Source organism: Streptomyces sodiiphilus (genome assembly GCF_039529215.1).
Classification (GTDB): domain Bacteria; phylum Actinomycetota; class Actinomycetes; order Streptomycetales; family Streptomycetaceae; genus Streptomyces; species Streptomyces sodiiphilus.
Window position 1 is genome coordinate 1 of record NZ_BAAAMJ010000006.1, and the last position, 55,672, is coordinate 55,672.

Annotated in this window: 58 protein-coding genes and 3 tRNA genes (1 of these 61 cut by a window edge); 50 read left to right on the forward strand and 11 right to left on the reverse strand. The window is 72.0% G+C overall.

The window, feature by feature from the left end:
• The first annotated feature begins 146 nt into the window (after window positions 1-146).
• The 5 genes from ABD299_RS02490 (at window position 147) to ABD299_RS02510 (ending at window position 2,864) form a co-directional block, all read left to right on the forward strand.
• Window positions 147-938, forward strand: coding sequence for a fumarylacetoacetate hydrolase family protein (locus ABD299_RS02490; RefSeq protein WP_344258434.1), 792 nt, complete (start codon window positions 147-149; stop codon window positions 936-938).
• Window positions 931-2,418 carry a glutamate--tRNA ligase gene (gene gltX / locus ABD299_RS02495; RefSeq protein ID WP_344258436.1) on the forward strand — a complete coding sequence of 496 codons (1,488 nt, stop codon included), beginning with the start codon at window positions 931-933 and terminating at the stop codon, window positions 2,416-2,418. The genes ABD299_RS02490 and gltX overlap by 8 nt, the downstream gene beginning before the upstream one ends.
• A gap of 178 nt (window positions 2,419-2,596) precedes the next feature.
• A tRNA-Gln gene (locus ABD299_RS02500) sits at window positions 2,597-2,668 on the forward strand.
• A gap of 26 nt (window positions 2,669-2,694) precedes the next feature.
• Window positions 2,695-2,767 (forward strand) — tRNA-Glu (locus ABD299_RS02505).
• Between the two features lie 24 nt (window positions 2,768-2,791).
• Window positions 2,792-2,864: transfer RNA gene (locus tag ABD299_RS02510), tRNA-Glu, on the forward strand.
• Window positions 2,865-2,937: 73 nt separating this feature from the next.
• On the opposite strand, the gene ABD299_RS02515 is transcribed toward ABD299_RS02510, so the two are convergent.
• Window positions 2,938-3,609: a MerR family transcriptional regulator gene (locus tag ABD299_RS02515; RefSeq protein ID WP_344258438.1), complete on the reverse strand. Its 672-nt coding sequence runs from the start codon at window positions 3,607-3,609 to the stop codon at window positions 2,938-2,940.
• A 135-nt stretch (window positions 3,610-3,744) separates the two neighbouring features.
• Between ABD299_RS02515 and ABD299_RS02520 the strand changes: the two genes are divergently transcribed.
• A complete protein-coding gene (locus tag ABD299_RS02520; protein ID WP_344258439.1) occupies window positions 3,745-4,194 on the forward strand; it encodes a DUF4188 domain-containing protein in 450 nt (149 codons plus the stop codon).
• Window positions 4,195-4,261: 67 nt separating this feature from the next.
• Here ABD299_RS02520 and ABD299_RS02525 read toward each other — a convergent pair whose 3' ends face one another.
• Entirely contained in the window at window positions 4,262-4,996 is a 735-nt protein-coding gene (locus ABD299_RS02525) for an IclR family transcriptional regulator (protein WP_344258441.1), read from the reverse strand.
• Window positions 4,997-5,194: 198 nt separating this feature from the next.
• On the opposite strand from ABD299_RS02525, the gene leuC reads away from it, so the two are divergent.
• The 5 genes from leuC (at window position 5,195) to ABD299_RS02550 (ending at window position 8,658) form a co-directional block, all read left to right on the forward strand.
• Window positions 5,195-6,619 carry a 3-isopropylmalate dehydratase large subunit gene (gene leuC / locus ABD299_RS02530; protein WP_344258443.1) on the forward strand — a complete coding sequence of 475 codons (1,425 nt, stop codon included), beginning with the start codon at window positions 5,195-5,197 and terminating at the stop codon, window positions 6,617-6,619.
• 3 nt (window positions 6,620-6,622) lie between these two features.
• Entirely contained in the window at window positions 6,623-7,216 is a 594-nt protein-coding gene (gene leuD, locus ABD299_RS02535; RefSeq protein ID WP_344258445.1) for a 3-isopropylmalate dehydratase small subunit, read from the forward strand.
• A gap of 127 nt (window positions 7,217-7,343) precedes the next feature.
• Complete coding sequence (locus ABD299_RS02540) at window positions 7,344-7,598, forward strand: SCO5555 family protein (RefSeq protein WP_344258447.1); 255 nt, start codon at window positions 7,344-7,346, stop codon at window positions 7,596-7,598.
• Window positions 7,599-7,723: 125 nt separating this feature from the next.
• The gene (locus tag ABD299_RS02545; protein ID WP_344258449.1) at window positions 7,724-8,323 is read left to right on the forward strand and encodes an HU family DNA-binding protein; all 600 of its coding nucleotides are present in this window, start codon (window positions 7,724-7,726) and stop codon (window positions 8,321-8,323) included.
• 131 nt (window positions 8,324-8,454) lie between these two features.
• A complete protein-coding gene (locus tag ABD299_RS02550) occupies window positions 8,455-8,658 on the forward strand; it encodes a hypothetical protein (protein ID WP_344258450.1) in 204 nt (67 codons plus the stop codon).
• Here ABD299_RS02550 and cofC read toward each other — a convergent pair.
• On the reverse strand, window positions 8,630-9,280 hold the full coding sequence (gene cofC / locus ABD299_RS02555) for a 2-phospho-L-lactate guanylyltransferase (RefSeq protein WP_344258452.1): 651 nt from the start codon (window positions 9,278-9,280) through the stop codon (window positions 8,630-8,632). The two genes, ABD299_RS02550 and cofC, sit on opposite strands and share 29 nt — an antisense overlap.
• Before the next feature lie 210 nt (window positions 9,281-9,490).
• On the opposite strand from cofC, the gene ABD299_RS02560 reads away from it, so the two are divergent.
• Genes ABD299_RS02560 through ABD299_RS02570 form a run of 3 tightly spaced genes read left to right on the forward strand, consistent with a single transcriptional unit; the run spans window position 9,491 to window position 12,434 of the window.
• Window positions 9,491-10,258, forward strand: coding sequence for a lysophospholipid acyltransferase family protein (locus ABD299_RS02560; RefSeq protein ID WP_344258454.1), 768 nt, complete (start codon window positions 9,491-9,493; stop codon window positions 10,256-10,258).
• Window positions 10,255-11,256 carry an NAD(P)H-dependent glycerol-3-phosphate dehydrogenase gene (locus ABD299_RS02565; RefSeq protein WP_344258456.1) on the forward strand — a complete coding sequence of 334 codons (1,002 nt, stop codon included), beginning with the start codon at window positions 10,255-10,257 and terminating at the stop codon, window positions 11,254-11,256. The genes ABD299_RS02560 and ABD299_RS02565 overlap by 4 nt, the downstream gene beginning before the upstream one ends.
• Before the next feature lie 35 nt (window positions 11,257-11,291).
• Window positions 11,292-12,434 (forward strand): D-alanine--D-alanine ligase family protein, encoded by a 1,143-nt coding sequence (locus ABD299_RS02570; protein ID WP_344258458.1) that lies wholly within the window; start codon window positions 11,292-11,294, stop codon window positions 12,432-12,434.
• Between the two features lie 37 nt (window positions 12,435-12,471).
• Here the strand turns inward: ABD299_RS02570 and ABD299_RS02575 are convergent, their stop codons facing one another.
• Both ABD299_RS02575 and ABD299_RS02580 read right to left on the reverse strand, forming a co-directional pair.
• Complete coding sequence (locus ABD299_RS02575; RefSeq protein ID WP_344258460.1) at window positions 12,472-12,960, reverse strand: DUF3515 family protein; 489 nt, start codon at window positions 12,958-12,960, stop codon at window positions 12,472-12,474.
• A 19-nt stretch (window positions 12,961-12,979) separates the two neighbouring features.
• The gene (locus tag ABD299_RS02580; RefSeq protein ID WP_344258462.1) at window positions 12,980-13,213 is read right to left on the reverse strand and encodes an Lrp/AsnC family transcriptional regulator; all 234 of its coding nucleotides are present in this window, start codon (window positions 13,211-13,213) and stop codon (window positions 12,980-12,982) included.
• Window positions 13,214-13,345: 132 nt separating this feature from the next.
• On the opposite strand from ABD299_RS02580, the gene ABD299_RS02585 reads away from it, so the two are divergent.
• Window positions 13,346-14,302 carry a thiamine-phosphate kinase gene (locus ABD299_RS02585; protein ID WP_344258463.1) on the forward strand — a complete coding sequence of 319 codons (957 nt, stop codon included), beginning with the start codon at window positions 13,346-13,348 and terminating at the stop codon, window positions 14,300-14,302.
• Window positions 14,303-14,401: 99 nt separating this feature from the next.
• A complete protein-coding gene (gene thiD / locus ABD299_RS02590; protein ID WP_344258465.1) occupies window positions 14,402-15,199 on the forward strand; it encodes a bifunctional hydroxymethylpyrimidine kinase/phosphomethylpyrimidine kinase in 798 nt (265 codons plus the stop codon).
• Between the two features lie 351 nt (window positions 15,200-15,550).
• Here thiD and rpmB read toward each other — a convergent pair whose 3' ends face one another.
• Window positions 15,551-15,736, reverse strand: a complete 186-nt coding sequence (gene rpmB, locus ABD299_RS02595) for a 50S ribosomal protein L28 (RefSeq protein ID WP_129842680.1) — start codon at window positions 15,734-15,736, stop codon at window positions 15,551-15,553.
• A gap of 207 nt (window positions 15,737-15,943) precedes the next feature.
• On the opposite strand from rpmB, the gene ABD299_RS02600 reads away from it, so the two are divergent.
• The 11 genes from ABD299_RS02600 to mutM all read left to right on the forward strand — a co-directional run bounded on the left by ABD299_RS02600 (window position 15,944) and on the right by mutM (window position 26,113).
• Window positions 15,944-17,551: a DAK2 domain-containing protein gene (locus ABD299_RS02600; RefSeq protein ID WP_344258467.1), complete on the forward strand. Its 1,608-nt coding sequence runs from the start codon at window positions 15,944-15,946 to the stop codon at window positions 17,549-17,551.
• Between the two features lie 116 nt (window positions 17,552-17,667).
• Window positions 17,668-19,848 (forward strand): ATP-dependent DNA helicase RecG, encoded by a 2,181-nt coding sequence (recG, locus tag ABD299_RS02605; RefSeq protein WP_425581240.1) that lies wholly within the window; start codon window positions 17,668-17,670, stop codon window positions 19,846-19,848.
• Window positions 19,849-19,976: 128 nt separating this feature from the next.
• Window positions 19,977-20,498: a wHTH domain-containing protein gene (locus ABD299_RS02610; protein WP_344258471.1), complete on the forward strand. Its 522-nt coding sequence runs from the start codon at window positions 19,977-19,979 to the stop codon at window positions 20,496-20,498.
• Window positions 20,499-20,687: 189 nt separating this feature from the next.
• Window positions 20,688-21,131: a DUF6227 family protein gene (locus ABD299_RS02615; protein ID WP_344258473.1), complete on the forward strand. Its 444-nt coding sequence runs from the start codon at window positions 20,688-20,690 to the stop codon at window positions 21,129-21,131.
• 104 nt (window positions 21,132-21,235) lie between these two features.
• Complete coding sequence (rsmD, locus tag ABD299_RS02620; protein WP_344258474.1) at window positions 21,236-21,820, forward strand: 16S rRNA (guanine(966)-N(2))-methyltransferase RsmD; 585 nt, start codon at window positions 21,236-21,238, stop codon at window positions 21,818-21,820.
• A 26-nt stretch (window positions 21,821-21,846) separates the two neighbouring features.
• Window positions 21,847-22,326 (forward strand): pantetheine-phosphate adenylyltransferase, encoded by a 480-nt coding sequence (gene coaD, locus ABD299_RS02625; protein ID WP_344258476.1) that lies wholly within the window; start codon window positions 21,847-21,849, stop codon window positions 22,324-22,326.
• A gap of 33 nt (window positions 22,327-22,359) precedes the next feature.
• A complete protein-coding gene (locus tag ABD299_RS02630) occupies window positions 22,360-23,457 on the forward strand; it encodes a cell division initiation protein (RefSeq protein ID WP_344258478.1) in 1,098 nt (365 codons plus the stop codon).
• A 150-nt stretch (window positions 23,458-23,607) separates the two neighbouring features.
• Complete coding sequence (locus ABD299_RS02635) at window positions 23,608-24,273, forward strand: YceD family protein (protein WP_344258652.1); 666 nt, start codon at window positions 23,608-23,610, stop codon at window positions 24,271-24,273.
• 2 nt (window positions 24,274-24,275) lie between these two features.
• Window positions 24,276-24,449 carry a 50S ribosomal protein L32 gene (rpmF, locus tag ABD299_RS02640; protein ID WP_344258480.1) on the forward strand — a complete coding sequence of 58 codons (174 nt, stop codon included), beginning with the start codon at window positions 24,276-24,278 and terminating at the stop codon, window positions 24,447-24,449.
• A gap of 19 nt (window positions 24,450-24,468) precedes the next feature.
• The gene (gene rnc, locus ABD299_RS02645) at window positions 24,469-25,230 is read left to right on the forward strand and encodes a ribonuclease III (RefSeq protein WP_344258481.1); all 762 of its coding nucleotides are present in this window, start codon (window positions 24,469-24,471) and stop codon (window positions 25,228-25,230) included.
• Complete coding sequence (mutM, locus tag ABD299_RS02650; RefSeq protein ID WP_344258483.1) at window positions 25,223-26,113, forward strand: bifunctional DNA-formamidopyrimidine glycosylase/DNA-(apurinic or apyrimidinic site) lyase; 891 nt, start codon at window positions 25,223-25,225, stop codon at window positions 26,111-26,113. Before rnc ends, mutM begins: the two co-directional genes overlap by 8 nt.
• Here the strand turns inward: mutM and ABD299_RS02655 are convergent.
• On the reverse strand, window positions 26,107-27,003 hold the full coding sequence (locus ABD299_RS02655) for a CAP domain-containing protein (protein ID WP_344258485.1): 897 nt from the start codon (window positions 27,001-27,003) through the stop codon (window positions 26,107-26,109). The genes mutM and ABD299_RS02655 overlap by 7 nt on opposite strands.
• A 133-nt stretch (window positions 27,004-27,136) precedes the next feature.
• Between ABD299_RS02655 and ABD299_RS02660 the strand changes: the two genes are divergently transcribed.
• From ABD299_RS02660 to ftsY, 5 genes are all read left to right on the forward strand, one after another.
• Window positions 27,137-27,433: an acylphosphatase gene (locus tag ABD299_RS02660; RefSeq protein ID WP_344258486.1), complete on the forward strand. Its 297-nt coding sequence runs from the start codon at window positions 27,137-27,139 to the stop codon at window positions 27,431-27,433.
• A 332-nt stretch (window positions 27,434-27,765) separates the two neighbouring features.
• Window positions 27,766-27,969, forward strand: coding sequence for a hypothetical protein (locus ABD299_RS02665; protein WP_344258488.1), 204 nt, complete (start codon window positions 27,766-27,768; stop codon window positions 27,967-27,969).
• A gap of 238 nt (window positions 27,970-28,207) precedes the next feature.
• Window positions 28,208-31,774 (forward strand): chromosome segregation protein SMC, encoded by a 3,567-nt coding sequence (gene smc / locus ABD299_RS02670; protein WP_344258489.1) that lies wholly within the window; start codon window positions 28,208-28,210, stop codon window positions 31,772-31,774.
• A 162-nt stretch (window positions 31,775-31,936) separates the two neighbouring features.
• Entirely contained in the window at window positions 31,937-33,361 is a 1,425-nt protein-coding gene (locus tag ABD299_RS02675) for a sugar porter family MFS transporter (protein WP_344258491.1), read from the forward strand.
• 116 nt (window positions 33,362-33,477) lie between these two features.
• Entirely contained in the window at window positions 33,478-34,692 is a 1,215-nt protein-coding gene (gene ftsY, locus ABD299_RS02680; RefSeq protein ID WP_344258493.1) for a signal recognition particle-docking protein FtsY, read from the forward strand.
• Window positions 34,693-34,729: 37 nt separating this feature from the next.
• Here ftsY and ABD299_RS02685 read toward each other — a convergent pair whose 3' ends face one another.
• Entirely contained in the window at window positions 34,730-35,422 is a 693-nt protein-coding gene (locus ABD299_RS02685) for a bifunctional DNA primase/polymerase (protein ID WP_344258495.1), read from the reverse strand.
• A 325-nt stretch (window positions 35,423-35,747) separates the two neighbouring features.
• On the opposite strand from ABD299_RS02685, the gene nsdA reads away from it, so the two are divergent.
• The 18 genes from nsdA to ABD299_RS02775 all read left to right on the forward strand — a co-directional run bounded on the left by nsdA (window position 35,748) and on the right by ABD299_RS02775 (window position 52,968).
• Window positions 35,748-37,241, forward strand: coding sequence for a transcriptional repressor NsdA (gene nsdA, locus ABD299_RS02690; RefSeq protein WP_344258497.1), 1,494 nt, complete (start codon window positions 35,748-35,750; stop codon window positions 37,239-37,241).
• A 257-nt stretch (window positions 37,242-37,498) separates the two neighbouring features.
• Entirely contained in the window at window positions 37,499-38,788 is a 1,290-nt protein-coding gene (locus tag ABD299_RS02695) for an ammonium transporter (protein WP_344258499.1), read from the forward strand.
• Window positions 38,785-39,123: a P-II family nitrogen regulator gene (locus ABD299_RS02700; RefSeq protein WP_344258501.1), complete on the forward strand. Its 339-nt coding sequence runs from the start codon at window positions 38,785-38,787 to the stop codon at window positions 39,121-39,123. The genes ABD299_RS02695 and ABD299_RS02700 overlap by 4 nt, the downstream gene beginning before the upstream one ends.
• Window positions 39,124-39,167: 44 nt before the next feature.
• Complete coding sequence (locus ABD299_RS02705) at window positions 39,168-41,672, forward strand: [protein-PII] uridylyltransferase (RefSeq protein ID WP_344258503.1); 2,505 nt, start codon at window positions 39,168-39,170, stop codon at window positions 41,670-41,672.
• A 115-nt stretch (window positions 41,673-41,787) separates the two neighbouring features.
• A complete protein-coding gene (ffh, locus tag ABD299_RS02710; protein WP_344258505.1) occupies window positions 41,788-43,353 on the forward strand; it encodes a signal recognition particle protein in 1,566 nt (521 codons plus the stop codon).
• A gap of 88 nt (window positions 43,354-43,441) precedes the next feature.
• Window positions 43,442-44,857, forward strand: coding sequence for a proline--tRNA ligase (proS, locus tag ABD299_RS02715; protein WP_344258507.1), 1,416 nt, complete (start codon window positions 43,442-43,444; stop codon window positions 44,855-44,857).
• A 186-nt stretch (window positions 44,858-45,043) separates the two neighbouring features.
• Complete coding sequence (locus ABD299_RS02720; RefSeq protein WP_344258509.1) at window positions 45,044-45,685, forward strand: hypothetical protein; 642 nt, start codon at window positions 45,044-45,046, stop codon at window positions 45,683-45,685.
• Between the two features lie 179 nt (window positions 45,686-45,864).
• Window positions 45,865-46,302, forward strand: a complete 438-nt coding sequence (rpsP, locus tag ABD299_RS02725) for a 30S ribosomal protein S16 (RefSeq protein ID WP_344258511.1) — start codon at window positions 45,865-45,867, stop codon at window positions 46,300-46,302.
• 2 nt (window positions 46,303-46,304) lie between these two features.
• On the forward strand, window positions 46,305-46,544 hold the full coding sequence (locus ABD299_RS02730; RefSeq protein ID WP_344258513.1) for an RNA-binding protein: 240 nt from the start codon (window positions 46,305-46,307) through the stop codon (window positions 46,542-46,544).
• Window positions 46,545-46,623: 79 nt separating this feature from the next.
• The gene (rimM, locus tag ABD299_RS02735; protein WP_344258515.1) at window positions 46,624-47,148 is read left to right on the forward strand and encodes a ribosome maturation factor RimM; all 525 of its coding nucleotides are present in this window, start codon (window positions 46,624-46,626) and stop codon (window positions 47,146-47,148) included.
• Window positions 47,148-47,972, forward strand: a complete 825-nt coding sequence (gene trmD, locus ABD299_RS02740) for a tRNA (guanosine(37)-N1)-methyltransferase TrmD (RefSeq protein WP_344258517.1) — start codon at window positions 47,148-47,150, stop codon at window positions 47,970-47,972. The genes rimM and trmD overlap by 1 nt, the downstream gene beginning before the upstream one ends.
• Before the next feature lie 142 nt (window positions 47,973-48,114).
• Entirely contained in the window at window positions 48,115-48,462 is a 348-nt protein-coding gene (gene rplS / locus ABD299_RS02745; RefSeq protein ID WP_344258519.1) for a 50S ribosomal protein L19, read from the forward strand.
• Between the two features lie 32 nt (window positions 48,463-48,494).
• Window positions 48,495-49,193 (forward strand): signal peptidase I, encoded by a 699-nt coding sequence (gene lepB / locus ABD299_RS02750; protein WP_344258522.1) that lies wholly within the window; start codon window positions 48,495-48,497, stop codon window positions 49,191-49,193.
• Window positions 49,186-50,085 carry a signal peptidase I gene (gene lepB / locus ABD299_RS02755; protein ID WP_344258523.1) on the forward strand — a complete coding sequence of 300 codons (900 nt, stop codon included), beginning with the start codon at window positions 49,186-49,188 and terminating at the stop codon, window positions 50,083-50,085. The genes lepB (ABD299_RS02750) and lepB (ABD299_RS02755) overlap by 8 nt, the downstream gene beginning before the upstream one ends.
• A 107-nt stretch (window positions 50,086-50,192) precedes the next feature.
• Window positions 50,193-51,110 carry a signal peptidase I gene (lepB, locus tag ABD299_RS02760; RefSeq protein WP_344258653.1) on the forward strand — a complete coding sequence of 306 codons (918 nt, stop codon included), beginning with the start codon at window positions 50,193-50,195 and terminating at the stop codon, window positions 51,108-51,110.
• A 58-nt stretch (window positions 51,111-51,168) separates the two neighbouring features.
• Complete coding sequence (lepB, locus tag ABD299_RS02765; RefSeq protein ID WP_344258524.1) at window positions 51,169-51,906, forward strand: signal peptidase I; 738 nt, start codon at window positions 51,169-51,171, stop codon at window positions 51,904-51,906.
• A gap of 29 nt (window positions 51,907-51,935) precedes the next feature.
• Window positions 51,936-52,271: a DUF2469 domain-containing protein gene (locus tag ABD299_RS02770; protein WP_344258525.1), complete on the forward strand. Its 336-nt coding sequence runs from the start codon at window positions 51,936-51,938 to the stop codon at window positions 52,269-52,271.
• 91 nt (window positions 52,272-52,362) lie between these two features.
• A complete protein-coding gene (locus tag ABD299_RS02775; protein WP_344258528.1) occupies window positions 52,363-52,968 on the forward strand; it encodes a peptidoglycan DD-metalloendopeptidase family protein in 606 nt (201 codons plus the stop codon).
• On the opposite strand, the gene whiG is transcribed toward ABD299_RS02775, so the two are convergent.
• The 3 genes from whiG to ABD299_RS02790 form a co-directional block, all read right to left on the reverse strand.
• Window positions 52,958-53,800: an RNA polymerase sigma factor WhiG gene (gene whiG / locus ABD299_RS02780; RefSeq protein ID WP_344258529.1), complete on the reverse strand. Its 843-nt coding sequence runs from the start codon at window positions 53,798-53,800 to the stop codon at window positions 52,958-52,960. The two genes, ABD299_RS02775 and whiG, sit on opposite strands and share 11 nt — an antisense overlap.
• A 161-nt stretch (window positions 53,801-53,961) precedes the next feature.
• Entirely contained in the window at window positions 53,962-55,143 is a 1,182-nt protein-coding gene (gene dprA / locus ABD299_RS02785) for a DNA-processing protein DprA (RefSeq protein ID WP_344258530.1), read from the reverse strand.
• Window positions 55,140-55,672: the 3' end of a YifB family Mg chelatase-like AAA ATPase gene (locus ABD299_RS02790; protein WP_344258531.1), read on the reverse strand. The gene runs 1,087 nt beyond the window's last position; 533 of the gene's 1,620 nt are visible here — the last part of the coding sequence; its start codon lies beyond the right edge, outside the window; the stop codon is at window positions 55,140-55,142. Before ABD299_RS02790 ends, dprA begins: the two co-directional genes overlap by 4 nt.

Sequence of the window (55,672 nt, forward strand, 5' to 3'; positions counted from 1 at the left end):
CGAGGCCAAGAGCGCGCTGATCACCCTCGTCGAGCACGCGCTGATGGCCCGCCTGAGGTAGGTCCGCCTGCCTGCGGTTGCTGCCGCGCCGGTTACGCTGGGGCGTCAGTCTCCAGCCGCCAGCGAACGAGGGGCAGCAGCAAACCGTGCGCATCGCGAGATTCTCCATCGACGGCACCGTCGGTTTCGGAGTCGTGGAGGGCGAGGCCACCGGTGACGGTGGGCTCGCCCTCGAGGTCATCAAGGGGCATCCCTTCGCGGAGTTCGAGCGGTCCGGGCGGCGGGTGCCGCTGAGCGAGGTCCGCCTGCTGCCGCCGGTCCTGCCGAGCAAGGTCGTGGCGATCGGCCGCAACTACCGCGAGCACGCGAGGGAGATGGGCAACGAGGTCCCCGGCACTCCGGTGGTCTTCTTCAAGCCCTCGACCTCCGTGGTCGGCCCCGGTGACCCGGTGGTCTACCCGTCCTTCTCCGGCGAGGTGCACCACGAGGCGGAACTGGCCGTGGTCATCGGCCGGATGTGCAGCCAGGTGCCCAGGGAGCGGGCGGCCGACGTGATCCTCGGGTACACCTGTGCCAACGACATCACCGCGCGCGACATCCAGCGCACCGAGGAACAGTGGGCGCGCGCCAAGGGGTTCGACACCTCCTGTCCGCTGGGCCCCTGGGTGGAGACCGCACTGGATCCCGCCGCCGCCTCGGACCTGGCCATCATGTGCACGGTCAACGGCGAACAGCGCCAGCTCGGCCGCACCGGTGAGATGGTGCGCGGCATCGAGGAGCTGATCGTCCACATCACCCAGGCCATGACGCTGCTCCCGGGCGACGTCATCCTCACCGGCACCCCCGCGGGTGTCGGCCCTCTGAATCCCGGCGACGAGGTCGCCGTCACCATCGAAGGCATCGGCACTCTCACCAACAAGGTGATCAAGCGTGACTAGCGCATCCCACGCGTCCGACGTACGCGTCCGTTTCTGTCCCTCCCCGACCGGCAACCCCCACGTGGGTCTGGTCCGCACGGCCCTGTTCAACTGGGCGTTCGCGCGGCACCACGGCGGCACCCTGGTTCTCCGGATCGAGGACACCGATGCCGCCCGGGATTCGGAGGAGTCCTACGAGCAGCTGCTGGACTCCCTGCGGTGGCTCGGGCTGGACTGGGACGAGGGCCCGGAGGCCGGCGGCCCGTTCGGCCCGTACCGGCAGTCGCTGCGCACGGAGATCTACGCCGATGTCGCCGAGCGGCTGCGGGAGGCGGGCCACGCCTACCGCTGCTACTGCACCACCGAGGAGCTGGACGCCCGCCGGGAGGCCGCCCGGAAGGCGGGCCGTCCCTCCGGGTACGACGGCCGGTGCCGTGACCTCTCCGCCGCGCAGGTGGCCGCGTTCGAGGCGGAGGGCCGCAGTGCCGTTGTCAGGTTCCGGATGCCGGACACCCCGATCACCTTCACCGACCTGGTCCGCGGCGAGCTGACCTTCGCCCCGGAGAACGTGACCGACTACGCGATCCTCCGGGCCGGCGGCGCTCCGCTCTACACGCTGGTGAACCCGGTGGACGACGCGCTGATGGAGATCACCCACGTGCTGCGGGGCGAGGATCTGCTGTCCTCCACACCGCGGCAGATCGCCCTGTACCGCGCGCTGGCCGACATCAAGGTGGGCAAGGGCACCGTGCCCGCCTTCGGTCACCTGCCCTACGTCATGGGCGAGGGCAACAAGAAGCTCTCCAAGCGTGACCCGCAGTCCTCGCTCAACCTCTACCGGGAGCGTGGTTTCCTGCCGCAGGGACTGCTCAACTACCTCTCGTTGCTGGGCTGGTCGCTGGCCGAGGACCGGGACATCTTCACCATGGACGAGATGGTGGGCGCCTTCGACATCGGGGACGTCAACGCCAATCCGGCGCGCTTCGATCTGAAGAAGTGCGAGGCGATCAACGCCGTCCACCTGCGGGAGATGCCGGTCGAGGACTTCGTGGCGTCCTGTGCGCCGTGGCTCTCCGCCCCGCACGCCCCCTGGCGCCCCGAGGCCTTCGACCAGGCGGCCTTCGAGGCGCTGGCGCCGCTGGCCCAGACCCGGCTGACGGTGCTGTCGGACATCACCGACAACGTGGATTTCCTGTTCCTGGACGAGCCGGTCCATGACGAGAAGGCGTGGCAGAAGGCGATGAAGCCGGGGGCCGGCGAGGTGTTGCGCAGCGCCCGGGCCAGGCTGGCCGAGGCCTCGTGGGACACCGACTCGCTGAAGGCGGCGGTGCTGGCGGCCGGTGAGGAGCACGGCCTGAAGCTGGGGAAGGCCCAGGCGCCGGTGCGGGTGGCGGTGACCGGCCGGACGGTCGGACTGCCGCTCTTCGAGTCCCTGGAGGTGCTCGGCCGGGAGCGCGCCCTGGCCCGCATCGATGCGGCGCTGGCCGCGCTGGCGGACTGAGGCGGGCAGGCTTTCCGGCGCCCTGTTGCCGCCTCGCCGCCGTGCGGCGGGGCGGCAACCCGTTTTGGAGCAGCGTCCCTGATCGGGTAATGTTCTTCCTGTCGCCGGACGGAGGCCCCAGGCCAGAACCGCCCGGCGAACACCCGAACAGAACCCTCAGGCGGGGGTTGCGTTCTGGTGGGCTATGGTGTAATTGGCAGCACGACTGATTCTGGTTCAGTTAGTCTAGGTTCGAGTCCTGGTAGCCCAGCGCGATCTTTGCTCAGTGAGATCGAGGCCCCCGTTGTGTAGCGGCCTAGCACGCCGCCCTCTCAAGGCGGTAGCGCCGGTTCGAATCCGGTCGGGGGTACGAGCCCGCAAGGGCTTTGACTGTGCCCCCGTTGTGTAGCGGCCTAGCACGCCGCCCTCTCAAGGCGGTAGCGCCGGTTCGAATCCGGTCGGGGGTACTCGGTTGCGGAAGGCCCTCCGTCCTCGGACGGAGGGCCTTCGCGCTCTCCGGGGCCGTCGGAGTCCGCCGCCTCAGCGGCCCGGCTCCCGGTTCTGCCCGGGGCCGGCCTCCCCGGGCGGGGCGAAGCGCCGCGCGGACTCCTGCGCGTGGGCCATCCGCCGCAGGCTCAGCAGCATGGGCTCGTAGAGCACGGTCAGGGCGACCGCGGCCTCGAGTTGCGTGGTCGGAGCCTCGAACTCCTCGATGAGGTCGAGATCGTGGCTCGCCAGCCGCTCGGCGAGCCGCCCGTAGGGGAGCAGCCGGTCCATTCCGCACGGATACCCCAGCCGCACCAGGGCGGCCAGGGAGGCGACCAGCATCCGGCATGCCGGGTACTCCGGGGGAACGGTCCAGCCCAGCCTCCGCTGGAGTTCGGCGGCTGTCCGCCGGGCCGTGGCGGTGGCCGGGTCGCTCTCGTCCGGTGCCGGCCCGTGCGGCAGCGCGCCGACGGCGCTGCCGAGCCGGGAGTTCTGGTCCAGGGTGTCGTCGGACACCGCGGACAGCACCTCGCGGGCGGTGGCCACCGGTATCCGGCCCACCTGGATCAGCGCGCGCACCAGCCGCAGCCGGCGCAGATGCTCCTCGCCGTAGTCGGCCTGGGTGGTGCTGATCCGGTCACCGGGCGGGAGCAGGCCTTCCCGCAGGTAGTACTTGATCGTCGCCGTGGACACCCCGCTGCGCTCGCTGAGTTCCGCCAGCCGCATGCTCCGTGGCCTCCTTCCGTTCCCCGGCCGGTGCCGCTCGTCTTGCGGCCGCCCTCGGAGAGTGGCACTATCCCATCATGAAGTGCTGGATAGTGCGGCTATCCAAGGTGAATCGGCAGCGAGGGAGGGGCCGGCATGGACGGCTCGGTGGTTCCGGAGCGGATGAGGGCGGCGGCCGAGGGAGAGGTGACGGTCTTCCTGGTCGGCATGCGGATCAACAGCTTCCGGCATGTCGGCAGCTGGTGGCCGGTGTTCCGGGCCATGCCGGGCATGCTCCGGGAGCTGGGGAGGGAGCAGGGGCTGCTCGGCTCGCGGGCGCTGCTCGGCGGGCCGCGGTTGTTCTTCCTGGTGCAGTACTGGGCCTCGCGTGAGCAGCTGCTGGCGTACGCCCGCGACTCCGGGGGCCGGCACCGTCCGGCCTGGGCCGAGTTCAACCGCGGGCTGCGGGCAGGGCGGGGCCGGGTGGGGCTGTGGCACGAGACCTATGTCGTGCCGGCCGGCTCGCACGAGTCGGTGTACATCGGCATGCCGCCCTTCGGGCTGGGGGCGGCCACCGGGACGGTGCCGGCCGACGGCCGGGGCTAGAGGCTGTCCCGCGGCCCCCGGCGGGCGCGCGGATGCCGGGACGGCCTCCAGTGCGCCCAGGGTCCGGTCAGGAGCCGCCGTTGCGCTTGAGGGCCTCGGTGAGCCGGTTGGCCGCGTCGATGAGGGCGTGGGCGTGCATCCGCCCGGGGTGGCGGGTGAGGCGCTCGATCGGGCCGGACACCGAGACTGCCGCGACCACGCGGTTGGACGGGCCGCGCACCGGGGCGGAGACGGAGGCGACCCCCGGCTCCCGCTCACCGATCGACTGGGCCCAGCCGCGCCGCCGGACACCGGAGAGCGCGGTGGCGGTGAAGCGGGCGCCCTGCAGTCCGTGATGCAGTCGCTCGGGCTCCTCCCAGGCCATCAGGATCTGGGCCGCCGAACCGGCCTTCATGGGCAGGGTGGATCCCACCGGAACGGTGTCCCGCAGGCCCGACAGCCGCTCTGCGGCCGCCACGCAGATCCGCATGTCTCCCTGGCGGCGGTAGAGCTGGGCGCTCTCACCGGTCACGTCGCGCAGATGTGTCAGCACGGGCCCCGCCGCGGCCAGCAGGCGGTCCTCGCCGGCGGCTGCGGCCAGTTCGGCCAGTCGCGGCCCGAGCACGAAGCGGCCCTGCATGTCCCGGGCCAGCAGGCGGTGGTACTCCAGTGCCACCGCCATCCGGTGCGCCGTGGGCCGGGCCAGTCCTGTCGCCCCGACCAGGCCGGCCAGGGTGGCCGGTCCGGACTCCAGGGCACCCAGAACCAGAGCGGCCTTGTCGAGCACGCCCACACCGCTGGAGTCACCGCGAGAGTTGTCCATGCAACGATACTTGCGTCTCACACTGTGAAACGCAAGTTCAATGTCGCCAGGAAACCGCCACTCTGGCTGTGGCGCTCCGCACAGCACGCGGTGCGCGGTCGCCCCCGCTCGCGGGGGAACGGGCGGCGGCCCATCCGGTTATCAGTAGCGCGACTCGACTCAAGAGGCCCGGCAGTGCGGCCGGCCGGAGGGAATGCGATGGGACGGACACTGGCTCAGAAGGTATGGGACGACCATGTCGTCCGGCGCGCGGAAGGCGAGCCCGACCTCCTCTACATCGATCTCCACCTGCTGCACGAGGTGACCAGCCCGCAGGCCTTCGACGGCCTGCGCAAGAACGGCCGCACGGTCCGCCGCACCGACCTCACCATCGCCACCGAGGACCACAACACCCCCACACTCGACATCGACAAACCGATCGCGGACCCCGTCTCCCGTGTCCAGTTGGAGACTCTCCGCAAGAACTGCGCGGACTTCGGTGTCCGGCTGCATCCGCTCGGTGACGCCGAGCAGGGAGTGGTGCACGTGGTCGGCCCGCAGCTGGGGCTGACCCAGCCGGGCACCACGGTGGTGTGCGGTGACAGTCACACCTCCACCCACGGCGCCTTCGGCGCGCTGGCCTTCGGTATCGGCACCAGCCAGGTCGAGCACGTACTGGCCACCCAGACACTGCCCATGGCCCCCTTCCGGACCATGGCGATCACCGTCCGCGGTGAACTCCCCCCGGAGGTCACCGCCAAGGACCTGATCCTGGCGATCATCGCCCGGATCGGCACCGGCGGCGGGCAGGGCTACGTCATCGAGTACCGGGGCGAGGCCATCGAGAAACTGTCGATGGAAGCCCGGATGACCATCTGCAACATGTCCATCGAGGCCGGCGCCCGCGCCGGGATGATCGCCCCCGACGAGACCACCTTCGACTATCTGCGGGGCCGTGATCACGCACCCCGGGGCGAGGACTGGGACGCCGCTCTCGCCTACTGGCGCACGCTGCGCACGGACGACGACGCCGTCTTCGACCACGAGGTGGTCATCGATGCCTCGACGCTCGCCCCCTTCGTGACCTGGGGGACCAACCCGGGCCAGGGGCTGCCGCTGTCGCAGTCGGTCCCCGACCCGGCGCTGATCGCCGACCCGAGCGAACGGCTGGCGGCGGAGAAGGCGCTGGAGTACATGGGGCTCAGCGCCGGACAGCCGCTGCGGGAGATCGCCGTCGACACCGTCTTCGTCGGTTCCTGCACCAACGGCCGCATCGAGGATCTGCGCGCCGCCGCCGCCGTGATCGAGGGGCGCAGGGTCGCGGACGGCGTCCGGATGCTGGTCGTTCCCGGATCGGTGCGGGTCGCGCTGCAGGCCGTGGAGGAAGGGCTGGACAAGGTGTTCACCGCCGCCGGCGCGGAGTGGCGGCACGCCGGCTGCTCCATGTGCCTGGGCATGAACCCCGACCAGCTCGCCCCGGGCGAGCGCTCGGCCTCCACCTCCAACCGCAACTTCGAAGGCAGGCAGGGCAAGGGCGGCCGGACCCACCTGGTCTCGCCGCAGGTCGCAGCCGCCACCGCGGTCACCGGCCGCCTCTCGTCCCCGGCCGACCTGGCCGACGCACCCACTCCCGCGGGGGTCTGAATCATGGAAGCTTTCACCACGCACACCGGCCGGGCCGTTCCGCTGCGCCGCAGCAACGTCGACACCGACCAGATCATCCCGGCGCACTGGCTGAAGAAGGTCACCCGGGACGGCTTCGAGGACGGACTGTTCGAGGCATGGCGCAAGGACCCCGCCTTCGTGCTGAACCAGCCGGAGCGCCAGGGCGCGACGGTACTCGTGGCCGGCCCGGACTTCGGTACCGGATCGTCCCGTGAGCACGCCGTGTGGGCTCTGCAGAACTACGGTTTCAAGGCCGTGATCTCCTCCCGATTCGCGGACATCTTCCGGGGCAACTCCCTCAAGAACGGCCTGCTGACGGTGGTCCTTCCGCAGGAGACCGTGGACGCACTGTGGGAGCTGACCGAGGCGGACCCGGGGGCGGAGATCACCGTGGACCTGGTCGGCCGGACCGTCCGCGCACCGGGTCTGGAGGCGCCCTTCGAGCTGGACGAGAACGCCCGGTGGCGGCTGCTCGAAGGTCTCGACGACATCAGCATCACGCTGCGCCACGAAGAGGCCATCGCTGCCTACGAACAGCGGCGACCGTCGTTCAAACCCCGGACCCAGTACGCCTGAGAGCCCCGCACCTGCCTCTCCGTCCCCAAGCGCGCCCTCCGCCACCCGGCGGGGGGCGCGTGCCTATGGTGGGGAAAGGTTGAGGGGTGCCGGGGTGACAACTCGCCCCAGATGGCACAATCGGTGCATGGAGCGCGACGGTCAACTCGAGCTGTACGGCCTGGTCGCCGCCCGGCTGAAAGCCGCGCACGAGCAGGTGAGGGCGCTGCCGCTCCCCGCTCCTCAACGGCAGGCTCTGGTCAGGAAACTCCTGGTCATCACGGCGGCCGCGAAGCAGGATCTGCCTGCCGCGGCCCGCCGGCTGGACGGTCTGATGCGCGATGTCGAGGAGGGCAGGTTCCCGCCAGGGGAACCCGGAAGTCCGGGCGGCGGAACTCCATGACGGCCCGCTTCGCTGCGACACGTTGACGATTCGCCCGTTTCACGTTTGATTTGCGGTATATATCTGCCTAACGTGCGAAAAGGCTTGAACACATTCGTTCCAGCAATGGCTCCGAAGGGGAAGACGTGAACAAGGCGCAGCTCGTTGAAGCGATTGCCGACAAGCTCGGCGGCCGGCAGCAGGCCGCCGATGCGGTGGATATCGTGCTGGATGCCATCATCCGGGCGGTGGTCGCCGGCGAGCGGGTCTCGGTGACCGGTTTCGGTTCGTTCGAGAAGGTCGAGCGGCCGGCACGCTACGCCCGCAACCCGCAGACCGGGGAGCGGGTCAGGGTACGGAAGACCTCCGTGCCCCGCTTCCGCGCGGGCCAGGGATTCAAGGATCTGGTGGCCGGGACGAAGAAGCTCCCGAAGAACGACGTCGCGGTCAAGAAGGCCCCGAAGGGCAGCCTCTCCGGCGGCACCGCCACGAAGAAGGCCGCGACGAAGAAGGCGGCGGCGAAGAAGACCACCGCCAGGAAGGCGGCGCCCGCCAAGAAGGCACCGGCCCAGAAGGCCGCGGCCCAGAAGTCCACCGCCAAGAAGGCGACGGCGAAGAAGACCACGGCCAAGAAGGCACCCGCGAAGAAGACCACCGCGAAGAAGACCACCGCCAAGAAGGCACCCGGCAGGAAAACCGCGTCGCGCAAGGCCACGGCCAAGAGGGCCGGTGCCCGCCGGCGGTGAACACCTCACCTCGGCAGCCGCCAGCGGACCGGAACGCCTCACGCGTCCGGTCCGCTCCTCGTGCGGGGGCCACGGCCCGGGAAACCCTCCATGGCGCCGCGGCTCCGGGCGGCAGCCGATAAGCTCACCTCATGCAGGCGACGGCGTACACCTACGACCCGGACACCAGGACGGGCAGCGTGCTGCTGGACGACGGCACTCCGCTGGACTTCGGCGCCGAGGCATTCGACGCCGGGGGCCTGCGGCTGCTGCGCCCCGGCCAGCGGGTCAGGATCGAGACATCGGGCGGAGGGGCACAGCCCCGGATCACCTGCGTGACGCTCCAGACCTTCTGAGCCCCTCCGCGCTCGCCGCAGCGGTACGCGGGCCGACACCCAGAACCAGCGCCGCACGCAGGTCGTCCTCGGTGTCCACATCCCGGCGCACGCTCTCCACACCGGTCAGTTCCAGCTCAGCAGCCCCCGACGCCCGGTGCCGCTCCCGCGAAGCGTCTCCGAACGCGGGAGCCAGCGGCACTCCCGGTCCGGCCGCGAGCACCGTGGTGCCGGTCCCCGCGGTGTCGGCGAGGAAGCTGCGGGGATGATGCCGCGCGGCCCGCAGCACCCGCGCCAGCTCCGAGGGGCGCAGAGCGGGCAGATCCGCGTGGAGAGCGGCCACGGAGGCCGTCGGCAGGCGTGCCCGGACCGTGTCGGCACCGTATGCCAGCGCGGGGTTCAGCCCGTTGCGGGGACCGTCGGGAACGATGCGCGCCCCCAGGGCACCCAGCCTCTCCCCGGCCACCGGGTCGTCCGTGACGACGGTCACCTCGCGCACCAGGGACGAGGCCAGCGCCGCGGTGACGGTGTCCTGGGCGAAAGCCAGCGCGAGCCCTGGACGCCTGCCGCCTGCCGCGGACAGCCTGCTCTTCGCCAGGGACAGCCGCTTCAGCGGCATGACCAGCGACCACTCCGACGGCATCCGTCCCACACCCTCTCGACACGTCGCCCTCATTGTCCCGCCGCCCCGCCGCACCCCCGCCCCGGGCCCACCCGGTCAACAGCGGGCTAGGGTGCTCAGGACCGGTCGGGGCGATGAGACGATCTGCTGGACAGCCCAACGGCCCGGGGTGAGACTTGTCCGGCTGTCCGCAGCAGGAGCGCCGCTGCAGCTAGAGGAGATGGTGTCCGAGTGTCCCGCCACAGAATCGGCTTCTGGTACCGGCTCGCCGCCGCTCTGGCGAAACCCCCGATGCTGCTCCTGTTCAACCGCGACTGGCGGGGAATGGAGCACATTCCGCGGACGGGGGGATTCCTCACCGTGGTGAATCACAACTCCTACCTCGACCCGCTGGCCTACGGCCACTTCCAGTACAACACCGGCCGCGTCCCTCGCTTCCTGGCCAAGGACGTGCTGTTCAACGACGGCTTCGTGGGACGGGTGATCCGGGGCACCGGCCAGATCCCCGTCTACCGGGAGACCGCGGACGCGGCGGACGCCTTCCGGGCCGCCGTCGAAGCGGTCCGGCGCGGTGAGTGCGTCGCCTTCTACCCCGAGGCCACCCTCACCCGCGACCCCGGACTGTGGCCGATGGAGGGCAAGACCGGTGCCGCCCGGGTCGCCCTGATAACGCGGGCCCCCGTGATCCCCGTCGCCCAGTGGGGAGCGCACGAGGCGATGCCGCCCTACGCACGGACCCGCCGGTTCCGGCCCTTCCCCCGCAAGACGTTCACGGTGGTGGCGGGGGAGCCCCTGGACCTCAGCGAGTTCTACGGCCAGGAAATCACCACCGAGCTGCTGCGCACGGTGACCGACCGCATCATGGATGCCATCACCGAGCTGCTGGCCGGGATCCGCGACGAGAAACCGCCGACCCGGCGTTATGTGCACCGCAGGCCCCAGTCCGCCGGCCGGAACGGCCAACAGTCCGTCGCGCCCGAAGAGGAGAAGAGTCAGTGACACGCGTCGCCGTCTACGGCAACGGATCGTGGGGCACCGCCTATGCCATGGTGCTCGCCGACGCGGGATGCGAGGTGACCCTCTGGGGCCGCCGCTCGGAACTGGCCGAGGCCATCAACACCACCGGTACCAACCCGGACTACCTGCCCGGAGTCCGGCTCCCCGCAGGGATCCGCGCCACCACCGACCCGGCCGAGGCGGCCCGTGACGCCGAGTTCACCGTGCTGTCGGTACCTTCTCAGACACTGCGCGAGAACCTCACCCGGTGGGCACCGCTGCTGCCCGGCTCCACCGTGCTGGTCTCCCTCATGAAGGGCGTCGAACTGGGCACCGCGAAGCGGATGAGTGAAGTCATCGAGGAGGTGGCCGGAGCGGAGCGGGAACGGGTCGCTGTGCTCTCCGGCCCGAACCTGGCCAAAGAGATCGCGTCCCGCCGGCCCGCGGCCTCGGTCGTCGCCTGCCGGGACGAGACCGTCGCCCGCCGACTCCAGAAGATCTGCCACACCGCGTACTTCCGCCCCTACACCAACACCGATGTCGTCGGCTGTGAACTCGGCGGCGCGGTGAAGAACGTCATCGCCCTGGCCGTCGGCATCGCCGACGGCATGCGGCTGGGAGACAACGCCAAGGCGTCCCTGATCACCCGCGGCCTGGCCGAGACCACCCGGCTCGGCCTGGCCATGGGAGCCGACGCCCACACGTTCGCCGGTCTCGCCGGCATGGGCGACCTGGTCGCCACCTGCTCCTCGCCGCTCTCCCGCAACCACACCTTCGGCACGAACCTCGGGCGCGGCATGACCCTGGAGGAGACCATCGCGGTCACCGACCAGACCGCCGAAGGCGTCAAGTCGTGCGTCTCGGTTCTCGATCTGGCACGCCGCCACGACGTCGAGATGCCGCTCACCGAGACGGTGGTGGGCATCGTCCACCGGGGCATTCACCCACTCGTCGCGCTCAAGGAGCTCATGTCCCGCAGCGCCAAGGCCGAGCACGGCTGACCGACGGCCACTACGTTAGGTAACCTCAGTCCGTTATGAGCAGCCAGTCCACTCCCCAGAACCCCAAGCCGCGCGTCGCCGTCGTCTTCGGCGGCCGCAGCTCCGAGCACGCCATCTCGGTTCTCACCGCCGGTGCCGTGCTGCGCGCGATCGACCGCACGCGCTACGACGTGCTGCCGATCGGCATCACCACGGACGGGCGGTGGGCGCTCACCGCGGACGATCCCGAACGCATGGCCATCCGGGACCGGGAACTGCCCGACGTGGAGCGGCTGACGGAACCGGGCACCGGCGGTGTGCTGCTGCCCGTCGACCCGGCCTGCCGCGAGGTCGTCCACTGCGAGCCGGGATCGGTGCCCACGGTGCTGGGCGAGGTCGACGTCGTCTTCCCCGTGCTGCACGGCCCCTACGGCGAGGACGGCACCCTCCAGGGCCTCCTCGAACTGTCCGGGGTCCCCTACGTGGGCGCCGGCGTGCTGTCCTCGGCCGTCGGCATGGACAAGGAGTACATGAAGCGCGTCTTCGGCTCCTTCGGGCTGCCGGTCGGCCCCTACGAGGTGATCCGGCCCCGGGAGTGGGAGACCTCGGCCGCCGCCGCCCGCAAGCGCGTCGTCGACTTCGCCGCCGAACACGGCTGGCCGGTCTTCGTCAAGCCCGCCCGGGCCGGATCGTCCATGGGCATCAGCAAGGTCGACGACCTGACCGGACTCGACGAAGCCATCGAGGAGGCACGCCGGTACGACCCGAAGGTCGTCGTCGAGGCGCTGCTGCGCGGCCGCGAGATCGAGTGCGGCGTCCTGGAGTTCGAGGAGGGCCCGCGCGCCAGCGTGCCGGCCGAGATCCCGCCCGTCTCCAGCCACGCCTTCTACGACTTCGAGGCCAAGTACATCGACTCCGCCCAGGGCATCGTGCCCGCCCCGCTCACCCCGTCGGAGACGCTGCGGGTGCAGGAACTGGCCGTCCGGGCCTTCGAGGCGGCGTCCTGCGAAGGGCTGGTCCGGGCCGACTTCTTCCTGACCGACGACGGCGAGTTCGTCATCAACGAGATCAACACCATGCCGGGCTTCACGCCCATCTCCATGTACCCGCGGATGTGGCAGGAGAGCGGCGTCAGCTACCCCGAGCTCGTCGACCGGCTGCTCCAGGCCGCCCTGCACCGTCCCACCGGCCTTCGCTGAGGCGGTGACGGACGCCGCCCGGGGGGACCGGGCGGCGTCACAGCGGCTTCTCCTCCACGGCGGTGGCCACGGCCTCGGCCAGATCCACCAGAACCCCGACCTCCGGTGCGTAGGCGCCCGGCACCACGACCTCGACGTACACCACCCGCTCGGTGGTGGTGAAGCGGTAGCCGTCCGGCTCTTCCTCCAGCAGCCACGACACGTCGTTCACGACCACCGCGTCGGACAGCGGGTCGTAGGTGTCGCTGCCGGGTGTCAGCACCTGCGGGCGGGGGACCCCGCAGCGCAGTACGATCGGCGGATCCCCCCAGAACGCGGCGTACGGAGTCTCCTCCGCCGGTGTCCCGCGCCGCTGCCCCTCGACCTCCCCGGGCAGGACGGCGTGCAGATCCCGGCAGACGGCGGCCGTCTCACCGGTGGGACGGGGGGCGTCCAGCTCCACCGGACCTGCCCCCGAGCAAGCTGCCAGGGCCAGGAGGGCGAGCGGCAGGACCGGCAGGCTCCGGCGGCACGTGGGGATGCTCACCCGGCGAGCATACGAGGCCCTACAGATGAACCACCGGGCAGGTCAGGGTGCGGGTGATGCCCGGGACCCGCTGCACCTCCGCGACGACCAGCCGGCCCAGTTCGTCGACGGTGCTCGCCTCCGCCCGCACGATCACGTCGTACGGCCCGGTCACGTCCTCGGCCCGGATCACCCCGGGGATCTCGGACATGAGGTCCGCCACGGCGGACGCCTTGCCCACCTCGGTCTGGATCAGAATGTACGCCTGTACCACGGGGTCCTCCACAGCGGCTACGAGGAGCGGGGGCGCTACGGTAGCGCGTCACGACCTGCCCGGGGAGACAGTGACCTGCTCTCTCCACGGTAGGTTGACGCTGGCGGAGAGCGAGCATGAGAAGAGGCGCCGGTGAAGGGCAGTGTGGGCGAGCTGGGCGAGTTCGGGCTGATCCGGGAGCTGACCTCCCGGATCACCAGTACCCCCGCCGTGCGGCTGGGCCCCGGCGACGACGCGGCCGTCGTCGCCGCCCCCGACCGCAGGGTCGTCGCCACCACCGACATCCTTCTGGAGGGCAGGCACTTCCGCCGGGACTGGTCCACCGCCTATGACGTCGGCCGCAAGGCCGCCGCCCAGAACCTGGCGGACATCGCCGCGATGGGGGCGGAGCCCACCGCCGTCCTGCTGGGGCTCGTGGTGCCCGCCGAGCTCCCCGTCACCTGGCCGACCGAGCTGATGGACGGCATCCGTGACGAGTGCGATGTGGCGGGGGCAGGCGTCGCGGGCGGTGACGTGGTGCGCGGGGACACCATCACCGTCTCGATCACCGCTCTGGGCGACCTCCGCAACCGCGAGCCGGTCACCCGCTCCGGGGCCCGCCCGGGGGACCTGGTGGCGGTCACCGGCTGGCTGGGCTGGTCCGCGGCCGGTCACGCCGTTCTCGCCCGGGGTTTCCGTTCCCCCCGGGCGTTCGTCGAGGCGCACCGCCGTCCGGAACCCCCCTATCGCGAGGGCCCGGCCGGAGCCGCCCTCGGCGCCACGGCGATGACCGATGTGAGCGACGGCCTCATCGCGGACCTGGGCCATGTCGCCCGGGCCAGCAAGGTCCGCATCGACATCTTCTCCGCGGCCCTGGACATCCCCGCCCAGATGAAGGACATCGGGCAGGCCGTCGGGGTGGATCCGCTGCACTGGGTACTCACCGGGGGAGAGGACCACGCCCTCATCGCCACTTTCCCGCCGGACACCAAACTGCCCGCCCGCTGGCGCGTCATCGGCGAGGTGCTTCATCCCTCCGCGCTGCCCCGGGTCACTGTCGACGACGCCGCCTGGGACAAGGCCGCGGGCTGGGACCACTTCGCCCCCTGACCGGCCTGGGGGCCGCGCGCAGCCGGGGCCGGGGCCCGTGTCCCGGGACGGACACCGGGGCCCGCCGCGGGCCGGTGGGCAGCCCTTAGGCTGACGGGCATGCGGATCCCCCCTCGCGTACTGACCGTGGCCGGCTCGGATTCGGGTGGCGGCGCCGGCATCCAGGCCGACCTCAAGACGATGCTCGCCCTGGGCACTCACGGAATGAGCGTCGTCACCGCCGTGACCGCCCAGAACTCCCTCGGTGTCCAGGGGGTCTGGGAACTGCCGGCCGATGCCGTGGCCGCTCAGTTCCGCAGCGTGGTGGACGACATCGGGGTGCAGGCGGTCAAGACCGGCATGCTGGCCACCACCGAGCTCGTGGAGACCGTCGCCGGCCTGCTCAGCGGCCTTCAGGCCCCCGTGGTGGTCGACCCGGTGGGTGTCTCCAAGCACGGTGACGCCCTGCTGGCCCCCGATGCTCTGGACGCCGTGCGGGGCAGACTGCTGCCCACCGCGACCGTGGCGACCCCCAACCTCGACGAGGTCGCCCAGTTGACCGGCATCCGCGTCGCGGATGAGAAGGACATGCGGCGGGCCGCGGACGCCGTCCTGACGCACGGCCCGCAGTGGGCCCTGATCAAGGGCGGTCACCTGCCGGGAGACGCCGCCGACCTGCTCACCGACGGAACCGCGGTCCACTGGTTCCGCGCGCCCCGGCTGGACAACCGTCACACCCACGGCACCGGCTGCACCCTCGCCGCCGCGATCGCCGCCGAGCTGGCCAAGGGCCACCCCGTCCCCAGGGCGGTGGCGACCGCCAAGAACTACGTCACCGCGGCGATCGAGCACGGCTTCCCCCTCGGCGCCGGCATCGGCCCGGTCCACCACGCCCACCCCTTCACCCAGGGCATCTGAGTACTTCTCCTCGTGACGCGCCACTTTCCGTCCTCGTACCCTCACAATCCGCTGATGAGGAGGGGTTGTGCCATCGGGTACGAACGGGGAGCACCACGGAACGCAGGACCCGGCCGGCCGGACCCGGCTGAACGGGCTGATCGACGAGTGGGAGGGGCCGCCGCGTGACGGGACGGCCGATCTGGAGACCGACTCTTCGCGTGCTGCAGTACGCCGGAGGGGCAGAGTCCCCGCGGGGAGTACCGAGGGCGGCGGATGCGAGAACGTGCATACGGCGGGAGGCCGGCCCGACCTGTGAGGGTCGGACCGGCCTCCCGCCGTATGCCGGCCGGGCCGCGCGGCCCGGAGGGGTCAGCGCGTGACCTTGCCGGCCTTGATGCACGAGGTGCAGGCGTTGAGGCGCTTCGGGGTCCCGTTGACCACGGCACGCACCCGCTGGATGTTGGGGTTCCAACGGCGGGGGGTGCGGCGGTGCGAGTGGGAGATGCTGTTGCCGAAGCCCGGCCCCTTGCCGCAGACGTCGCAGTTGGCAGCCACGGGTCACTCCAAAGACGGGTCAGCCCCGCTCGCGCGGGGAGACAGAAACTTATGCTGGGATCCCGGCCGGTGAGGTCCAGGGGATTCGCCCGATACGCATCAGGCAACTGGGGCAGCATACAACGGCTGCTCGCGGGGAGCGAAATCGAGCCGAGGGCTTAAGCTGCACCGGTTGTCCGTCCGCCCGCCGGCCGAGGAGGTCCGCCCGTGTCGCAACCGCTCGATGCCGCGGCGGTACGGCGCTGGTGCACGATCGCGCTCGACAGTCTCGGCCGCAGCCGGGAGGACATCGACGCGATCAACGTCTTCCCGGTGGCCGACAGCGACACCGGCACCAACCTGTATCTCACGGTCGAGTCCGCCGCCCAGGCCGTGACCGCCGCCGACGAGGGCGGGCCGACGCTGGCCGAGGCGGTGCGGACCATGGCGCACGGCGCGCTCATCGGTGCCCGCGGCAACTCCGGCACCATCCTGGCGCAGCTGCTGCGCGGGATGGCGCAGGTGCTGGCGCGTGCCGGGGACCCCGCGGACGCCGAGGCACTGCGGCAGGCGCTGGCGCAGGCCGTCACCTCCGCGTACCAGGCCGTGGCGCATCCGGTGGAGGGAACCATGCTCACGGTTGCCCGGGCCGCCGCCGAGGCGGCCGGGCGCTGTGAAGGTGAAGCAGCCGATGTGGCCGGTGCTGCCTGCGCCGCGGCCCGCGAGGCCCTGGCCGCGACGCCCGGCCAGCTGGAGGTGCTGGCCCGGGCCGGAGTCGTCGATGCCGGGGGGACCGGACTCGCCGCGGTCCTGGAGGCCCTGGACGCGGCGCTCTCCGGGCGCCGTCCCGACACCGCGCGTCATCACGGGCTCGCCCGGAGCGGACCGGCCCCGGCCCCGGCGCCGGCCGGCGCGGGCTGCCCGCCCGCCATGGGCGCTGGAACCGCCTTCGAGGTGCTGTATCTGCTGGAGGCCGGTGACAGCGAGGTGGCCGCGCTGCGGGACCGGCTGGACGCCCTGGGGGACTCCCTGGTGGTGGTCGGCGGCGACGGTCTGTGGAATGTCCATGTGCACACCGAGGAGCCGGGTGCCGCGGTCGAGGCGGGCATCGAGGCGGGACGCCCCTACCGCATCCGGATCAGCCATCTGCGCAGCGTCGCCGTCCCCGAGGAGCGGGCCCCGCGGTCCGTTGTCGCCCTGATGCCCGGCGACGGTCTGGCCGCGCTGTGCGAAGAGGCCGGCGCCACCGCGCTCACTGTGCGTCCGGGAGAGCCTCCGGGCAGCGGGGAACTGGCCGCGGCGATCCACCGGGCTCACGCCCGCGAGGTGGTGCTGCTGCCCAACGACCACGCGCTGTGGCACGCCGCGGCCGCTGCCGCGGAACAGGCCAGGGCGGAAGGGGTGCGGGTGGCGGTCATACCCACCCGGTCCCCGGTCCAGGGGATCGCTGCCCTGGCGGTCCACGCCCCCGAGCGGCGGTTCGACGAGGACGTGGTGGCCATGACGTCGGCGGCCGGCGCCACCCGTTTCGGAGAGGTGACCGTCGCCGAGCGGGAGTCGTGGACGATGGCCGGGATCTGCCAGGCGGGCGACGTGCTCGGGCTGGTGGACGGTGACGTCGCGGTCATCGGTGACGACCCGCTGCGGGTCGCGGGCGACGTGCTGACGCGGATGCTGTCGGCCGGGGGCGAGCTCGTCACCCTGGTGCTCGGCGCCGGCGCCGCCCCGGAGCTGGCCGGACGGCTCCAGGAGCGGGTGCGCGGCGGGCACCTGGGGGTGGACACGGTGGTGTACGAGGGGCGGCAGACCGCGCTGCTGCTGATCGGTGTGGAGTAGTCCGGACTGTCACCGCGATGGTGTGCAATGGCAGCGTGACCGCGCCGCGCGAACCGATCAGCGAACCCCTGCAGGAGCCCCTCAAGAAGGTCGTCGGGGGGACCACCGCCAAGGTGATGGCCGACCACCTCGGCCTGCACACGGTCGGTGATCTGCTGCACCACTACCCCCGCCGGTACGCCGAGCGGGGAGAGCTGACGGGGCTCGGTGACCTGCCGCTGGACGAGCACGTCACGGTCGTCGCCGAGATCGCGGACGCCCGGGTGCACACCTTCAACCGGGGCAAGGGGCAGCGGCTGGAGGTCACGCTCACCGACGGCACCGGCCGACTGCGGCTGGTCTTCTTCGGGCGGGCCGTCCACCACCACAGGACGGTGCTGGTGCCCGGCCGCCGCGGCATGTTCGCGGGCAAGGTCTCGGTGTTCAACCGGAAGCTCCAGCTGTCGCACCCGGCCTACGAGCTCCTGGGGGAGGGCAGCGGCGCGGAAGCGGCCGAGGACTTCGCCGGCCGGCCGCTGCCGCTGTACCCGGCCTGCAAGCAACTGGAGTCGTGGAAGATCGCCAAGGCGGTCGGCCTGGTGCTGGGCTCGCTGAGTGCCGAGGGATGGAAGGGGCTGGCCGATCCGCTGCCCGAGGCGCTGCGCGCCGAGCGGGGGCTGCTGCCGCTGCCCGAGGCGTTCCTCAAGGTGCACCAGCCGCGAACGCGGGCCGATGTCGCCGCCGCCAGGTCCCGGCTGAAATGGGACGAGGCATTCGTGCTCCAGGTCGCTCTGGCGCGCCGCCGGCACGCGGACGGTCAGTTGCCCGCCGTGGCCCGTCGCCCGTCGCCGGGCGGCCTGCTGGACGCCTTCGACCGCGGGCTTCCGTTCACGCTGACCGATGGCCAGCTGCGCGTCAGCCGGGAGATCTTCACGGATCTGGCGGCCGAGCACCCCATGCACCGCCTTCTCCAGGGGGAGGTCGGCAGCGGCAAGACGCTCGTGGCGCTGCGGGCGATGCTCGCGGTCGCGGACGGCGGGGGGCAGGCCGCGCTGCTGGCACCGACCGAGGTGCTGGCCCAGCAGCACCATCGTTCGGTCACCGAGATGATGGGCGAGCTGGCCGAGGGCGGCATGCTGGGTGGCGCCGAACAGGGCACCAAGGTCGTTCTGCTGACCGGTTCGATGGGAGCGAAGGCCCGCAGGCAGGCACTGCTGGACGCCGCCACGGGGGAGGCCGGCATCGTGATCGGCACCCATGCGCTGATCGAGGAACGGGTACAGTTCCATGACCTGGGTCTGGTCGTGGTCGACGAGCAGCACCGGTTCGGCGTGGAGCAGCGCGACGCCCTGCGGTCCAAGGGGAAGCAGCCGCCGCACCTGCTGGTCATGACGGCCACCCCGATCCCGCGCACGGTGGCCATGACGGTCTTCGGTGATCTGGAGACCTCGGTGCTCGACCAGCTTCCGGCCGGCCGCTCTCCCATCGCCAGCCATGTGGTGCCGGTCCGGGACAAGCCGCACTTCCTGACGCGAGCCTGGGAGCGGATCCGGGAAGAGGTGGCGGCGGGTCACCAGGTGTATGTGGTCTGCCCCCGTATCGGGGACGAGGGCGAGACGGCCGGTGCCGGCGCCCCGGGCGGAGGTGCGGGGGAACAGGCGGACGGGGAGTCACCGGAGGAAAGCGGCGACGGGGACGACCGGCGTCCGCCGCTCGCGGTGCTGGACGTCGCGGCGGAGCTCGCCGGAGGGCCGCTGGCGGGGCTGCGCGTGGAGCCGTTGCACGGCCGGATGGCCCCGGAGGCCAAGGACGAGACGATGCGGAGGTTCGCCTCCGGCCAGGTGGATGTCCTGGTCGCCACCACGGTGATCGAGGTCGGGGTGAACGTCCCCAATGCCACCGTCATGGTGATCATGGACGCCGAGCGGTTCGGGGTCTCCCAGCTGCACCAGCTCCGCGGCCGGGTCGGCCGTGGTTCGGCCGCCGGGCTGTGCCTGCTGGTGAGCGAGGCGCCGGAAGGGAGTCCCGCCCGCAGACGGCTGGACGCGGTGGCCGCCACCTCGGACGGCTTCGAGCTGTCCCGCATCGACCTGGAGCAGCGGCGCGAGGGCGACGTGCTGGGGCAGGCGCAGTCCGGCGGGCGCAGCAGTCTGCGGATGCTGGCCGTCATCGAGGACGAGGAGGTCATCGCGGCGGCCCGGGAGGAGGCCGGCGCGCTGGTCGCCCGGGACCCCGGGCTCGTCGGCCATCCGGCGCTGCGCACGGCGCTGGACGCGCTGCTGGACGCCGAGCGCGAGGAGTATCTCGACAAGGGCTGACCTGCGTCTCAGGGGTGCCCGCGGCCGTGGTCCGGCGGCCCGCGATTGTCAGTGACGGGTGGGAGAATGGACCCAGTCCGCGGTGATCCATCCGGGATTGCGCGCGGTGGGATGACTGGGGGTCTTCCATGGCGTTTCGCCACACCAACGAACTGCCCCTCGGAGACAAGATCTTCCGTGTCGAACTGGCCAGCCACGACGACATCACCGTGACCCTGACCCTGACCGGCCGGCACGAGGCGCGCCCCGGGGGCGCCCCGCTGGCCGCCGGCTCGCTCACCATGCCGCTGGCGGACGTCCCCGCCCTGCGGATCGCGCTCAACAGGGGGCTGAGGGCCCTCGCGCTCGCCGCGGATGTGGCCGAGCCCATCCCGGACCGGGACATCCTCCGCGAGCTCTTCCCGGGCCACGGCGCGCCGTGGATACCCCAGCACGAAGAGGATCTCGTGCAGCGGTTCCACGCGGGGGAGACCGTCGCCCGGATCGCGGCCCGGTTCGGGCGCACTCCGGATTCCGTACGGGCCAAGCTCCGGGAGCTCGGCCACGACCCCCGCCGCCCGGAGTACTGCCCGCCGGACGGCTGTCTGTCCTGGTCCCGCTATGCCTCCCCGGCTCTGGTCGGTGCGGTCGAGGAGGGCGACGCGGGCTGAGCGCGCGGGCCCGGTTCCGCGGCCGCGCCGGCCGCGGAACCGGGCTGTGCGCCCTGCTCCGTGCGGGTGGCCGGGGCATCGGGTACGGGTAGCCGAAAACCGCCCCCGCCGCGCGACCGTTCCACTACGGTGTGTGTCCGCGGGGCAGTGGAGACATGACTGGCGAGGGTCATACCGGGAGGATTCGGCATGGGCGACCGAGCAGGGGACGGGCCGCGGTGGCGGGTGCCGTCGGGGCGGAGACCGTACACCGTGGCCGTTCCGGAGGTCCGGCTGCCCGGACCGCGGTCCTACCCCGGGCTGGACGGCCCGGAGCACGCCAGGAGGCTGCTGCGCCGGGCGGAGAACCCGGACCGGCCCGGTGCCGGGACACTGCGCCGGCTCTCGTCCTCGCGGGGCTACGGCATCGAGCGGATGCCCGAGCTGCCCTGGGCTCTCGACCAGCGGATCTGGTGCTCGGTGTACGAGCACGCCTTCCTGCTCGACGACGAGAGCGTCCTGTGCCTGTACGAGCTGGAGCACGACTTCACACCCGGCCGGCGCCTGGTCTGCGAGGTCTACTCCGACGAGCCGGCGGCCTGTGAGGCGGCCCGGCGGCACGCGCGGGCCTTCGGGGGAGCGGGCATGCGCTGAGCCGCCCGCCTTCCGGCGCCGGTGCCGACCTCGCCGCGTGCGCCGCGCGGTCCGCGTATAGCGTGGGGGCGACGCCGATTCGGATGAGCTGAGAAGGATCCCTCATGACCCGCGTGATCGCCGGGACGGCGGGCGGCCGGCGGCTGGCCGTCCCGCCCGGCAGTGGCACCCGGCCGACCTCCGACCGGGCACGCGAAGGGCTGTTCTCCACCTGGTCGGCGCTGGCGGGCTCCCTGGAGGGAGCCAGAGTGCTCGATCTGTTCGCCGGTTCCGGAGCGGTCGGACTGGAGGCGCTCTCCCGCGGTGCCGCGCACGCGCTGATGGTGGAGCCGGATGCCCGGGCCGCCCGGACGGTGCGGGAGAACATCCGCTCCCTCGGCCTGCCGGGCGCCGAACTGCGTACCGCCCGGGCGGAGCAGGTCCTCGCCGGGCCGCCCCCGGAGCCGTACGACCTGGTGTTCCTCGATCCGCCCTACGCCGTGACCGACGCCGCGCTGCGGGAGATCCTGCTCACACTCCTGGCGGATCGCTGGCTCAACGGTGGCGCAATCGTCACCGTGGAACGAAGCACCAGAGGCGGAGAGTTCGGCTGGCCGACGGGGTACCGCGCCCTGCGGGCCCGCCGCTACGGCGAGGGAACGCTCTGGTACGGTCGCGCCGCCGAAGACGACATTACCGACCGGTCATGACGGGCCGGGAGAGCAGGGAGAGACCGTTGCGCCGCGCTGTCTGTCCGGGGTCCTTCGACCCCATCACCAATGGCCACCTGGACATCATCTCCCGGGCCTCGAAGCTCTACGACGTGGTTCACGTCGCAGTGATGATCAACAAGTCGAAACAGGGGCTGTTCTCCGTGGACGAGCGCCTCGCACTGATCGAGGAATGCACCAGTGGCTACGGCAACGTGGTGATCGAGGCGTTCCACGGCCTGCTGGTGGACTACTGCAAGCAGCGTGACATCCCGGCCATCGTCAAAGGCCTCCGCGCGGTCAGCGACTTCGACTACGAACTGCAGATGGCCCAGATGAACCACGGCCTCTCGGGTGTCGAGACGCTCTTCGTCCCCACCAATCCCACCTACAGTTTCCTCTCCTCCTCTCTGGTCAAGGAGGTCGCGACGTGGGGCGGGGACGTCTCCCATCTGGTCCCCGGGCCGGTGGTGCGGATGCTCACCGAGAAGCTTCCAGGACGCTGACCGCACGCCGCCCGGGCGGCGTACAGTCGTTCCGTGGACGTTCAGCAGAAACTCGATGAGATCGTCGCAGCGGTCGAAGGGGCGAAGAGCATGCCCATGTCCGCCTCCTGCGTCGTCAACCGCAGCGACCTCCTCGCCCGCCTGGAGGAGGTGCGCGAGGCGCTCCCGGGCTCCCTCGCCCAGGCCCAGGAGGTGCTCGGAGGCCGGGAACAGGTGGTCGCCGAGGCCGAGGAGGAGGCCCGTCGCATCATCGAGGCCGCCCGTGCCGAGCGCGGCTCGCTCGTCGACGGCACCGAGATCGTCCGGCAGGCCCGGGCGGAGGCGGACCGTCTGCTGGCCCAGGCGCGACAGGAGGCCGAGGAGGTCAGAGCCGAGGCTGACGACTACGTCGACAGCAAGCTGGCCAACTTCGAGGTGGTCCTCAACAAGACCATCGGTTCGGTGGACAGGGGCCGGGAGAAGTTGCTGGGCGCGGACCGGGGGGACCCGCAGGAACTGCTGGCGCGCGCCGACTCCTACGTCGAGGCGCAGTTCGGCGCCATCGAGGCGGTGCTGCGCAAGACCCTGGAGGCGGTGGGCCGGGGCCGGCAGAAGCTCACCGGGCACCGGCCGATCGACGAACTGGCCGAGCACGTGGCAGCTCAGGAGGCACAGGAGGCCGCCGACGGGCGGCACCCCTACGCCCCCCCGGCCGGGCAGGAGCAGGACACCTACTCCTATCTGGGGATGGCGCCCCAGGGGCAGGACTACGACGAACAGGGCCCGCCCCAGCAGTCCCCGCAGCCCCGGCAGGATCAGTACGCCGCGCAGGCCGCCGCGGGCGGGTACGGCCAGGACGCTTACGCCGGAGCGGATTACGGGCCGGGCGGCTACCAGCAGGCCGGCTATCCCCAGGAGGCGTATCCCTCGCAGGACTACTCCCAGGACGGCTACTCCCAGGAGGGGTACACCCAGGATCCCTACGGACAGCAGCAGGGGGTCCCCCCGCAGGGCGGGACCCAGGACCCGTACGGCTACCGGCAGTCCGGCGGGTACGGGGGAGGCGGGACGCTGGACGAGACGAGCCTGTTCGACACCGGCATGATCGACGCCGAGCAGTTGCGCAGGTACGAGCAGGGGCGGGGACAGTGAGCGCGGCCGCCGGCTCGATTGGGAGCCCGGCGGCCGGTGCCGTATGCTGAACCTTCGGCCGTGGCACCCTCGGTGATCACGGCTGCCCGCCCGGACCCGGCGCACGGCAGCGCTCCGGAAAGCTCTTCCCGGGGCCGGCCCGCCACCACCATGACCCGCAGAAAGTGCAGAGCCCTGAAAGCCTCCCTGGACCACCGCGACCCCCTCGTGTTCGACACACGCGAGCTGGGGCGGCGTCCCGGTGCGCTGAAGAGGGTCGCCCGCACGGTCGACGCCCCGGCAGACCTCGGCATCGAGGTCATCGGGGTGCCGCAGGGCGCCCCGCTGGAGGTCGAACTCCGCATGGAGTCGGTCATGGAGGGGGTGCTGGTCACCGGTACCGCCCGTGCACCGGTGGAGGGCGAGTGCGTAAGGTGTCTGGAGCCGCTGCAGCGAGAGTGCGAGGCGGAGTTCCAGGAGATGTTCTCCTACCCCGACGCCGTCGACCGGAGCCGTACCGCGGACACCGGAGGCGACGCCGGGGACACCGAGGAGGACACTCACGTTCTCGAGGGCGACCTGTTCGACCTCGAACCCGTGCTGCGGGACGCGGTGGTGCTCGCACTGCCGCTGCAGCCGGTGTGCCGGGAGGACTGCCCGGGTCTGTGCCCCCAGTGCGGGGCGCTGCTCGCGCGGGATCCCGGCCACCATCACGATGATGCCGTCGACATCCGGTGGGCGGCACTGCAGGAGCTTGCCGGGACCATGGGTTCCGGGAAGCCGGCAGACGAAGACAAGGCACCCCGCGACAGCGGGGACGATCCACAGGAGAAGTAGCCGTGGCTGTTCCGAAGCGGAAGATGTCGCGCAGCAACACGCGCCACCGCCGGTCGCAGTGGAAGGCTGCGGTCCCCAACCTGGTCACGTGCGAGCGCTGCCAGGAGCCGAGGCTGCAGCACACCGCGTGCTCCAACTGCGGCACGTACAACCGCCGTCAGGTCCTCGAGGTCTGATCGGCGGGTGACAGGCTCCATGTCGCACGCCAGTACGTCGAAGGGCCAGACGTCGGCCGACACAGCCTCGCCCCACGCGGTTCTGGAAGGGCGGCTCGGCTATCAGCTCGAGCCCGCCCTTCTGGTGCGTGCTCTGACGCACCGCAGCTATGCCTACGAGAACGGTGGACTGCCGACCAACGAGCGTCTGGAGTTCCTCGGGGACTCGGTGCTGGGGCTGGTGGTCACCGACACCCTCTACCGGAGGCACCCGGACCTCCCCGAGGGGCAGCTCGCCAAGCTGCGCGCCGCCGTGGTCAACTCCCGGGCGCTCGCCGAGGTCGCCCGCGAGCTGGACCTGGGCGCCTTCGTCCGGCTGGGGCGCGGGGAGGAGGGGACCGGCGGCCGGGACAAGGCGTCGATCCTCGCCGACACGCTCGAGGCCGTCATCGGCGCCGTGTACCTGGATCAAGGGCTCCCGGCCGCGGACGAACTCGTGCACCGGCTCTTCGACCCGGTGATCGAGCGGTCGTCGAATCTGGGGGCAGGCCTGGACTGGAAGACCAGCCTTCAGGAGCTGAGCGCCGCGCAGGGCCTGGGCGTACCGGAGTACGTGATCACCGAGACCGGTCCCGATCACGAGAAGACGTTCACGGCAGCCGCGCGGGTGGGCGGCGTCACCTACGGCACGGGCACCGGGCGGAGCAAGAAGGAAGCCGAGCAGCAGGCTGCCGAGACCGCCTGGCGGGCCATCCGTTCGGCCGCGGACGAGCAGGGCGGCGGAGCCGGTTCCGTTGCCTGAACTCCCCGAGGTCGAGGTCGTCCGGCGAGGGCTGGAACGCTGGGTGGGCGGGCGCACCGTCGCCTCCGCCGAGGTGTTCCACCCCAGGGCCGTCCGCCGTCACCTGGCGGGGCCGGACGACTTCGCGGCCCGGCTGCGCGGTGCCCGGGTGGACGTGCCGCACCGGCGGGGCAAGTACCTGTGGCTGCCGCTCGAGGGTGGCTCAGCCCTGCTCGCCCATCTGGGAATGAGCGGCCAGCTCCTGATCCAGCCGGCCGGCGCGCCCGACGAGAAGCACCTCCGGGTCCGGATCGTTTTCGCCGACCCCGCCCGTGGCGAGCTGCGCTTCGTCGACCAGCGGACCTTCGGCGGGCTCTCGGTGCATCCCCTGACCGCGGCCGGCCTGCCGGACGTGATCGCGCACATCGCCCGTGATCCGCTGGACCCGGAGTTCGACGAGGAGGCGTTCCACCGCGCGCTGCGCAGCCGGCGCACCACGGTCAAGCGGGCGCTGCTGGATCAGTCGCTGATCAGTGGCGTGGGCAACATCTACGCCGACGAGGCGCTGTGGCGCTCACAGCTGCACTACGACCGCCCCACCGCCACGTTCACCCGGCCGCGCACCGCCCTGCTGCTGACGCACCTTCGCGAGGTGATGACCGAGGCGCTGGCCCAGGGCGGGACCAGTTTCGACAGTCTCTATGTCGACATCAACGGCGCCTCGGGCTATTTCGACCGGTCGTTGGACGCCTACGGCAGGGAGCACCAGCCCTGCCGCCGCTGCGGTGCGCAGATGCGGCGCCGGGCGTGGATGAACCGCTCCAGCTACTTCTGCCCGCGCTGCCAGCGGCCGCCGCGCGCCGTCCCCGCGGTGCGCGCCGTGGGCCGCCAGGCGTCTCAGTAGCCGAAGTTCTGTGTCCACCACGGGCCGCCGGATCCGTGGTGGACGCCGACTCCGAGGGTCTTGAAGTTGCAGTTGAGGATGTTGGCGCGGTGCCCGTCGCTGTTCATCCAGGCCTCCATCACCGCGGCGGCGTTGCGCTGGCCGCGGGCGATGTTCTCGCCGCCGAGGTTGCGGATTCCGGCGGCCTCGGCCCGGTCCCAGGGGCTGCGCCCGTCGGGGTCGGTGTGGGAGAAGAAGCCCCGCTCGGCCATGTCCCGGCTGAAGTCGGTGGCCAGCCGTGCCAGCGGGGCATCGTGCGTCACCGGCTGGCAGCCCGCTTTGGCCCGCTCCTGGTTCACCAGCTGGAGGACAGCCGCGGCCTCGCTCTGGGCAGGGTCCGAGGACGGCGACGAGCTGGAGGGGGCGGCCGTCGGCGAGCTGGTGGTGGGTGCCGGTGCCGGGGCGGAGGTGTTCGGGGCCGCCGCGGGGGTGGAGGCCGGTGCCGAGGCCGTCGGCTCGGACTCCTCGGTCTCCTCGGGTTCCGGAGTCTCCTCGGACTCCTCGGGCTCCGGTGAGGGGTCCTGGGTCTCCTCGGTGGCCGACGGGGTCGGGGAGGGAGAGCGCGAGGTGTCGCGGCTGCTGCGCTCCTCGGTACGGTCGACGTCCGGGGTGGGGGACCCGGTGTGCAGGCTGCGGCCGCCCTCGTGGGCCTGGATGTCCCTGCTGTCGTTCAGGGTGAAGCGTTCGCCGGCTCCGGGCAGTACACCGCTGCCCATGGCCATGGCGCCGACGGTGAGCGCGGCGGAGGCTCCGAGCAGCCCGGTGCGGGCAGGGCTTTGCTTGCGGTGAGCGCCCCGGCGGCTCCCGGTCTGCACCGGGGCTTCCTGGGCGGCACGGCGATGGCGGCCCATCTATGGCACCGTCCCTCGTCAACTCGACAATCAGAAGTTCACCCGAAGGTGTGGCTTTCTGGGCCGTGACTGTACGGCATTCGAGGTGCGGTCGGTGCGGCGGTGAAGCAAATGACCGGATAGCGTGCATCACATGAGCGGCACGGTTCCGGAGGAAGCGGTGCGGATGACGGCCTGGGTGCGCGGACGGGTGCAGGGGGTCGGCTTCCGCTGGTTCACCCGGGCGCGTGCGCTGGCCATCGGGGATCTGCGGGGGTTCGCGCTGAACCGGGAGGACGGCCGCGTGCAGGTGGTGGCCGAGGGGCCGAGGGAGAGCTGCGAGAAGCTGCTCGCGTGGCTGCGGGAGGGCGACACGCCCGGGGCGGTGACCGGAGTGACTGAGATCTGGGCCACACCCCGGGGCGGCTACGCGGACTTCGCGGTGCGGTGACGTGCGCGCGGCGGTCGCGGAAAAGTCCCCGGAACTGGTTGCCAACCCCGCTCTCACGTGCGAGGATGCGGCAACGATGAGTGATCGTCACGCTCCGGGTCCGCCGGATGAGGTCAGCCGCCGCAGAGCGCCGGGCCCGCGCCGGGACAGTGCCCCCGGCGATACGGGGTGTGATCGTGTTGACCGTATTCCCTTTTGGTGAGACGCTAAAAGTCCCCGCGCCTCATGGCTGTGGAGCCCCCTGGAACACAGGCGTAGCAGGCACTGCGGGTGCGACCCCTCACCAACCACAACGGCTTCGGTCGGTCACTCAGTGTGGAGGACCATCCATCATGGCAAAGGCGCTTCTCGGTTACGTCAGTGGCTCCGACCCCCGGGTCCTCGCCGAGATGCGACGGCTTCAGCAGCGCGTCCAGGACCTCGAGACCCAGCTGGTACGGGTCCAGGCTCAGAACGACGCACTGGCCGCCGCGGCTCGGGACGACTCGATGCTCAAGAGCATTGACGTCTCCAACGCGGAGCCCGCGCTGACCTGACAGGGTTGTTGCGAGTCAGTCAGCGGCGGTCGCCGCCTGATAATGCGAGGGACGTCCGGGTGGCGTCCCTTCGTCATGTGCGGGCCACGTGCCGCGGCGCAGCCGGCCGACAGGGGGAGGGGGTGCGGAGGGCGGGTCGCCCGCAGGTAGGGAACACTTCGCTCACTGACAGGTGTGCCCTGCATACACCGCGGCGAAACAGCCGATTGCGGGACAGCGGACGGTAGAGTCCCACGGCGTGCACCTCAAGACCCTGACCCTGCGGGGCTTCAAGTCCTTCGCCTCGGCCACCACGCTGCGGTTCGAGCCGGGGATCACCTGCGTGGTCGGGCCGAACGGTTCGGGCAAGTCCAACGTGGTCGACGCCCTGTCCTGGGTGATGGGGGAGCAGGGCGCCAAGTCGCTGCGCGGCGGCAAGATGGAAGATGTCATCTTCGCCGGTACGACCGGCCGTCCGCCGCTGGGCCGCGCCGAGGTCTCCCTGACGATCGACAACTCCGACGGTGCTCTGCCCATCGAGTACGCCGAAGTCACCATCACCCGCATCATGTTCCGCAACGGCGGCAGCGAGTACCAGATCAACGGCGACACCTGCCGGCTGCTGGACATCCAGGAACTGCTCTCCGACTCCGGCATCGGCCGCGAGATGCACGTCATCGTCGGCCAGGGACAGCTCGACTCGGTGCTGCACGCCGACCCCACCGGCCGGCGGGCCTTCATCGAGGAGGCCGCGGGGGTTCTCAAGCACCGCAAGCGCAAGGAGAAGGCGCTGCGCAAGCTGGACGCGATGCAGGCCAACCTCGCCCGGGTGCAGGACCTGACGGATGAGCTGCGCCGACAGCTCAAGCCGCTGGGGCGGCAGGCCGCGGTCGCCCGCAGGGCGGCGGTCATCCAGGCAGACCTGCGCGACGCCAGGCTGCGACTGCTCGCCGACGACCTGGTCACACTGCGCCGGGCGTTGCGGGCGGAAGTCGCGGACGAGGCTGTCCTCAAGCAGCGCAGGCAGCACGCGGAGGAGGCACTGAACGAGGCCGAGCGCCGGGAGGCGGACTTGGCACAGGAGGTCCGCACCCTGGCCCCGCGGCTGCAACGGGCCCAGCAGACCTGGTACGAACTCTCCCAGCTCGCCGAGCGAGTGCGCGGCACCGTGGGGCTCGCCGACGCCCGGGTCAAGAGCGCCCGGGATCTGCCGCAGGACGAGCGGCGCGGCCGGGACCCGGAGGACATGGAGCGCGAGGCCGCCCGTGTCCGGGAGCAGGAGGCCGAACTCCAGGCAGCCCTGGAGGCGGCGGGCCGGGCGCTGGAGGACACCGTCGAGCACCGGGCGGAGCTGGAGCGCCGGCTCGCCCACGAGGAACGGCGGCTGAAGGACGCCGCCCGGGCCATCGCCGACCGCCGCGAGCACCTCGCCCGGCTGCACGGCCAGGCCAACGCCGCCCGGAGCCGGGCGTCCTCGGCACAGGCGGAGATCGGCAGGCTGGCCGCGGCCCGTGACGAGGCCGAGGAACGGGCCGCGCGCGCCGCGCGCGAGCACGAAGCACTGCGTGCCGAGGTCGAGGGACTGGCCGCGGACGACACGGGGCTGGCCGAGGCGCACGACACGGCCCGGCGGGAACTGGCCGAAGCGGAGAGTGCGCTGAACGCCGCGCGGGAAGCGGCGGCAGCGGCGGAACGGGAGCGCGCGGCCGCCGCGGCCCGGCACGACGCCCTGGCGACCGGGCTGCGGCACAAGGACGGCACCCAGGCGTTGCTCGCGGCCGAGACGGATCTCCCCGGCTTGCTGGGCCCGGCCGCCGGGCTTCTGACCGTCGCCCCGGGCCGGGAGACCGCCGTCTCGGCGGCTCTGGGAGCGGCGGCCGACGCCGTCGCGGTGTCCGGCCCCGGCGCCGCGGCCGATGCCCTGCGGCTGCTGCACAAGCAGGACGCGGGCCGGGCCGTGCTGCTGGTGGGAGGCCAGGCGCCCGGCGGCCCGGCAGACGCCCCGGGCCCGGCCCCGGACGGTGCGGTCTGGGCTGCCGACCTGGTCCAGGCGCCGCCCGAGCTGATGGCCGCCGTGCGGCACCTGCTGAGCGGCACCGTGGTCGTCGCCACCCTGGAGGAGGCCGAGCGGCTGCTGTCCGCGCGGGCGCACCTGACCGCCGTCACCGCGGACGGCGATGTGCTCTCCCACAGCCTCGCCAGGGGAGGCCCGGCCGGCGCACCCAGCATGCTGGAGGTGAAGGCGGCCGTGGACGAGGCCGCCGGCCGGCGCGACCGGCTCGACGCGCGGTGCGCCGAACTGACCGCTGCCCGGGAGCAGGTCCGGCAGCGGCGGGAGAGCTGCGCGGCACGCGTGGAGGAGCTGGCGCGCCGGCGCAGCGAGGCGGAGCGGGAGAGGTCCGGGGTCGCCCAGGACCTGGGCCGGCTTGCGGGCCAGGCCCGGGCGGCCGCCCAGGAGGCCGAGCGCGCCGGGGCGGCCGTGGCACGCGCCGAGGAGGCCCTGGAGACGGCGACCGCGCAGGCCGAGGAACTGGCCGAGCGGCTCGCCGTGGCACAGGAGGCGGCCGACGAGCAGGAGGAGCCGGACACCGCCGAGCGGGACCGGCTGGCCGCCGACGGGGCCAACGCCCGCCAGACGGAGATGGAGGCGAGGCTTCAGGTACGCACCCACGAGGAGCGGGTGAAAGGGCTCGCCGGCCGGGCGGACTCCCTCGACCGGGCGGCACGTGCCGAGCGCGAGGCCCGGGCCAGGGCGGAGCGGCGCAGGGCCCGGCTACGCCACGAGGCCGAGGTCGCGGCCGCGGTCGCCGACGGTGCGCGGCAGCTGCTGGCGCACGTCGAGGCGTCCCGGGAGCGGGCCGGGGCGGAGCGGGACGCGGCGGAGCGCGCCAGGGCCGAGCGCGAAGAGGCCCTCTCGGCGGAGCGCGAGCGGGGCCGCTCCCTGAAGGACGAGCTGGACAAGCTCACCGACTCGGTGCACCGCGGTGAAGTCCTGGGCGCGGAGAAGCGGCTGCGGATCGAGCAGCTGGAGACCCGGGCGCTGGAGGAACTCGGCGTGGAACCGGCGGGCCTGGTCGCCGAGTACGGCCCGGACCAGCCGGTCCCGCCCTCCCCGCCCGCCGAGGGCGAGGAAGTGCCCGAGGATCCGGACCATCCGCGCAACCGGCCCGTCCCCTACGACCGGGGTGAGCAGGAGAAGCGGCTGCGCGCCGCGGAGCGGGCCTACCGGCAGCTCGGCAAGGTCAATCCGCTGGCGCTGGAGGAGTTCGCCGCGCTGGAGGAGCGCCACCAGTTCCTCAGCGAGCAGCTGGAGGACCTGAAGAAGACCCGCGCCGACCTCCTTCAGGTGGTGAAGGAGGTCGACGAGCGGGTGGAGCAGGTCTTCACCGAGGCGTACCACGACACGGCCCGTGAGTTCGAGGGCGTCTTCTCCCGCCTCTTCCCCGGCGGGGAGGGACGGCTGGTGCTGACCGACCCGCAGGACATGCTGGCCACCGGGGTCGATGTCGAGGCCCGCCCGCCGGGCAAGAAGGTCAAGCGTCTGTCGCTGCTGTCGGGGGGTGAGCGGTCGCTGACCGCGGTGGCCCTGCTGGTGTCGATCTTCAAGGCCCGGCCCAGTCCCTTCTACGTCATGGACGAGGTCGAGGCGGCCCTGGACGACACGAACCTCCAGCGGCTGATCAGGATCATGGCGGAGCTCAAGGAGAGCTCCCAGCTGATCGTGATCACCCACCAGAAGCGCACCATGGAGGTCGCCGACGCGCTCTACGGCGTCTCCATGCAGGGGGACGGCGTGTCGAAGGTGATCAGCCAGCGGCTGGGCTGACGGTGCCGGCGGTGTGCCATCCGGCGGCTTTCCCCGCCGCGCTGTCATGATCCGCGCCGACCGGGGTACACAGCGCCGCACCGTCCGCACCATGACGACCGACACGTGTGACCGCGGACCGTCGGCCCGGTGGTCCGAGGTCCGCCGTTCCCGGGAGCACAGTTGAGCACACCGGAAGCCGCGCGGCCGGCGGCCCGTTCCGCCCGGCCGCCGCATCTGAGCCATGTCATCTTCATCGCCGCTGTGGCAGCACTGGGCGGCTTTCTGTTCGGCTACGACAGCGCCGTGATCAACGGTGCGGTCGAGGGCATCCGCGGCAAGTTCGAGGTGGGTGCCGGGACGCTCGGAACCGTCGTGGCGATCGCCCTGCTCGGGGCCGCGGCCGGTGCGCTCCTGGCCGGCCGGCTGGCCGACCGGATCGGCCGCATCCGGGTGATGCAACTGGCGGGCGCGCTCTTCGTGGTCAGCGCGATCGGCTCGATGCTGCCGTTCACGGTGTGGGACCTGGCGGTGTGGCGGACGGTGGGCGGAGTCGCCATCGGCATGGCTTCGGTGATCGCCCCGGCGTACATCGCGGAGGTGTCCCCGGCCGAGTACCGCGGCCGGCTGGCGTCCTTCCAGCAGGCCGCGATCGTGCTGGGCATCGCTGTCTCGCAGCTGGTCAACTGGGGCGTGATGAGCCTGGCGGACGGGGATCAGCGCGGCGCTCTGTTCGGCCTGGAGGCCTGGCAGGTGATGCTGGGCATCGAGGCCGTCCCGGCCGCCGTGTACGGGCTGATGTCGCTGCGCATCCCTGAGTCCCCGCGCTATCTGGTCTCGCGGGGCCGCAACGCCGAGGCGAGGAGCGTGCTCGCCCGGGTGGAGGCCGAGGGGGTGGACCTCGACGCCAAGATCGCGGACATCGAGGACCGTCTGCGTCACCGGAAGGGCCGCGACTGGCGGGCACTGCTCGGCGGGCGGGCCGTACTGCTGCCGATCGTGTGGATCGGCGTCGGGCTGTCGGTCTTTCAGCAGCTCGTCGGCATCAATGTCATCTTCTACTACAGCAATTCGCTGTGGCAGTCGGTGGGTATCGACCCCGACGCCTCGTTCTTCTATTCGTTCACCACGTCCGTGATCAACATCATCGGCACGGTGATCGCGATGGCGTTCGTCGACCGGATCGGCCGCAAACCGCTGGCCCTCACCGGCTCCGCCGGGATGGCCGTCTCCCTGTCCGTGGCGGCCTGGGCCTTCTCCTACAAGGCCGGCACCGGTGAGGACATCCATCTGCCCGACACCCAGGCCACCGTCGCGCTCGTGGCCGCGCATTCGTTCGTCCTGTTCTTCGCGCTCTCCTGGGGCGTGGTGGTCTGGGTGCTGCTCGGCGAGATGTTCCCGGTCCGCATCCGGGCCGCCGCCCTGGGCTTGGCGGCCTCCGCCCAGTGGATCGCCAACTTCGCCGTCAGCCAGACCTTCCCGGCCCTGTCGGACTGGAACCTCTCGGGGGCCTACATGATGTACGCCGGGTTCGCCCTGCTGTCGATCCCGTTCGTGCTGCTGTGGGTGCCCGAGACCAAGGGCAAGGCACTGGAGGAGATGGGCTGACCTCGCGCGGCCCTCCGCCCGGCCGGGCTCCGGGCCCCGCCGGACCGCGATCGTCCCGCGACTCCCGGGCGGGGCGGCGTGGCGTGGCGGGGGCGTCGGTGATACTGAGACGCGTTATGGAATTCCTCATCCTTGCCGTAGTCATCGCCGTCGTCGCCCTTGCCGTGACCGGCGGCCTCCTCCTCAGCAGCCGGAAGAAGAAGCGGCTCCCGCCGGCCGAGGCCCCTCCGGGGCAGGGCGGCACGATCACCGCTCCTCCGCGGGAGGAGGAACCCCGTGTCGGGGAGGAGAGCGCGCCGCCGGTCACCGAGGAGGAACCGCGGCGCACCATCGAGGACGTCGTTCTTCCGGGTGAGACCACCGCCCCGCCGGCGCCGGAGATCGAGACCCCCGAGCCGGCCGCCGGCCGCCTGGTGCGGCTGCGGGCGCGGCTGTCGCGGTCGCAGAACACCCTGGGCAAGGGCCTCCTCACGCTGCTGTCCCGCGAGCACCTCGACGAGGACACCTGGGAGGAGATCGAGGACACCCTGCTGACCGCGGATGTAGGGGTGGCTCCCACCCAGGAGCTGGTGGAGCGGCTGCGCGAGCGGGTGCGGGTGCTGGGGACACGCACCCCCGAAGACCTGCGCAACCTGCTGCGCGAGGAGCTCCTGGCGGTCATCGGCCCCGACGCGGACCGCGTGGTGCACACCGAGGGCGGGGTGTCCACCGAGGGCGAGGAGCGGCCCGCCGTGGTGCTTGTCGTCGGGGTCAACGGCACCGGCAAGACCACCACGACCGGCAAGCTGGCCCGGGTGCTGGTGGCGGACGGCAAGTCGGTGGTGCTCGGCGCGGCCGACACCTTCCGGGCCGCCGCCGCCGAGCAGCTGCAGACGTGGGGTTCGAGGGTCGGTGCCCGGACGGTGCGCGGGCCCGAGGGCGGCGATCCGGCATCGGTCGCCTACGACGCGGTCAAGGAAGGCATCGCGGAGAGTGCCGACGTCGTTCTGGTGGACACCGCGGGCCGGCTCCACACCAAGACGGGCCTGATGGACGAACTCGGCAAGGTCAAGCGGGTGGTCGAGAAGCACGGGCCGGTCAACGAGGTGCTGCTCGTGCTGGACGCCACCACCGGACAGAACGGCCTGGTGCAGGCGCGGGTCTTCGCGGAGGTGGTGGATGTGACGGGCATCGTCCTCACCAAGCTCGACGGCACGGCCAAGGGCGGCATCGTGGTCGCGGTCCAGCGCGAGCTGGGGGTGCCGGTCAAGCTGGTGGGCCTGGGCGAGGGAGCGGACGACCTGGCGCCGTTCGAGCCCGAGGCCTTCGTGGACGCGCTGATCGGTCAGTGACGGCTCCCGGGGTGCCTGCGACGGCCGGCACCCCGGGTCAGCTCTCCGCGCGGGCGCGGCAGCAGTACGCGAGGGTGCCGAGCAGAAGCCGGGCCTGCGGCGGGTCGGCGGCGGTCTCCAGGGAGGGCGGGGACAACCAGCCGACCGGCCCCAGGCCGCCGTGGTCGGAGGGAGGGGCGGTGATGTGGCCGCCGGGCCCCAGGCCGCGCAGGTCCAGAGCGGTGTCGTCCCAGCCCGTGCGGTAGAGCAGGTCCGGCAGCGCGGCGGCGGCACCGGGAGCGACGAGGAACCACGTGCGCCCGTGCGGTCCGGCGGCCACCGGACCCAGGGGCAGGCCCATCCGCTCCAGCCGCAGCACCGCCCGGCGGCCGGCCGCCGACGGCACCTCGATGGCGTCGAACGCGCGACCCGTGGGCAGCAGAATCGATGCCCCCGGGGTGCGGTGCCATGCCCGGGTCACGGCCTCCAGCGGGGTGCCGGCCCGGATGACCGCGCCGGGGTCCAGTGGATGGGCGCCCGGCGAGGGGCAGCCGGGGTCACCGCAGGAGCACTCCGGCGGCTGCCCCTCGGCGGACGGACGGGCCCGGGTGCCGGGGACGACGTCCCAGCCCCACAGCCCGGTGTACTCGGCGACGGCGTCGAGGTCCGGCGTGCGGGCCGGACGCTTCGGGAGCCGGGGAATCCGCCGCAGCTCCCGGATGTCGCGCATGCCGCCGATCGTGAAGCCCATGCACTCTCCAACGGTCCGGGGCGGCCGGGGGTTACGGGGCGATGAGCGAGGGTGAAGGGGAGTACGGCCGGTGGCGCGCGCCCCCAGTGTGCTTCGCTTCGCCCGGCACAGAACGCCTCGATGACAAGTGAAGCGTGGGAGGTCCGGGTTAGGTTCGTTCTCCGGGGTGGCGAATGGTGGCGATTTCCGGGCCCCTACCCGCAGCCCGTGACCGTAGGATTACTTTCGGTCCATCCGTAGACGCGGCGTCAGCAGCCTTGGCGGCACTGGACGGGAGCAAGGACCGGCGGGCGGCCCCCTGACGGGGCGGGACAGGGGTGTGACGGTGAGCGGCAGCGGGAGGACCGGCGACAGGTGTCCGAACGAACGGCTCACCTCCTGGTTCCAGCGCAGCGGCTGGTCCAAGGGAGAGCTGGCCCGGCAGGTGAACCGCCGGGCCCGGCACCTGGGGGCACACCATGTCAGCACCGACACGTCCCGGGTGCGCCGCTGGCTGGACGGCGAGCAGCCGCGCGAGCCGATCCCGAGGATTCTCTCCGAGCTGTTCTCCGAGCGCTTCGGGACCGTGATCGGGCCCGAGGACCTCGGCCTGCGCTCCGCGCACCGGTCGGCCGCGGTCTCCGGTGTCGACCTTCCGTGGGCGGGGCCCCGGACGGTGGCGCTGATCAATGAGTTCTCCCGCAGTGACCTGATGCTCGGCCGGCGGGGCTTCCTGGGGACCTCCCTGGCGATGTCGGCAGGCCCGGCGCTCGTCGAGCCCATGCAGCGCTGGCTGGTCCCCTCGCCCCCTGCCCCGGTGAAGGGGGAGACGGGTTCCGACTCCCCCGCCGCGGTGGGCGTCGCCGGGGAACTGTCGGGGCCGGAGCTGGCGCTGCTGGGGGAGACCACCGCGATGTTCCGGTCCTGGGACGCCCAGTGCGGTGGCGGTCTGCGGCGCAAGGCGGTGGTCGGGCAGCTGCACGAGGTGACGGATCTGCTGCAGGAGCGCCACCCGCCGGGAGTGCGCCGGCGGCTGTTCGCGATCACCGCCGAGCTCTGCGAGCTCGCGGGGTGGATGAGTTACGACATCGGTCTCCAGCCGACGGCGCAGAAGTACTTCGTGCTCGCCCTGCACGCCGCGAAGGAGGCCGGGGACCGCCCGCTGGGTGCGTTCGTCCTTTCCCGGATGAGCCGGCAGATGATCCACCTGGGGCGGGCCGAGGACGCGCTGGAGCTCATCCAGCTGGCTCAGTACGGCAGCCGGGAGCAGGCCACCGCCCGCACCCGGTCGATGCTGCACGCGGTCGAGGCCCGGGCCCACGCCAATCTGGGACAGCCCACCAAGTGCCATCGCGCCGTGCGGAGGGCCGAGGAGGCATTCGCCGACATCGGGCCCGGTGACGCCGATCCCGGCTGGATCGACTTCTTCTCCGAGGCGGAGCTCAACGCCGCGAACGCGCATTCCTACCGGGACCTGGCCTACGTCGCGGGCCTGAGCCACACCTACACCTCACTGGCCCGGCCGGTGATGGAGCGCGCGGTCGAGCTGTTCGCCCGGGAGTGCGCGCGGCCGGGCGGCGGCCATCGACGTTCGTATGCACTGAATCTCATCGGCCTTGCCACGGTCCATCTCCTGGCCGAGGAACCGGAGGCGTGCGCGCTGCGGGCCACTGAGGCGCTGGAGCTCGCCAAGCACCTGCGGTCCGAGCGGGTCAGTACCCGGCTGCGCAAGACGTCGGCCACCGCCGTCCGGGACTTCGGCGACATCCCCGATGTCGTCCTGCTCAACCGGCGGATCACCGCCGAGCTGTCGGAGAGCGAATCGGTCCGGGCCGGGTGAGCGCCCGCCGGCCCGCGGACCTGCCGCGCGGCGCGGTCCCGGTGCCGGCGCGGGAACATTCCCGGGTTGCGAGACGATAACGGACCGCGCCCGCGGCCACGAGGGGCTTCATCGCCGCGTAACACGGCGCCGTCCATCGTCACCACGGTGAAACAACTCCCGCCACTGACGGAAACGGCCCTTGGGGAGTCTGTGGCGCATCCTGACCCGCCCGAGACTCCGCCCGCACGGGTCGTAACCACGAGGAGACGTTCACCTTGGAAGCTGCAGATATCGCATTTGTGGTGATCTGTGCCGCGATGGTCATGTTGATGACCCCCGGCCTCGCCTTCTTCTACGGCGGCATGATCCGTGTGAAGAGCGCCTTGAACATGCTGATGATGTGTTTCATCGCCATGGGCATCTCGAGCGTGCTCTGGGTGCTCTACGGTTTCAGTCTTGCCTTCGGCAGCGACGTCAACGGCTCCGGTGGCGGAGTCGTCGGCAACCTGGACTTCGTCGGGTTCAAGGACATGCTGAGTGTCGCGGATTCCGATACCTGGCTGGCCTTCGCCGTCTTCCAGCTCATGTTCGCCGTGCTGACGCCGGCCCTGATGAGCGGTGCGCTCGCCGACCGGGTCAAGTTCAGCTCCTGGGCGGTCTTCATCGCCCTGTGGGTGACGGTTGTCTACTTCCCCGTCGCGCACTGGGTCTGGGGCGGTGACGGCTGGATCGCCGCTCTGGAGCTGGACGGGCGCGAGGTCATCGACTTCGCCGGCGGTACCGCCGTGCACATCAACGCGGGCATCGGCGCACTCGCCGCGGTCCTCGTGGTGGGCAAGCGCATCGGCTTCAAGAAGGACCCGATGCGTCCCCACAACCTGCCGATGGTCCTGCTGGGCGCCGCCCTGCTGTGGTTCGGCTGGTTCGGCTTCAACGCCGGGTCGGAGCTCGCCGCCAACGGCACCGCCGCTCTGATGGCCCTCAACACCATGGTCGCCACCGGGGCCGCCGTTCTGGGATGGCTGATCTACGAGCGCGTGCGGCACGGCGCGTACACCACCCTCGGAGCCGCCTCCGGCGCCATCGCCGGCCTGGTCGCCATCACCCCCGCCGGGGCCGACGTCAACCCGATGGGCGCCGTCGCGATCGGCGTGGTCTCCGGTGCCGTCTGCGCCTGGGCGGTCAGCCTGAAGTACAAGCTCGGCTACGACGACTCGCTCGACGTCGTGGGCGTGCACCTCTTCGGTGGCCTCATCGGCACCCTGATGGTCGGCTTCCTCGCCATCAACGGGGTCGGCGGCGTCTCCCAGTTCGCCCTTCAGGCGGTGGCCGCCTTCTCGGTCATGGCCTACTCCTTCGTCGTCACCTGGATCCTGGCCAAGCTCATCCAGGTCACCATCGGCCTCCGCTCCACGGAGGAGGAGGAGACCGTTGGTCTGGACCAGGTCTACCACGCGGAGACCGGATACGACTTCAGCCAGACCGGCAGCGGGTCCCTGACCGCCGGCAGCACCGTTACGGCTCCCGCCCCGGCGGCGAGCGGCGAGAAGAAGGTGGACGCATGAAGCTCATCACCGCAGTGATCAAGCCGCACCGGCTGGACGAGGTCAAGGACGCCCTCCAGGCCTTCGGGGTGCACGGCATGACCGTCACCGAGGCCAGCGGCTACGGCCGCCAGCGCGGGCACACCGAGGTCTACCGGGGAGCGGAGTACACCGTCGACCTGGTACCGAAGATCCGCCTGGAGGTCCTGGTCGAGGACGCCGACGCGGAGCAGCTCATCGAGGTCGTGGTGAAGGCCGCCAGGACCGGCAAGATCGGCGACGGCAAGGTCTGGAGCCTGCCCGTCGAGACGGCCGTCCGGGTCCGCACCGGCGACCGCGGCCCGGACGCCCTCTGACCCCTCGCCCGCGAGAACGCACGAGAACGGAAGTCGGGAACCGCATGACCGCGGAAACGGTACGCACCACCGGCAGCCAGGCGGAACCCGGCGGCAGCTACGCGGCGGCCCGGCTGCGTCTCCTGACCCAGGAGACGCAGTCCGGGCCGCCGCGCCGCCGGCAGCTGGCCCGGCTCACCGACGACTGGCTGGCCGGACTGCTGGGTCCCGGTCCGCGCCGCACGAGAGTCGCCCTGGTGGCCGTGGGCGGCTACGGCCGCGGCGAACTCTCCCCCCGCAGCGACCTGGACCTGCTCCTGCTGCACGACGGCAAGGCCCGGCCCGGCGAGATCGCGCAACTGGCCGACCGCCTGTGGTACCCGGTGTGGGACCTGGGCATCGCGCTGGACCACTCGGTGCGCACCCTCCAGGAGGCGCACCGGACGGCGGGCGAGGACCTCAAGGTCAACCTCGGCCTGCTGGACGCCCGTCACCTGGCAGGCGATGCCTCCCTCACCGCCGAACTGCGCACCGCGGTGCTCGGCCAGTGGCGCGCGAAGGCTCCCACGCGCCTCCCGGAACTGCGCGAACTCGGCCGGGAGCGCGCCCACCGCCACGGCGAACTGCCCTTTCTGCTCGAACCCGACCTCAAGGAGGCCCGCGGCGGCCTGAGGGACGTCACAGCGCTGCGCGCGGTGGCCGCCTCCTGGGTGGCCGACGCCCCCCGGGCCGGCCTCGAACAGGCCCGCGCCACCCTGCTCGACGTCCGGGACGCCCTGCACCTGACCACCGGCCGGGCCACCGACCGCCTCGCCCAGGAGGACCAGGGCCCGGTGGCCGAGGCACTCGGCCTGCTCGACCCCGACACCCTGCTGCGCCGTGTCTACGAGGCGGCGCGCACCATCTGCTACGCCTCCGACGTCACCTGGCGCGAGGCCGGCCGGGTGCTGCGCGCCCGTTCCGCCCGCCCCCGGGTGCGCCGGCTGATCGGCTCCCGGGGAGCGGCCCGGCGCGGCACCCCGGAGCCCCGCACCCCGCTGGCCGAGGGGGTGGTGGAGCAGGACGGAGAGGTGGTGCTCGCCCGTTCCGCCCGCCCCGGACGGGACCCGGTGCTGCCGCTGCGCGCCGCCGCCGCGGCCGCCCAGGCCGGTCTGCCGCTGGCGCTCCCCGCGCTCCAGGCACTGGCCGGTGCGGACACCGAGCTCCCCGTCCCGTGGCCCGCGGAGGCGCGCGAACAGTTCGTCACCCTGCTCGGTGCCGGCCGGGACTCCGTGCGGGTGTGGGAGGCGCTGGAGGCGGCGGGGCTGGTCACCCGGCTGCTGCCGGACTGGGAGCGGGTCCGCTGCCGTCCGCAGCGCAACCCGGTGCACCGCTGGACCGTGGACCGCCACCTGGTGGAGACCGCCGTCCGGGCGTCCGCCCTCGCCCGCCGGGTCGGCCGCCCCGACCTGCTGCTGGTCGCCGCACTGCTGCACGACATCGGCAAGGGGTGGCCCGGCGACCACAGCGTGGCGGGGGAGACCATCGCCCGTGACATGGCGCTCCGGATCGGCTTCGGCGACCGGGACGCCGACGTCCTGGCCACGCTGGTGCGCCACCATCTGCTCCTGGTGGAATCCGCCACCCGGCGCGACCTGGACGACCCGGCCACCGTGGCACACGTGGCGCGGATCGTGGGCAACACGAACACCCTGGAACTGCTCCACGCACTGACCGAGGCCGACGCCCTGGCCACCGGGCCGGCGGCCTGGTCCGCATGGCGGGCCTCGCTGGTGGAGGAACTGGCGAAGCGGGTGGCCGCGGCACTGGACGACGGCGCCCCGCCGGCCGGCCTCCCTCGTCCGCCCACCCCCACCGTGGCCGCGGAGCGGCTGGCCGTGGAGGCTCAGCGCACCGGGGGCCCGGTGCTCTCTCTGCACTCCCGTCCGGAGCCGGCCGCCACTCCCGCGGAGGACCGCGGGGCCGAGGAGGGAGGCCCGGCGCCGAGCCCTCTCCCCGAACCGGTCGGCGTCGAGCTGGTGATCGCCCTCCCCGGCCGGCCCGGTGTCCTGCCCGCCGTGGCCGGGGTGCTGGCCCTGCACCGGCTCGCCGTCCGGTCCGCCGGACTGCGCGAGGTGGACCCGCTGGACCAGGGGCCGGTGCTGCTGCTGGACTGGCGGGTGGCCACCGAGTACGGCTCGCTCCCGCAGCCCGAGCGGTTGCGCGCGGACCTGGTGCGGGCCCTGGAGGGATCGCTGGACATCACCGCGCGCCTGGCCGAGCGGGAGGCCGCCTACCGGCGGCCGCACCGCCGGCTGCCGGCCGCGCCGCCCCCACGGGTCGCGGTCGCGCCGCTGGGGTCGCGACTGGCGACGGTGATCGAGGTGAGGGCCCAGGACGCTCCGGGGCTGCTGCACCGGATCGGACGGGCGCTGGAGGACGCCGGGGTGCGGGTGCGCAGCGCGCACGTCAGCACGCTGGGCGCGAACGCCGTGGACGCGTTCTACGTCACCGGTCCGGACGGCGCACCTCTGCCCGCCCCCGAGGCTGCCGCGCTGGCCCGGGAAGTGGAGCGGTCCCTGGCCGGCTGACGACCCCCGGCCGGGCATGGCCCCTCGCGCACAGGGCGGTCCGTGCACCGGGGCTGTGCGTATTCTGGAGGTCACCGCCGACCCGACCGCCGATGTGTAAGGATCCCCCAGCGCCGTGTTCGACACTCTTTCCGATCGCCTCGCAGCGACGTTCAAGAACCTCCGGGGCAAGGGCCGCCTGAGCGAGGCGGACATCGACGCCACGGCGCGCGAGATCCGCATCGCCCTGCTCGAGGCGGACGTCGCCCTGCCGGTCGTCCGGTCCTTCATCAAGCAGGTCAAGGAGCGGGCGCTGGGCGCCGAGGTCTCCAAGGCGCTGAACCCGGCCCAGCAGGTCATCAAGATCGTCAACGAGGAACTGGTCGGCATCCTCGGCGGCGAGACGCGCCGGCTCCGGTTCGCCAAGAACCCGCCGACCGTCATCATGCTGGCCGGTCTCCAGGGTGCGGGCAAGACGACGCTGGCCGGAAAGCTGGGCCACTGGCTCAAGGGTCAGGGCCACACCCCGCTGCTCGTCGCCTGTGACCTCCAGCGTCCGAACGCCGTCAACCAGCTGGCCGTGGTCGCCGAGCGGGCCGGAGTCGGCGTCTTCGCCCCCGAGCCGGGCAACGGCACCGGGGACCCGGTGAAGGTCGCCCAGGACTCCCTGGCGCACGCCCGGGACAAGCAGTACGACGTCGTGATCGTGGACACCGCCGGCCGGCTGGGCATCGACGAGGAACTGATGCGCCAGGCCGCCGACATCCGGGACGCCGTCAGCCCGGACGAGGTGCTGTTCGTCGTGGATGCCATGATCGGCCAGGACGCGGTGACCACCGCCGAGGCGTTCCGCGACGGCGTCGGCTTCGACGGTGTGGTGCTCTCCAAGCTGGACGGCGACGCCCGTGGCGGCGCCGCCCTGTCGGTGGCCAAGGTCACCGGGCGGCAGATCATGTTCGCCTCCAACGGCGAGAAGCTGGACGACTTCGACGCGTTCCACCCGGACCGCATGGCGTCCCGCATCCTCGGCATGGGTGACATGCTCAGCCTCATCGAGAAGGCCGAACAGACGTTCAGCCGGCAAGAGGCCGAGAAGATGGCCGACAAGCTGGCCAAGGGCCCCAAGGAGTTCACCCTCGACGACTTCCTGGCCCAGATGGAGCAGGTCCGCAAGATGGGCTCGCTCTCCAAGCTGCTCGGCATGATGCCGGGCATGGGCCAGATGAAGGAGCAGATCAACAACCTCGACGAACGCGAGGTGGACCGCACCGCCGCGATCATCAAGTCGATGACCCCCGGCGAGCGGGCCGACCCCAAGATCATCAATGGCTCGCGGCGGGCCCGGATCGCCAAGGGCTCCGGGGTGGACGTCTCCGCGGTCAAGAGCCTGGTCGAGCGGTTCTTCGAGGCCCGCAAGATGATGTCGCGGATGGCTCAGGGCGGCGGCATGCCGGGCATGCCGGGCGTTCCCGGGATGGGCGGCGGTCCCCGGCGCAAGGGCAAGCCGCAGAAGAAGGCGAAGGGCAAGCGCCGCAGCGGGAACCCGATGAAGCGGCAGGAGGAGGAGCGCGCCGCCGCGGAGCGGCGGTCGGCCGGCCCCGGGCAGGGCGGCGGCGCCTTCGGCATCCCCGGCGCGGGCCAGGACCCGGGAGATTTCGAGCTGCCGGACGAGTTCAAGAACATGCTGCCGCCCGGCAGGTGACATCCACGCAGGGCGGGCCGGGGCGGCGAGCCCCGGTCCGCACCCGCTGATTCACGCTTCGGTGCCGGCGCGCCGTACCATTCCCGCCATGGCCAAGACTCCCGTACTCACTCCCCAGGCGGAGGACTTCCCGCGCTGGTACCAGGACCTGATCAACAAGGCCGAGCTGGCCGACAACGGCCCGGTGCGCGGCACCATGGTCATCCGGCCGTACGGGTACGGCCTGTGGGAGCGGATGCAGCAGGAGATGGACGCCCGCATCAAGGGCGCCGGCGCGCAGAACGCCTACTTTCCCCTGTTCATCCCGCAGTCCTACCTGACCAAGGAGGCCGAGCACGTCGAGGGGTTCGCCCCGGAGCTCGCCGTGGTCACACACGGTGGCGGCAAGGAACTGGAGGAGCCGGTCGTCGTCCGGCCGACGTCCGAGACGATCATCAACGACTATTTTTCGAAGTGGGTCCAGAGCTACCGTGACCTGCCGCTGCTGATCAATCAGTGGGCCAACGTGGTCCGCTGGGAGATGCGGCCCAGGGTCTTCCTGCGCACCACCGAGTTCCTGTGGCAGGAGGGGCACACCGCGCACGCGACCTACGAGGACGCCCGGGACTACGCCGCCCGCATCCACCGCGAGGTCTACGCCGACTTCATGGTCAACGTGCTGGGCATCGATGTGGTGCTGGGCCGCAAGACCCCCGCCGAGCGCTTCGCCGGCGCCATCAACACCCTCACGCTGGAGGGCATGATGCGCGACGGCAAGGCGCTGCAGATGGGTACCAGCCATGAGCTGGGACAGAACTTCGCGCGGGCCTTCGACACCCGCTACCTGTCCAAGGAGGGCAGCCGGGAGATGGTCTGGCAGACCTCCTGGGGCACCTCCACCCGCATGGTCGGCGGCCTGATCATGTCGCACGGCGACGATCACGGGCTGCGTGTCCCGCCGCGGCTGGCCCCGGTGCAGGCCGTGGTGCTCGCCATCAAGGGCGACGAGCGGGTGCTGTCCACGGTGCGGGAGATCGGCGACCGGCTGACGGCCGCGGGTGTGCGGGTCCAGGTGGACGACCGCACCGACACCCCCTTCGGCCGCCGGGCCGTCGACTGGGAGCTCAAGGGTGTCCCGGTGCGGATCGAGATCGGCCCGCGGGACCTGGAGAACGGCACCGCGATGCTGGCGCGCCGCATTCCGGGCGGCAAGGAGCCCGTGGCGGTGGACGCGCTGCCCGGGCTGCTGCCGGGCCTGCTGGAAGAGGACCAGGAACTTCTGCTGAGGCAGTCCCGCGAGCGCCGTGCGGAGCGTACGGTGGATGTGCGGACCGTCGCGGAAGCGGCGGAAGCCGCCGCTGCGGGCAACTGGGCCCGTATCCCCTGGGCCGGACTCGGTCCGGAGGGCGAGGCGAAGCTCGCCGAGGAGGCGGTGTCCGTAAGGTGCCTGGTCGCCGAGGACGGGTCGGTTCCCGACTCCGATGACGCGCCGGGTAACGTCGCTGTGGTGGCCCGGGCGTACTGAGAGCGACCTGGCCGTCACGACCGCGGCACGACCAGCCGGTGCCGCACCGGGGGTCCCACATGCCCCTGCCTACCCCCACAGGTGTCCTGCAATGGGACGGGTGTACCAATTCGCGCAGTACGGCGCACCCGTCCCCCACTGTGCAACGTCACGTAGTACTGACTGGTAGGTGCAAAATTCGTGGACTTGGCCCGGAATCGGAACACTCAGGGGTGCTTGCTCGTTGACCACGACGTGAGCACGACACCACCAGTTCTCGCCGCCGAGCTGGCACAGGCGTGGGCCGACATCCAACGGCACCACCCCGAGCTGCCGGATCTGGCCGCGCCCGAATCGCTGATCGGAGAGTCCTCGTCCGCCTGCGGCGCCGAGCTCTCCTTCGAACGACTGCTGCACGAGGCCGTGCACGGCATCGCCGCGGCCCGCGGAGTGCGCGACACCTCCCGAGCGGGCCGCTACCACAATCGCCGTTTCCTGGCGATCGCCGAGGAGCTCGGGCTGGAGCACGCCGAAGAGCCCCATCCGTCCAGCGGATTCTCGCTGGTGCGGATGACGTCCGAGACCAGACGGCGCTACCGGCAGACCGCGGAGCGGCTGCACCGTGCGCTGAAGGCACACGTGGCGGCGACGGCCACGGACACCAAGCGCAGTTTCCGCGGCCCGGCCGCGCGCCACGGCTCGTCCGGCGGTGGGGTCCGGGTCAAGGCGGTGTGCGACTGCGGGCGCAATGTCCGCGTGGTGCCCTCCGTCCTCGCCCAGGCGCCGATTGTCTGCGGCGCCTGCAAGACGCCCTTCCGGATCGCCGAGACGGTGGCGGTGGCCTCCTGAGCGGACCGCGCGGTGCGGGCGTGTCCTGCGGGTGTGGCAGAATGAACGGCTGAACTCGGCAGTCGCACAGGACCCCTCTCTCCTCCGGCCGGCCGCGTCCATCGGGCCCCTCCGGCACCGCAACCCCACGCGGCCTCCGGCCGTGGCCCACCCCGTCAAGACCAGGAGACACCACAGCTGTGGCAGTCAAGATCAAGCTGAAGCGACTGGGCAAGATCCGTTCGCCTCACTACCGCATCATCGTCGCCGACTCCCGTACTCGGCGTGACGGCCGGGCGATCGAGGAGATCGGCCTGTACCACCCGGTGCAGAACCCCTCGCGCATCGAGGTCGACTCGGAGCGTGTGCAGTACTGGCTCGGCGTCGGCGCCCAGCCGACCGAGCCCGTCATGGCCATCCTCAAGGTCACGGGCGACTGGCAGAAGTTCAAGGGCCTGCCGGCCCCGCCGCCGATGAAGGTCGCCGAGCCCAAGGCCGACAAGCGTGCCCTCTTCGAGGCCGCGGCCAAGGAGTCCGGCGGCGAGGCGAAGGGTGAGGCCATCACCCCGAAGGCCAAGAAGGCGGACAAGGCCGAGAAGACCGAGGCTGCCGCCCCGGCAGAGTCGACCGAGGCCTGACGATGCTCGAGGAGGCCCTCGAGCACCTGGTGAAGGGCATCGTCGATCACCCCGGTGAGGTTCAGGTCGCCTCGCGCACCATGCGTCGCGGGCGGGTGCTGGAGGTCCGGGTCCACCCCGACGACCTCGGCAAGGTCATCGGCCGTAACGGCCGCACCGCGCGCTCGCTGCGCACGGTGGTGGGCGCCCTCGGCGGCCGCGGCATCCGCGTCGACCTGGTCGACGTGGACGAGATCCGCTGAGTCAGGAAGAACGAACACCGGCACGGGCCGGGGGCGGTGCGAACCGCCCCCGGCCCGTGCCCGCTGGAGGACGAACACAGTGCAGCTGGTTGTCGCGCGGATCGGCCGTGCCCATGGCATCAAGGGCGAGGTCACCGTGGAGGTGCGGACCGACGAACCGGAGCTGAGGCTGGCACCCGGAGCGGTCCTCGCCACCGAGCCCGCCGAGGCGGGGCCGCTGACCGTGGCGGAGGGGCGGGTGCACAGCGGGCGGCTGCTGCTGCGCTTCGAGGGGGTTTCCGACCGCTCCGCCGCCGAGGCGCTGCGCAACACCCTGCTGGTGGCCGAGGTGGATCCGCAGGAGCGTCCCGAGGACCCCGAGGAGTTCTACGACCATCAGCTTGCCGGCCTGGAGGTCGTGACCCGGGACGGCACCAGGGTGGGACGGATCGCCGGGATCGCCCACCTGCCGGCCCAGGACCTGCTCGTGGTCCACCGGACCGGCGGCGGCGAGGTCCTGATCCCGTTCGTCACCGAGATCGTGCCGGAGGTCGACCCGGCCGGGGGCACTGTGCTGATCGATCCCCCCGCCGGCCTGCTCGACGAGGGGCCGGGCGAGAGCTGATGCGGCTCGACGTCGTCACGATCTTCCCCGAGTACCTCGAACCGCTGAACGTCTCGCTCGTCGGCAAGGCCAGGGCCAACGGGCTGCTCGACGTCCGGGTGCACGACCTGCGCGGGTGGGCCCACGACAGGCATCACACCGTGGACGACACCCCGTACGGGGGTGGCCCCGGCATGGTGATGAAGGCCGGTCCGTGGGGCGAGGCACTGGACTGGGTCCTCGGCTCCGGCACCCCGGACCACGAGCCGGTCCTGGTCGTCCCCACCCCGAGCGGGGTGCCGTTCACCCAGGAGCTGGCCGTCCGGCTGTCCCGGTGCTCCTGGCTGGTCTTCGCCCCCGCGCGCTACGAGGGCATCGACCGGCGGGTCGTCGAGGAGTACCGGGACCGGCTCGGCGCGGAGCGGGTGCTGGAGGTCTCCATCGGCGACTACGTGCTGGCCGGCGGCGAGGCACCGGTGCTGGTCATGGCGGAGGCCGTGGCCCGGCTGCTGCCCGGGGTACTGGGCAACGCCGAATCACACCGCGACGACTCCTTCGCGCCGGGGCCCATGGCGGACCTTCTCGAAGGGCCCGTCTACACCAAGCCCCCGCAGTGGCGTGGGCGGGCGGTTCCCGAGGTGCTGGTGAGCGGTCACCACGGACGGATCGCGCGCTGGCGCCGGGACGAGGCGCTGCGCCGCACCGCCGACCACCGTCCCGACCTCATCCGGCGCTGCGACCCGGCCGCTCTCGACCGCCATGACCGCGAGACCCTGGCGCGCCTGGGCTGGCGGGAGGGGCCGGACGGCCGATTTGGGCGGACGCCACCCGACGTGGAAGAATGAGCAGCTGCCCCGGCGCCCGGACGCGCGACCCTGCCACAGGGGGACGAACGCCCGCCCGGACCGGCGGCGAACCGGCAAGCCACCACCCCGAATCCGAGATCCCGCCGATGACCTGTGGCATGGGCGAAGAGAGCAGCAGGCCATGAACCTCCTCGACAGCGTCGACTCCGCTTCTCTGCGCAGCGACATCCCCGCCTTCCGGCCGGGTGACACCGTCAACGTCCACGTGCGTGTCATCGAGGGCAACCGCTCCCGTGTGCAGCAGTTCAAGGGTGTGGTCATCCGCCGCCAGGGCGCCGGTGTCCGTGAGACCTTCACGGTCCGCAAGGTCAGCTTCGGCGTGGGTGTGGAGCGCACCTTCCCGGTCCACTCCCCGGTCGCGGAGAAGATCGAGGTCGTCACGCGTGGTGATGTGCGGCGCGCCAAGCTCTACTACCTGCGTGCGCTGCGCGGCAAGGCCGCCAAGATCAAGGAGAAGCGCGAGAGCTGAGCTCTCCCCCCGCTGCCGGTTACCATCACACGGTGACCGGAACGGACGCAGGATCTTCGGAGCGCGATCACCACCCCGACCCCCCACCGGGTACGGGGCTGTGGTCGCGTTCCGCGCGTCGGTGGACCGCCGTGCTGCTGCTTCCGGTGCTCACCGGGTTCGTGGTGAGCGCCTTCGTCGTTCAGCCGTTCCTCATCCCCAGCGGCTCGATGGAGGGCACCTTGCGGGTCGGGGACCGGGTGATGGTCAACAAGCTGGCGTACCGGTTCGGGGGATCGGTGCAGCGCGGCGACATCGTGGTGTTCGACGGGCGGGGATCCTTCGCCGGTGTCCCCGGCGACTCGGGGCCGCTGGGCGGACTGCGCCAGGCGGGAGCCCGGGTCGGACTGACGGACACCCCCGGCACGGACTACGTCAAGCGTGTCATCGGCATCGGCGGCGACCGGGTCACCTGCTGTGACAGCCGGGGAAACCTGGAGGTCAACGGAGAGCCGCTGGAGGAGCCCTACCTGTTTCCCGGTGACGATCCGTCGGCTGTCAGGTTTGACATCGAGGTGCCCGAGGGACGGTTGTGGGTGATGGGCGATCACCGTTCCGACTCGGCCGACTCCCGGGACTACCTCGGTGCCCCCGGTGGCGGAACCGTCCCCGAGGACAAGGTGATCGGACGGGCCGACTGGATCGGATGGCCGATGAGCCGCTGGCGTTCCCTGCGGACGGACGATGGGTGAGCGCGGACGCCGGAGTTACGGGCAGCACCGTGGCCGACGGCGTGCCCCGGGCCGGCACGGGCCGGCACCGATAGCCGACGACACGGGGACGGCGCCGTCCGCGACCCTGCGCGGCCCGGGCGAGGGCCGGGCCGCCCGGCGCCGGGCCGCCCGGCGGATCAAGCGCCGGCAGCGGCTGCGTGCCACCCGGGAGATACCCCTGCTCATCGTGACGGCGGTGCTGATCGCGCTGTTCCTCAAGACGTTCCTGGTCCAGGCGTTCGTGATCCCCTCCGGTTCCATGGAACAAACGATCAAGATCGACGACCGGGTGCTGGTGGACAAGCTCACGCCGTGGTTCGGCTGGCGCCCCGAGCGCGGCGACGTCGTGGTCTTCAAGGACCCCGGCGGCTGGCTGGGCCAGGAACAGGACCTGCCCGCCAGAGACGATCCGGTGGGCATCAAACAGCTCCGCGAAGGGCTCACCTTCATCGGCCTGCTGCCGAGTGAGGACGAGGACCTGATCAAGCGGGTCATCGGGGTGGGCGGCGACCGGGTGGTGTGCTGTGACGACCGGGGGCAGGTGACCGTCAACGGGGTCCCGGTGGAGGAGCCGTATCTCCACCCCGGCAATCCGCCCTCCCAGATCGAGTTCGACGTGACCGTCCCCGAGGGGAGGGTCTTCCTGATGGGGGATCACCGCTCGAATTCCGCCGATTCCCGGTACCACCTGGACGGGCCGGGGGAGGGCACCGTCCCCGAGGAACTGGTGGTCGGACGGGCCCTGGTGATCGCTTGGCCGTATGCTCACTGGCAGCGGCTGAACGGGGCGGAAGCGTTCGCCCAGGTGCCCGACTCACCCTCACCCGCGGCCCGGGGTGAGCCGGCGGCCGGGCACGGTCGCCGAGAATGAGTTGTCGCACCTCCCGATCCCTGCGGAACTCCCGCTCGTTAGGGGAGTGTGAGCCCGTCTCCGGCCCGGAGCGGGCCGTGGCGCAGTGAGGAGTGGATGTGGGGGATGTGGCAGTCGGTGCACGGTCCGGAGCGGACGAACCGGAGGAGCGGCCGGTGACGTCCGACGGTGAGGCATCTGGCGAGAAGCCCCCCGAGCCGGAGTCCGGTGACCGGACGGACCGGGAGGCCCCCGGAGAGAAGAAGCCCGGGAAGGCCGGCAAGCAGCGCTCCTTCTGGAAGGAGCTGCCCATTCTGATCGGCATCGCCATCGTGCTGGCGCTGCTCATCAAGACCTTCCTCGTCCAGGCTTTCTCCATCCCGTCCGACTCCATGCAGAACACCCTCCAGCGCGGCGACCGGGTGCTGGTGGACAAGCTCACCCCGTGGTTCGGGGCCACCCCCGACCGCGGTGAGGTCGTGGTCTTCCACGACCCGGGCGGCTGGCTGGGGGAGAGCCCGCCGGCGGACTCCGAAGGCTTTCTCGGCACGATCAGACACGGTCTCAGCGTGATCGGGCTGATGCCCTCCCAGGAGGACCAGGACCTGATCAAGCGGGTGGTCGCCGTCGGAGGCGACACCGTGGAGTGCCAACAGGGTGGCCCGGTGACGGTGAACGGCCGGGCCCTGGACGAGAGCGATTACCTCTACCCGGGGAACACTCCGTGCGACGACCAGCCCTTCGGTCCGGTGGAGATTCCCGAGGGGGAGCTGTGGGTCCTCGGAGACCACCGGCAGCGCTCGCTGGACTCCCGGTACCACCAGGACCTCCCCGGCGGCGGGACAATACCGCAGGAGGAAGTCGTGGGCCGGGCGATCGTCATCGCCTGGCCGGTGAACCGCTGGTCCACGCTGCCCGTTCCGGACGGGTACGACGAACTGGCGGGCGCGGTGGCAGGAGCGGCCCCCGCCGTCCTCGGTGCGGCGGGCACCGTGCCGCTGCTGCTGTGGCGGTGGCGCAGGCGGTCCGCGTCCGCCCAGGGCTGACCGGCGGCGGCGTCGCTGGGTAGGGTCGCAGTCCGAGCGCGATCCGGGAGGGCCCGAGATGAGCCGAACGCGAGAAGGCCGGGCCGTCCGGTACCTGTCCAACGCCGCTCTGGCCGTGGGCATGGTGCTGTTCCTGGGCGGCTTCGGCCTGCTGGCCGTGGTCTACCAGCCGTACGCGGTGCCGACCGATTCCATGGCGCCCTCCGTGGCGGCCGGGGACCGCGTGCTGGCGCAGCGGATCGACGGCCCGCAGGTGCGCCGCGGCGACGTGGTGGTCTTCCGCGAGCAGGCGTGGGGTGACCTGCCCATGATCAAGCGGGTGGCCGGGGTCGGCGGGGACACGGTCGCCTGCTGCGACTCCGAGGGCCGCCTCACGGTGAATGGCGAGCCGGTCGAGGAGCCGTACCTGGACCCCGGCTGGGCAGCCGCAACGGCGCAGGAGGGCGGTTTCGAGGCAAAGGTGCCCGACGGGGAGCTGTTCCTGCTGGGTGATCAGCGGCTGGACTCGCTGGACTCCCGCACACAGCTCACCGACTCCGATGCGGGAAGCGTGCCGCGCGGCGCGGTCTCCGCCCGAGTGGAGGCCACGCTCTGGCCGCCGGACCGCACCGGCCTGCTGCCGAGGCCCGAAGGGTTCGAGGACCTGCCGGGGGGCATTTCCGGGACAGGACCGCTGGTCCCGCTCTCGCTCGCGGTGGGGGCCGGAGCGGTGCTCATCGTGGCCGCGTCGGTGGCCGGACCCGTCGCCCGGCGTGCGTCGCGGGCGCGTGCGGGGGCCGCGCGTGAAGCACAATGAGGGAACGCACGGCTGAAGGGGATCATGCCATGAGCGCCGAGGATCTCGAGAAGTACGAGACCGAGATGGAGCTGAAGCTCTACCGGGAGTACCGGGACGTCGTCGGGCTCTTCACCTATGTGATCGAGACCGAGCGGCGCTTCTACCTCACCAACGACTACGAGATGCAGGTCCACTCCGTGCAGGGCGAGGTGTTCTTCGAGGTCTCGATGGCGGACGCCTGGGTGTGGGACATGTACCGCCCGGCACGCTTCGTCAAGCAGGTGCGCGTCCTCACCTTCAAGGACGTGAACATCGAGGAGCTGAACCGCAGCGAACTCGATCTTCCGGAGGATTCCGGTTTCGGCCGGTCCCGCGACACCTGAGATCACCCGAAAGGGTGATGGCTTGGTCCACAGCTGCCGGACTGTCCACCGCGCCCCTGCCTCGGGGGCGCGGTTCCGGCAGGCTGCGGGGATGCGAGTGACTCCTCTACTGCTGGTGCCGGCGCTGCTCCTTGCCCGCGAGGCCCCGGAGCGCGCCTGGCCGGTACCCAGCACCACCGGCGGCGTCCGGCCGGTGGTCGCGCGCCTGTGGGAACCGCCCCCCGAACGGTGGCTCGCGGGTCACCGCGGAGTCGATCTGGCCACCCGTCCCCGCGCCCGGGTCAGGGCGGCGGCTCCCGGCCGGGTCGTCTTCGCGGGTCAGGTGGCCGGGAAGGGCGTTCTCACGATCGAGCTGGACGGCCCCGGCACCCCGCCGCTGCGCACCACCTACGAACCGGTGCGCCCGTCGGCGGCGCCCGGGGACACGGTGGCCGCGGGTGACGTGGTGGGGGTCCTCGCGGACGGGCCGTTTCACTGTCCCGGCCCCTGCCTGCACTGGGGCCTGCTGCGCGGTCGCCACTATCTCGATCCGCTCGGCCTCCTGCCGCCCCACCTGCTGAAGGCCGGGCCCTCCCGGCTGCTGCCCCTGGGCGGCCCGCCGCCCGCGACTGCCGCCCGGCCCTCCCGCCCCGCGGCGGCACGCTCCGGTCCGCGGCCTCCCGGGCGCCGCCGGGCGGGCCGACGGCTCAGACGTTGACCTCCGCCAGCTTCGCCCGCAGCTGCAGCACCGCCTTGGTGTGGATCTGGCTGACCCGGCTCTCGGTCACCCCGATCACCTGGCCGATCTCGGCCAGCGTGAGCCCTTCGTAGTAGTACAGCGTCACCACGGTCTTCTCCCGGTCCGGAAGCGTGTTGATGGCACGGGCAAGAAGCCTGCGCAGCTCCCGGTCCTCGGCCACCTGCACCGGGTTGTCGGCCGCGGTGTCCTCCAGGATGTCCATCAAGCTGAGCCGGTCCCCGCTTTCCCCGCCCACGTGCAACAGCTCCTCCAGGGCGACGACGTTGGTCAGCGACACCTGGCTGAACACCCCGTGCAGCTCCTCCAGGGCGATGCCCATCTCCTGGGCCACCTCCGCCTCCGACGGGGTGCGCTGCAAGGACGACTCCAGCGCCGCGTAGGCACGCTCGACCGCACGGGCCTTCTGCCGGACCGACCGGGGGATCCAGTCCAGCGCCCGCAGTTCGTCGATCATCGCTCCGCGGATCCGGGTGATGGCGTAGGTCTCGAACTTGATCGAGCGCTCCGGGTCGAACTTCTCGATCGCGTCGATCAGCCCGAACACACCCGAGGAGACGAAGTCGGCCTGGTCCACGTTGGGCGGCAGCCCGACGCTCACTCGGCCCGCGACATACTTGACCAGCGGCGAGTAGTGGAGGATCAGCTGTTCCCTGAGCCGCTCGTCTCCGGTGGCCTTGTACAGACGCCACAGCTCGTCGAGCGAGGCGGGTACCGCGGGAAGCGTGCCGCCCTCCGTCGCGGTTCGTGCTGCCGGTGCCGCGTGCGAGGGCCCGGGGGAGTGCTGGGGCATGCGGTCTTTGAGCCGTTCTGCTGTGGTATGAGCGGGTGGTGCCGGTCCGGATGGGCGGCCTTCGTGAGCGTAGCGTGAGTGCCGTGTCGCAGTGCGCAGGTGCGGGCTGCCGGGCATGGGCAGATACGTTCCGCTGGGCGCACCGTGGTGTGAGTCCGCCATCAGTCCTGCGCCCCGCGAGCACCGGGGGGCCGTCCCGCCCGATGGGCCGTCCGCCACCGCTGCCCCACCCGTTCGACGAAGCCGAGCGCATGCAACTCGTTCAGCCGTGCCAGGGCGCTTCGCACACTGGTGCACGCCCCCTCGGCCACCTCCTCCGGGGTGCATGGCACGCCGGAGGGCAGAGCGTCCAGCACACGCGCGGTCGGGGGTGCCAGAAGGTCCCTCGGGACCGCGGGCTCGTCGCGGTCCCCGGCCAGCTCTCCCATCTCGCCCGTCAGCTCGATGATCTCCTCGGCGTCGCTGACGAGGGTGGCCTCGTCCCGCAGCAGCCGGTGCACACCCTGCGAGAGCCCGGAGGTGACCGGGCCGGGCACGCCCATCACGTGCCGGCCCAGGTCGCGGGCCCGCCGGGCGGTGACCAGGGAGCCGCTGCGCAGCGCGGCCTCCACCACGACGGTTCCGCGCGTGAGCGCGGCGATCACCCGGTTGCGCTCCAGGAACCGGCGGCGCGTGGGATGGCTGCCGGGCGGCAGCTCGGCGGCCACCAGGCCGCTCTCCGCCACCCGGTCCAGCAGCTCCCGGTGGGCGGCCGGATACCCGACGTCGACCCCGCAGGCGAGCACCGCGACGGTGGCCCCGCCGGTGGCCAGGACGCCTCGGTGCGCGGCGCCGTCGATGCCGTGGGCGGCGCCGGATACCACGGTCCAGCCCCGTTCGCTGAGCGCACCGCCGATGTCGGCGGCCACGTACGCACCGTAGTCGGTACAGGCACGCGCCCCCACCACGGCCACCGACCGCAGCGCCAGGAACCGCAGCGACGGTGCGCCGCGCAGCCACAGCCCGACCGGCCCCGCCGTCCCCAGGTCGTCCAGCTGGCCCGGCCATTCCGGATCGCCCGGGCACACGAAGCGCCCGCCGGCCCGGGCCACCGCCGCCAGGTCCTTCTCGGGATCGGCCGTGCGGGTACGCAGCCGCAATCCTTCCCGGCGTTCCGCACCGGCCCCCGGCAGCGGCCGGTCCGCGCGCAGCGCCCGCCAGGTCTCCTCCGGGCCCAGCTCCGCCAGCCACCGGCCCACGAGGACCTCGCCCGGTTCCCCGATCCGGGTCAGCGCGGCCCGGGCGAGCCGCTCCTGTCCGGAGACCGTCCGCCGGCCCGCCGGGAGCTCGCGCCGACCCGTCACGGCAGGCTGCCCGTCACGCCCGAGCCGCGCCGTACGCCGGTGCGCAGTTCCAGGGCGGCGTCGACATCGGCGGCGCTCGGCGCGGGGTGACCGGCCAGGTCGGCCACTGTCCAGGCGACCCGCAGCACACGGTCCAGCCCCCGGGCCGTCAGCAGGCCCCGGTCCAGATCCGCCTCGGCACGGGCGAGCGCACCGCCGGCGGGGGCCCAGCGGGTCCGCAGTTCGTGCCCGGGAACCTCGGCGTTGGCCGCCCACGGGGTGCCGGCGTAGCGGGCGGTGGCACGTTCGCGGGCGGCGAGAACCCGTTCCGCAACCGTCGCGGTGGCCTCGCCGCCGCCCCCGGAGACCAGCTCCGCCCGGCCGACCGGTTCGACAGGAACCCGCAGGTCGATGCGGTCCGTCAGCGGTCCCGACAACCTGGCCCGGTAGCGCCGCACCGTGCCGGGCGGACACTCGCAGTCGCCGGCCGGCGAGCCGTGCCGTCCGCAGGGGCAGGGATTGGCGGCCAGCACCAGCAGGAAGCGGGCGG

Excerpts from the sequence above, each read along its gene's own strand:
- ABD299_RS02515 (WP_344258438.1), bottom strand. The coding sequence starts at position 3,609 with ATGCGGCTGGCGGAACTCAGCGAGCGCAGCGGGGTGTCCACGGCGACG.
- ABD299_RS02520 (WP_344258439.1), top strand. The coding sequence starts at position 3,745 with ATGGACGGCTCGGTGGTTCCGGAGCGGATGAGGGCGGCGGCCGAGGGA.
- ABD299_RS02525 (WP_344258441.1), bottom strand. The coding sequence starts at position 4,996 with ATGGACAACTCTCGCGGTGACTCCAGCGGTGTGGGCGTGCTCGACAAG.
- leuC (WP_344258443.1), top strand. The coding sequence starts at position 5,195 with ATGGGACGGACACTGGCTCAGAAGGTATGGGACGACCATGTCGTCCGG.
- leuD (WP_344258445.1), top strand. The coding sequence starts at position 6,623 with ATGGAAGCTTTCACCACGCACACCGGCCGGGCCGTTCCGCTGCGCCGC.
- ABD299_RS02540 (WP_344258447.1), top strand. The coding sequence starts at position 7,344 with ATGGAGCGCGACGGTCAACTCGAGCTGTACGGCCTGGTCGCCGCCCGG.
- ABD299_RS02550 (WP_344258450.1), top strand. The coding sequence starts at position 8,455 with ATGCAGGCGACGGCGTACACCTACGACCCGGACACCAGGACGGGCAGC.
- cofC (WP_344258452.1), bottom strand. The coding sequence starts at position 9,280 with ATGCCGTCGGAGTGGTCGCTGGTCATGCCGCTGAAGCGGCTGTCCCTG.
- ABD299_RS02570 (WP_344258458.1), top strand. The coding sequence starts at position 11,292 with ATGAGCAGCCAGTCCACTCCCCAGAACCCCAAGCCGCGCGTCGCCGTC.
- thiD (WP_344258465.1), top strand. The coding sequence starts at position 14,402 with ATGCGGATCCCCCCTCGCGTACTGACCGTGGCCGGCTCGGATTCGGGT.
- recG (WP_425581240.1), top strand. The coding sequence starts at position 17,668 with ATGGCCGACCACCTCGGCCTGCACACGGTCGGTGATCTGCTGCACCAC.
- ABD299_RS02610 (WP_344258471.1), top strand. The coding sequence starts at position 19,977 with ATGGCGTTTCGCCACACCAACGAACTGCCCCTCGGAGACAAGATCTTC.
- ABD299_RS02615 (WP_344258473.1), top strand. The coding sequence starts at position 20,688 with ATGGGCGACCGAGCAGGGGACGGGCCGCGGTGGCGGGTGCCGTCGGGG.
- rsmD (WP_344258474.1), top strand. The coding sequence starts at position 21,236 with ATGACCCGCGTGATCGCCGGGACGGCGGGCGGCCGGCGGCTGGCCGTC.
- ABD299_RS02635 (WP_344258652.1), top strand. The coding sequence starts at position 23,608 with ATGACCCGCAGAAAGTGCAGAGCCCTGAAAGCCTCCCTGGACCACCGC.
- rnc (WP_344258481.1), top strand. The coding sequence starts at position 24,469 with ATGTCGCACGCCAGTACGTCGAAGGGCCAGACGTCGGCCGACACAGCC.
- ABD299_RS02655 (WP_344258485.1), bottom strand. The coding sequence starts at position 27,003 with ATGGGCCGCCATCGCCGTGCCGCCCAGGAAGCCCCGGTGCAGACCGGG.
- ABD299_RS02660 (WP_344258486.1), top strand. The coding sequence starts at position 27,137 with ATGAGCGGCACGGTTCCGGAGGAAGCGGTGCGGATGACGGCCTGGGTG.
- ABD299_RS02665 (WP_344258488.1), top strand. The coding sequence starts at position 27,766 with ATGGCAAAGGCGCTTCTCGGTTACGTCAGTGGCTCCGACCCCCGGGTC.
- ftsY (WP_344258493.1), top strand. The coding sequence starts at position 33,478 with ATGGAATTCCTCATCCTTGCCGTAGTCATCGCCGTCGTCGCCCTTGCC.
- ABD299_RS02685 (WP_344258495.1), bottom strand. The coding sequence starts at position 35,422 with ATGGGCTTCACGATCGGCGGCATGCGCGACATCCGGGAGCTGCGGCGG.
- ABD299_RS02700 (WP_344258501.1), top strand. The coding sequence starts at position 38,785 with ATGAAGCTCATCACCGCAGTGATCAAGCCGCACCGGCTGGACGAGGTC.
- ABD299_RS02705 (WP_344258503.1), top strand. The coding sequence starts at position 39,168 with ATGACCGCGGAAACGGTACGCACCACCGGCAGCCAGGCGGAACCCGGC.
- proS (WP_344258507.1), top strand. The coding sequence starts at position 43,442 with ATGGCCAAGACTCCCGTACTCACTCCCCAGGCGGAGGACTTCCCGCGC.
- ABD299_RS02730 (WP_344258513.1), top strand. The coding sequence starts at position 46,305 with ATGCTCGAGGAGGCCCTCGAGCACCTGGTGAAGGGCATCGTCGATCAC.
- trmD (WP_344258517.1), top strand. The coding sequence starts at position 47,148 with ATGCGGCTCGACGTCGTCACGATCTTCCCCGAGTACCTCGAACCGCTG.
- rplS (WP_344258519.1), top strand. The coding sequence starts at position 48,115 with ATGAACCTCCTCGACAGCGTCGACTCCGCTTCTCTGCGCAGCGACATC.
- lepB (WP_344258523.1), top strand. The coding sequence starts at position 49,186 with ATGGGTGAGCGCGGACGCCGGAGTTACGGGCAGCACCGTGGCCGACGG.
- lepB (WP_344258524.1), top strand. The coding sequence starts at position 51,169 with ATGAGCCGAACGCGAGAAGGCCGGGCCGTCCGGTACCTGTCCAACGCC.
- ABD299_RS02770 (WP_344258525.1), top strand. The coding sequence starts at position 51,936 with ATGAGCGCCGAGGATCTCGAGAAGTACGAGACCGAGATGGAGCTGAAG.
- ABD299_RS02775 (WP_344258528.1), top strand. The coding sequence starts at position 52,363 with ATGCGAGTGACTCCTCTACTGCTGGTGCCGGCGCTGCTCCTTGCCCGC.
- whiG (WP_344258529.1), bottom strand. The coding sequence starts at position 53,800 with ATGCCCCAGCACTCCCCCGGGCCCTCGCACGCGGCACCGGCAGCACGA.